Source organism: Pseudomonas sp. 67(2021), assembly GCF_017491835.1.
Lineage (GTDB): Bacteria > Pseudomonadota > Gammaproteobacteria > Pseudomonadales > Pseudomonadaceae > Aquipseudomonas > Aquipseudomonas atacamensis.
Genome location: NZ_JAFGYL010000001.1, coordinates 173,015 through 229,955 on the forward strand (window position 1 = coordinate 173,015; position 56,941 = coordinate 229,955).

General features: G+C 61.1%; 52 protein-coding genes and 1 riboswitch (2 of these 53 cut by a window edge). Of the genes, 19 read left to right on the plus strand and 33 right to left on the minus strand.

The window, feature by feature from the left end:
* Positions 1–344: the beginning of an EAL domain-containing protein gene (locus tag J5M66_RS00745; RefSeq protein WP_207807501.1), read on the minus strand. It extends 1,780 nt beyond the left edge of the window; only the first 344 of its 2,124 coding nucleotides appear in the window; its start codon is at positions 342–344; its stop codon lies beyond the left edge, outside the window.
* A gap of 313 nt (positions 345–657) precedes the next feature.
* Here J5M66_RS00745 and J5M66_RS00750 point away from each other — a divergent pair, with 313 nt between their 5' ends.
* Entirely contained in the window at positions 658–1,326 is a 669-nt protein-coding gene (locus J5M66_RS00750) for a polysaccharide lyase family 7 protein (RefSeq protein WP_016772792.1), read from the plus strand.
* A 262-nt stretch (positions 1,327–1,588) separates the two neighbouring features.
* Here J5M66_RS00750 and J5M66_RS00755 read toward each other — a convergent pair whose 3' ends face one another.
* The 8 genes from J5M66_RS00755 to tkt all read right to left on the minus strand — a co-directional run bounded on the left by J5M66_RS00755 (position 1,589) and on the right by tkt (position 9,637).
* Positions 1,589–2,875, minus strand: a complete 1,287-nt coding sequence (locus J5M66_RS00755) for a type II toxin-antitoxin system HipA family toxin (RefSeq protein WP_207807502.1) — start codon at positions 2,873–2,875, stop codon at positions 1,589–1,591.
* Complete coding sequence (locus tag J5M66_RS00760) at positions 2,868–3,131, minus strand: helix-turn-helix domain-containing protein (protein WP_024014619.1); 264 nt, start codon at positions 3,129–3,131, stop codon at positions 2,868–2,870. The genes J5M66_RS00755 and J5M66_RS00760 overlap by 8 nt, the downstream gene beginning before the upstream one ends.
* A 146-nt stretch (positions 3,132–3,277) precedes the next feature.
* On the minus strand, positions 3,278–4,342 hold the full coding sequence (fba, locus tag J5M66_RS00765) for a class II fructose-bisphosphate aldolase (protein WP_008081027.1): 1,065 nt from the start codon (positions 4,340–4,342) through the stop codon (positions 3,278–3,280).
* Positions 4,343–4,605: 263 nt separating this feature from the next.
* Positions 4,606–4,938: an MliC family protein gene (locus tag J5M66_RS00770; protein ID WP_207807503.1), complete on the minus strand. Its 333-nt coding sequence runs from the start codon at positions 4,936–4,938 to the stop codon at positions 4,606–4,608.
* A gap of 57 nt (positions 4,939–4,995) precedes the next feature.
* Positions 4,996–5,217, minus strand: coding sequence for a hypothetical protein (locus J5M66_RS00775; protein ID WP_016772786.1), 222 nt, complete (start codon positions 5,215–5,217; stop codon positions 4,996–4,998).
* Between the two features lie 34 nt (positions 5,218–5,251).
* On the minus strand, positions 5,252–6,415 hold the full coding sequence (locus tag J5M66_RS00780) for a phosphoglycerate kinase (protein ID WP_016772785.1): 1,164 nt from the start codon (positions 6,413–6,415) through the stop codon (positions 5,252–5,254).
* Positions 6,416–6,427: 12 nt separating this feature from the next.
* On the minus strand, positions 6,428–7,480 hold the full coding sequence (gene epd, locus J5M66_RS00785) for an erythrose-4-phosphate dehydrogenase (protein ID WP_024014621.1): 1,053 nt from the start codon (positions 7,478–7,480) through the stop codon (positions 6,428–6,430).
* A gap of 159 nt (positions 7,481–7,639) precedes the next feature.
* Positions 7,640–9,637, minus strand: a complete 1,998-nt coding sequence (gene tkt, locus J5M66_RS00790; RefSeq protein ID WP_024014622.1) for a transketolase — start codon at positions 9,635–9,637, stop codon at positions 7,640–7,642.
* A 259-nt stretch (positions 9,638–9,896) separates the two neighbouring features.
* Here tkt and J5M66_RS00795 point away from each other — a divergent pair, with 259 nt between their 5' ends.
* The 4 genes from J5M66_RS00795 to J5M66_RS00810 all read left to right on the plus strand — a co-directional run bounded on the left by J5M66_RS00795 (position 9,897) and on the right by J5M66_RS00810 (position 14,492).
* On the plus strand, positions 9,897–10,892 hold the full coding sequence (locus J5M66_RS00795; RefSeq protein ID WP_024014623.1) for a metalloregulator ArsR/SmtB family transcription factor: 996 nt from the start codon (positions 9,897–9,899) through the stop codon (positions 10,890–10,892).
* Between the two features lie 18 nt (positions 10,893–10,910).
* Entirely contained in the window at positions 10,911–12,101 is a 1,191-nt protein-coding gene (gene metK, locus J5M66_RS00800; RefSeq protein ID WP_024014624.1) for a methionine adenosyltransferase, read from the plus strand.
* 221 nt (positions 12,102–12,322) lie between these two features.
* Positions 12,323–13,999 carry an NAD-dependent DNA ligase LigB gene (ligB, locus tag J5M66_RS00805; RefSeq protein ID WP_207807504.1) on the plus strand — a complete coding sequence of 559 codons (1,677 nt, stop codon included), beginning with the start codon at positions 12,323–12,325 and terminating at the stop codon, positions 13,997–13,999.
* Between the two features lie 97 nt (positions 14,000–14,096).
* Positions 14,097–14,492 (plus strand): DUF1090 domain-containing protein, encoded by a 396-nt coding sequence (locus J5M66_RS00810; RefSeq protein WP_016772779.1) that lies wholly within the window; start codon positions 14,097–14,099, stop codon positions 14,490–14,492.
* Positions 14,493–14,657: 165 nt separating this feature from the next.
* Here the strand turns inward: J5M66_RS00810 and J5M66_RS00815 are convergent, their stop codons facing one another.
* Entirely contained in the window at positions 14,658–15,107 is a 450-nt protein-coding gene (locus J5M66_RS00815; protein ID WP_123443781.1) for a cytochrome c, read from the minus strand.
* 128 nt (positions 15,108–15,235) lie between these two features.
* On the opposite strand from J5M66_RS00815, the gene J5M66_RS00820 reads away from it, so the two are divergent.
* Complete coding sequence (locus J5M66_RS00820) at positions 15,236–16,408, plus strand: MltA domain-containing protein (RefSeq protein WP_207807505.1); 1,173 nt, start codon at positions 15,236–15,238, stop codon at positions 16,406–16,408.
* A gap of 86 nt (positions 16,409–16,494) precedes the next feature.
* Here J5M66_RS00820 and J5M66_RS00825 read toward each other — a convergent pair whose 3' ends face one another.
* A complete protein-coding gene (locus tag J5M66_RS00825) occupies positions 16,495–16,878 on the minus strand; it encodes an MAPEG family protein (protein WP_039757593.1) in 384 nt (127 codons plus the stop codon).
* Positions 16,879–17,209: 331 nt separating this feature from the next.
* Here J5M66_RS00825 and J5M66_RS00830 point away from each other — a divergent pair, with 331 nt between their 5' ends.
* Both J5M66_RS00830 and J5M66_RS00835 read left to right on the plus strand, forming a co-directional pair.
* A complete protein-coding gene (locus tag J5M66_RS00830) occupies positions 17,210–18,379 on the plus strand; it encodes an MFS transporter (protein WP_071173880.1) in 1,170 nt (389 codons plus the stop codon).
* 250 nt (positions 18,380–18,629) lie between these two features.
* Positions 18,630–19,895 carry a sodium:proton antiporter gene (locus J5M66_RS00835; protein WP_024014630.1) on the plus strand — a complete coding sequence of 422 codons (1,266 nt, stop codon included), beginning with the start codon at positions 18,630–18,632 and terminating at the stop codon, positions 19,893–19,895.
* On the opposite strand, the gene J5M66_RS00840 is transcribed toward J5M66_RS00835, so the two are convergent.
* Both J5M66_RS00840 and J5M66_RS00845 read right to left on the minus strand, forming a co-directional pair.
* Positions 19,896–20,783, minus strand: a complete 888-nt coding sequence (locus tag J5M66_RS00840; protein WP_016772773.1) for a formate/nitrite transporter family protein — start codon at positions 20,781–20,783, stop codon at positions 19,896–19,898.
* A 174-nt stretch (positions 20,784–20,957) separates the two neighbouring features.
* The gene (locus J5M66_RS00845; RefSeq protein ID WP_016772772.1) at positions 20,958–21,362 is read right to left on the minus strand and encodes a hotdog domain-containing protein; all 405 of its coding nucleotides are present in this window, start codon (positions 21,360–21,362) and stop codon (positions 20,958–20,960) included.
* Between the two features lie 190 nt (positions 21,363–21,552).
* Positions 21,553–21,651: riboswitch (S-adenosyl-L-homocysteine riboswitch) on the plus strand.
* A gap of 23 nt (positions 21,652–21,674) precedes the next feature.
* Between J5M66_RS00845 and ahcY the strand changes: the two genes are divergently transcribed.
* From ahcY to J5M66_RS00865, 4 genes are all read left to right on the plus strand, one after another.
* Positions 21,675–23,084 (plus strand): adenosylhomocysteinase, encoded by a 1,410-nt coding sequence (gene ahcY, locus J5M66_RS00850; protein WP_016772771.1) that lies wholly within the window; start codon positions 21,675–21,677, stop codon positions 23,082–23,084.
* Between the two features lie 186 nt (positions 23,085–23,270).
* The gene (gene metF / locus J5M66_RS00855) at positions 23,271–24,116 is read left to right on the plus strand and encodes a methylenetetrahydrofolate reductase [NAD(P)H] (RefSeq protein ID WP_056786871.1); all 846 of its coding nucleotides are present in this window, start codon (positions 23,271–23,273) and stop codon (positions 24,114–24,116) included.
* Between the two features lie 171 nt (positions 24,117–24,287).
* Positions 24,288–25,100, plus strand: a complete 813-nt coding sequence (locus tag J5M66_RS00860; RefSeq protein WP_206421452.1) for a transporter substrate-binding domain-containing protein — start codon at positions 24,288–24,290, stop codon at positions 25,098–25,100.
* A gap of 221 nt (positions 25,101–25,321) precedes the next feature.
* Positions 25,322–27,184, plus strand: coding sequence for a DEAD/DEAH box helicase (locus J5M66_RS00865; RefSeq protein WP_016772767.1), 1,863 nt, complete (start codon positions 25,322–25,324; stop codon positions 27,182–27,184).
* A 250-nt stretch (positions 27,185–27,434) separates the two neighbouring features.
* On the opposite strand, the gene J5M66_RS00870 is transcribed toward J5M66_RS00865, so the two are convergent.
* On the minus strand, positions 27,435–28,013 hold the full coding sequence (locus tag J5M66_RS00870; protein ID WP_024014635.1) for a YceI family protein: 579 nt from the start codon (positions 28,011–28,013) through the stop codon (positions 27,435–27,437).
* Positions 28,014–28,044: 31 nt separating this feature from the next.
* The gene (locus tag J5M66_RS00875; protein WP_073471054.1) at positions 28,045–28,596 is read right to left on the minus strand and encodes a cytochrome b; all 552 of its coding nucleotides are present in this window, start codon (positions 28,594–28,596) and stop codon (positions 28,045–28,047) included.
* 299 nt (positions 28,597–28,895) lie between these two features.
* Here J5M66_RS00875 and J5M66_RS00880 point away from each other — a divergent pair, with 299 nt between their 5' ends.
* Complete coding sequence (locus J5M66_RS00880) at positions 28,896–29,393, plus strand: hypothetical protein (RefSeq protein ID WP_123443777.1); 498 nt, start codon at positions 28,896–28,898, stop codon at positions 29,391–29,393.
* A 362-nt stretch (positions 29,394–29,755) separates the two neighbouring features.
* Here the strand turns inward: J5M66_RS00880 and J5M66_RS00885 are convergent, their stop codons facing one another.
* Positions 29,756–31,525 (minus strand): flavin monoamine oxidase family protein, encoded by a 1,770-nt coding sequence (locus tag J5M66_RS00885; protein ID WP_207807506.1) that lies wholly within the window; start codon positions 31,523–31,525, stop codon positions 29,756–29,758.
* Positions 31,526–31,748: 223 nt separating this feature from the next.
* Here J5M66_RS00885 and J5M66_RS00890 point away from each other — a divergent pair, with 223 nt between their 5' ends.
* Positions 31,749–33,155: an adenosylmethionine--8-amino-7-oxononanoate transaminase gene (locus J5M66_RS00890; RefSeq protein ID WP_207807507.1), complete on the plus strand. Its 1,407-nt coding sequence runs from the start codon at positions 31,749–31,751 to the stop codon at positions 33,153–33,155.
* A gap of 133 nt (positions 33,156–33,288) precedes the next feature.
* On the plus strand, positions 33,289–34,008 hold the full coding sequence (locus tag J5M66_RS00895) for a 16S rRNA (uracil(1498)-N(3))-methyltransferase (protein WP_207807508.1): 720 nt from the start codon (positions 33,289–33,291) through the stop codon (positions 34,006–34,008).
* A 136-nt stretch (positions 34,009–34,144) separates the two neighbouring features.
* Here J5M66_RS00895 and J5M66_RS00900 read toward each other — a convergent pair whose 3' ends face one another.
* Positions 34,145–34,762 carry a hemolysin III family protein gene (locus tag J5M66_RS00900; protein WP_207807509.1) on the minus strand — a complete coding sequence of 206 codons (618 nt, stop codon included), beginning with the start codon at positions 34,760–34,762 and terminating at the stop codon, positions 34,145–34,147.
* Positions 34,763–34,903: 141 nt separating this feature from the next.
* Between J5M66_RS00900 and J5M66_RS00905 the strand changes: the two genes are divergently transcribed.
* A complete protein-coding gene (locus J5M66_RS00905) occupies positions 34,904–35,821 on the plus strand; it encodes a LysR substrate-binding domain-containing protein (protein ID WP_122698576.1) in 918 nt (305 codons plus the stop codon).
* 45 nt (positions 35,822–35,866) lie between these two features.
* On the opposite strand, the gene madM is transcribed toward J5M66_RS00905, so the two are convergent.
* The 16 genes from madM to pilG form a co-directional block, all read right to left on the minus strand.
* The gene (gene madM / locus J5M66_RS00910; RefSeq protein ID WP_110644718.1) at positions 35,867–36,631 is read right to left on the minus strand and encodes a malonate transporter subunit MadM; all 765 of its coding nucleotides are present in this window, start codon (positions 36,629–36,631) and stop codon (positions 35,867–35,869) included.
* Between the two features lie 5 nt (positions 36,632–36,636).
* Positions 36,637–37,029, minus strand: a complete 393-nt coding sequence (madL, locus tag J5M66_RS00915; protein ID WP_016772756.1) for a malonate transporter subunit MadL — start codon at positions 37,027–37,029, stop codon at positions 36,637–36,639.
* A gap of 67 nt (positions 37,030–37,096) precedes the next feature.
* Positions 37,097–38,017, minus strand: coding sequence for a malonate decarboxylase subunit epsilon (mdcH, locus tag J5M66_RS00920; RefSeq protein ID WP_207807510.1), 921 nt, complete (start codon positions 38,015–38,017; stop codon positions 37,097–37,099).
* Positions 38,014–38,634 (minus strand): malonate decarboxylase holo-ACP synthase, encoded by a 621-nt coding sequence (locus J5M66_RS00925; protein ID WP_207807511.1) that lies wholly within the window; start codon positions 38,632–38,634, stop codon positions 38,014–38,016. The genes mdcH and J5M66_RS00925 overlap by 4 nt, the downstream gene beginning before the upstream one ends.
* Complete coding sequence (gene mdcE, locus J5M66_RS00930) at positions 38,628–39,413, minus strand: biotin-independent malonate decarboxylase subunit gamma (RefSeq protein ID WP_130899356.1); 786 nt, start codon at positions 39,411–39,413, stop codon at positions 38,628–38,630. The genes J5M66_RS00925 and mdcE overlap by 7 nt, the downstream gene beginning before the upstream one ends.
* Positions 39,410–40,261, minus strand: a complete 852-nt coding sequence (locus J5M66_RS00935; RefSeq protein ID WP_207807512.1) for a biotin-independent malonate decarboxylase subunit beta — start codon at positions 40,259–40,261, stop codon at positions 39,410–39,412. Before J5M66_RS00935 ends, mdcE begins: the two co-directional genes overlap by 4 nt.
* Positions 40,254–40,553, minus strand: a complete 300-nt coding sequence (locus J5M66_RS00940) for a malonate decarboxylase subunit delta (protein ID WP_207807513.1) — start codon at positions 40,551–40,553, stop codon at positions 40,254–40,256. Before J5M66_RS00940 ends, J5M66_RS00935 begins: the two co-directional genes overlap by 8 nt.
* Positions 40,553–41,410 (minus strand): triphosphoribosyl-dephospho-CoA synthase, encoded by an 858-nt coding sequence (locus J5M66_RS00945; protein WP_207807514.1) that lies wholly within the window; start codon positions 41,408–41,410, stop codon positions 40,553–40,555. The genes J5M66_RS00940 and J5M66_RS00945 overlap by 1 nt, the downstream gene beginning before the upstream one ends.
* Positions 41,410–43,080, minus strand: a complete 1,671-nt coding sequence (mdcA, locus tag J5M66_RS00950) for a malonate decarboxylase subunit alpha (protein WP_207807515.1) — start codon at positions 43,078–43,080, stop codon at positions 41,410–41,412. Before mdcA ends, J5M66_RS00945 begins: the two co-directional genes overlap by 1 nt.
* Before the next feature lie 201 nt (positions 43,081–43,281).
* Positions 43,282–43,647 carry a hypothetical protein gene (locus tag J5M66_RS00955; protein WP_130927555.1) on the minus strand — a complete coding sequence of 122 codons (366 nt, stop codon included), beginning with the start codon at positions 43,645–43,647 and terminating at the stop codon, positions 43,282–43,284.
* 510 nt (positions 43,648–44,157) lie between these two features.
* Positions 44,158–44,628 carry a chemotaxis protein CheW gene (locus J5M66_RS00960; protein WP_071172230.1) on the minus strand — a complete coding sequence of 157 codons (471 nt, stop codon included), beginning with the start codon at positions 44,626–44,628 and terminating at the stop codon, positions 44,158–44,160.
* A complete protein-coding gene (locus J5M66_RS00965; protein WP_207807516.1) occupies positions 44,621–50,530 on the minus strand; it encodes an Hpt domain-containing protein in 5,910 nt (1,969 codons plus the stop codon). Before J5M66_RS00965 ends, J5M66_RS00960 begins: the two co-directional genes overlap by 8 nt.
* Positions 50,531–50,541: 11 nt before the next feature.
* Positions 50,542–52,590, minus strand: coding sequence for a methyl-accepting chemotaxis protein (locus tag J5M66_RS00970; protein WP_016772746.1), 2,049 nt, complete (start codon positions 52,588–52,590; stop codon positions 50,542–50,544).
* A 271-nt stretch (positions 52,591–52,861) separates the two neighbouring features.
* On the minus strand, positions 52,862–53,401 hold the full coding sequence (locus J5M66_RS00975) for a chemotaxis protein CheW (protein ID WP_122706773.1): 540 nt from the start codon (positions 53,399–53,401) through the stop codon (positions 52,862–52,864).
* A gap of 10 nt (positions 53,402–53,411) precedes the next feature.
* Positions 53,412–53,777: a twitching motility response regulator PilH gene (gene pilH / locus J5M66_RS00980; protein WP_016772744.1), complete on the minus strand. Its 366-nt coding sequence runs from the start codon at positions 53,775–53,777 to the stop codon at positions 53,412–53,414.
* Positions 53,778–53,837: 60 nt separating this feature from the next.
* Positions 53,838–54,242 (minus strand): twitching motility response regulator PilG, encoded by a 405-nt coding sequence (pilG, locus tag J5M66_RS00985; protein WP_016772743.1) that lies wholly within the window; start codon positions 54,240–54,242, stop codon positions 53,838–53,840.
* A 225-nt stretch (positions 54,243–54,467) separates the two neighbouring features.
* Here pilG and gshB point away from each other — a divergent pair, with 225 nt between their 5' ends.
* From gshB to J5M66_RS01000, 3 genes are all read left to right on the plus strand, one after another.
* On the plus strand, positions 54,468–55,439 hold the full coding sequence (gshB, locus tag J5M66_RS00990) for a glutathione synthase (RefSeq protein WP_122748364.1): 972 nt from the start codon (positions 54,468–54,470) through the stop codon (positions 55,437–55,439).
* Positions 55,440–55,594: 155 nt separating this feature from the next.
* Positions 55,595–56,494 carry an energy transducer TonB gene (locus J5M66_RS00995; protein ID WP_207807517.1) on the plus strand — a complete coding sequence of 300 codons (900 nt, stop codon included), beginning with the start codon at positions 55,595–55,597 and terminating at the stop codon, positions 56,492–56,494.
* A 135-nt stretch (positions 56,495–56,629) separates the two neighbouring features.
* Positions 56,630–56,941 carry the 5' portion of a YqgE/AlgH family protein gene (locus tag J5M66_RS01000; protein ID WP_207807518.1) on the plus strand. 261 nt of this gene lie beyond the right edge of the window, so only the first 312 of its 573 coding nucleotides appear in the window; it begins with the start codon at positions 56,630–56,632; its stop codon lies beyond the right edge, outside the window.

Consider the following 56,941-nt stretch of genomic DNA (forward strand, 5'->3'; position numbering starts at 1 on the left):
AACAGGTAATCCACCGCGCCGCTGGCATAGCCCTTGATCACGGCGTCCTGGGATTGCTCGTTGGCGGTGAGGAAAATGATCGGTGTCAGCCGCGTACGCTGGCTGCCGCGCATCAACCGTGCGACCTCGAAACCGTCCATGCCGGGCATCTGCACATCAAGCAGGACCAGGTCGATGTCGTGTTCGAGCAAAAGGTTCAGCGCCTCGAAACCGGAGGCGGCGGTCATCACGTGCCAATCCTGACGCTGCAGCAACGCGCGCATGCTGATCAGATTTTCGGGGTAATCATCGACGATCAAAAGGACCGAGCTGCCTTCACCTGGCTGGGGTTGCGCGCATTCCATGCTGCTTCTCTTATCGGGACCGGTTGCCGGCAAAACCATAGACGTAACTGAGCCTTCACTCTAGACGCGGATGCCGCAAAGCAGAAGCTGTCGTCACGCCATCATTTGGCCAATGTTCCGTCGAGCCGACTAACGGTCACCGCCAGAGCCCCCGAAAACCGGGCGAGATGGCATTTCGACAGGACTTTGACGTCAAGTAATCGCCGGGCGGGCATTAACAAAAATTGCCGCTACGCTTATAAAGACGCCCGAAAACGCGCGGGCTAGAGCTTCTGGCACCGGCGTTCCGGATGAATTGATTGGAAGAACCGTCATGATCGACCTCGCAACCTGGAACCTCAGCGTTCCTGTTGGCAGCCCGCCGTACACCGTTGAAACCTCAAAACTGGTGGATGGTTTCAAGGATCAGTACTTCCATTCCGACACCGGCACCCTGTTCTTCTGGTCCCCGGTGACTGGCTCGAAAACCGAAAACGCCATCTACCCGCGTACCGAACTGCGCGAAACCTACAGCAACGGCACCCTGCGCAACTGGTACTACCCGGACGCCGACAACCTGCTGCGCGCCACCCTCGCGGTGAACAAGGTGCCGAGCTCGGGCAAGATCGTCATTGGCCAGATCCACGCGTACGAAAGCCAGCGGCCGATGGTCAAGCTCGAATACCAGTACAAGGAAAAAACCCAGACCGGCAATCTGGTGATTAAAGTGCGCATGCGCCCGGACGACGCCGAAAGCCGCGTCATCACCCTCGCCACCGGCGTCAAGCTTGATCGTGAATTCAACTACCTGATCCACCTAAGTCCCGGCGGCGCACTGGGCGTAAGTGCGGCGGGGTATCAATGGGACTCCCAGATCAGCGCGACCTGGCGCGACAAGCCGCTGTACTTCAAGGCTGGGGTGTATGTGCAGGACAACACCGGGTATACCAGCGAAGGTGGGCAGGTGACGTTTACCAAACTGGATATTGACCACGACAAGTAGCTAGCCGCCAAAATGACAAACAACCCATAACTTGCAGACCACATTCGCTCCAATTGTAGGAGTGAGCCTGCTCGCGATAGCGGTGTGTCATTCAAATATTCATGCGTCTGTAACTCCGCTATCGCGAGCAGGCTCACTCCTGCAAGGGCTTCAGGGGTAGGCTGCGGACTGCGCCACCTCCACATGCGGGCCGCTGCCTTGGCGAAATGTCGCGTATACGCGACTTTGAGAAGCAAATGTCACGGTAGCGGTACACCGCTTATCATTTATCAGCCTTTTCCTTTCTACCGCTTGATAAAGGATGACGCTTCAAACCAGAACCGACCGAGTCATTCAACGCGACCATGCGCCCGGTGTCCCATTCGCGTTGCATCCTTGCAAACAATTCAACGTCTATCCGTGGTCGGTGAATCAAAAGCGCCTGACTCATTGCCTCGGCTATCCGGTCGACGATCAGTGTTGGCTTATCCACAGCGCAGTGTTTACGACCAAACTCAATCAATTGCTGACGATCCGGATAAGCTTTGGCCTTGTTCATCTTGATGGCGAGAGTACGGTCAACCAGCGATCGCCCGGTCCTGGGGTTGTAGTTCTCGTATACGGTTGTGGTCGTGACATCGTATACCGGCGCCAACTGCACCGTTTCAGTGGCCGCAGGGTGCGTGTAGGTCACCCCGAAGTTTTTCAAATGCGCATCGCCGTTACGCACCATGACCGAAAGACAGACGGATGAAAAAAATCGTTCCAGTTCTCGTATCGGGTCGGCATGTCTGCATACCTGACGGATCACTGCAGCAAGGGTTTCGTAGCTCTGCGAATATTTATAGTTATCGTGGGGATCCTTGTTTAACCCCAGCAGCACCGCCATGTCTTCAAAGCCAAGGCGATCAGATGCCGTCAGATCAAAACGCTCCATGACAAACAGCTCACCGTTATCGGAAAGCCAGAAAGGCGGCGTGTGAAGTCCAGCCAGCCGCGCTGCTTCCTGACACAGAAACTCGTTTTGAGCCAGGTGCTCATACTCTTCCGCTCCTGATTTGACGATAAGGTCGGAGCTGATCACTGTTTTTCGGCTACCAGTCAGCTTGTCCAGATCGGGCACCAGAACCTTGGGCTGAACACCTGAAATGCCCGACTCGAAGTAGGTTTCGACCAAAAAACCGAAAACATGCTGAGAGGTGTCCGCCGACAGGATCTCCTGCAGGCCGACCTGCGCACGAACAGGGCCTGAAGGTTCTACCGGATTCTCATACGTGAGGCGACCGATCTGATTACCGCCAATGACGGACAACAGGCGCATTTCATCCACTTGCATATGCTTGGCCATGCGCCGCTTGATTTGGTCGGCCAGATATCCCTCAGGCACATTCATATCGAAGATGGGCTGCAATACGCTGCTCACCGACGGTGTCGGGTCATAGGGCATGACCAGAGAAACTTCTCTGAGTGGCGACGCTGACTGGTAAGCGAATGAAAACTGCGAACCTTTGGACAACTCGCCGGAATGGCCCTGAGGCGTCATGACATTCAGTCGTTTCACCTTACTCATCATGCTCCACCAATTCGGCGAGTGATTTGAGATCGATTCGGTTATCGACAATCTCCAACGCCATGCCTAACGCGGCAATGACTCTAAACACGGTATAAAAAGCGACGTTTTCGCCTGCTTCGAGATCGATGATGGTTTTGCGGCTGCAATGAGCCCTATGCGCAAGCAGCGCCTGACTGTAGCCCTTGGCTTTGCGCAATTGGCGAATACGCTGGGCAAACGTTGCTGGATTATCGAGAAGCAAAATGTCACCCATATCGGACTTTAAATAGATTATCGCTAGTAAAGTCCACTTTAGGTGACATATCAAGCAAAAGGGTCCCGATGTCTCGTCACAGCGTTTGCACCACAAAAAAACCCGCCTCTCGGCGGGTTTCTTTTTAATCAGCTCAACACTCAGGCTCAGTTGACCTTGGCGTTCAACTCACCCTTCAGATAACGCTGGTACATCGCTTCCAGCGAGATCGGTTTGATCTTCGAGGCATTACCGGCGGTACCGAACGCTTCATAACGAGCGATACATACATCGCGCATTGCTGTCACGGTGGCGCCGAAGAATTTACGTGGGTCGAACTCGCTCGGGTTGGTGGCCATCAGGCGACGCATCGCACCGGTCGATGCCAAGCGCAGGTCGGTGTCGATGTTGACCTTGCGCACGCCGTGCTTGATGCCTTCGACGATTTCTTCAACCGGGACGCCGTAGGTTTCTTTGATGTCGCCGCCGTACTGATTGATGATCGCCAGCCACTCTTGTGGCACGGAGGACGAACCGTGCATCACCAGGTGGGTGTTGGGGATGCGCTTGTGGATTTCCTTGATGCGGTCGATCGCCAGCACGTCGCCGGTGGGTGGCTTGGTGAACTTGTAGGCGCCGTGGCTGGTGCCGATAGCGATGGCCAGGGCGTCGACCTGGGTGCGTTTGACGAAGTCAGCGGCTTCTTCCGGGTCGGTCAGCATCTGGCTGTGATCCAGAACGCCTTCGGCGCCGATGCCGTCTTCTTCACCGGCCATGCCGGTTTCCAGCGAACCCAGGCAGCCCAGCTCGCCTTCTACCGAAACGCCGCAGGCGTGGGCCATGGCGACGGTTTGTTGGGTAACGCGGACGTTGTAGTCGTAGTCGGTCGGGGTCTTGCCGTCTTCGCCCAGCGAGCCGTCCATCATCACCGAGCTGAAGCCCAGTTGAATCGAACGCTGGCAGACGTCAGGGCTGGTGCCGTGGTCCTGGTGCATGCACACCGGGATGTGCGGGAATTCTTCGATCGCCGCCAGGATCAAGTGACGCAGGAATGGCGCGCCGGCGTATTTGCGGGCGCCGGCCGAAGCCTGGACAATCACCGGGGAGTCAGTCTTGTCAGCGGCTTCCATGATGGCGCGCATCTGCTCAAGGTTGTTGACGTTGAAGGCTGGAACGCCGTAGCCGAACTCGGCTGCGTGGTCCAGCATCTGGCGCATGCTGATAAGTGCCATTGTGTGTGTCTCTCCCGGTTGAGGGTCGTTGATCATGCCAGCCTGCCGGAGCGGCGGCGGCTATTCAAGTTAATGCAGATCGGGGGTTGAGGCCCGGTCTGGTGATTCGGCGTTACCAAAACTGTGTGAACAACAGAGAATCCCTGTGGGAGCGAGCCTGCTCGCGAAAGCGGTCTGACAGACACTGCATCATCGACGGCAAGATTGCTTTCGCGAGCAGGCTCGCTCCCACATTTGGATCTCTGTACACCAATTCAATCGTGTTAGTCGGCCTTGCAACCACGGCCAATGAGGTCATTGGTGGCGACCCAGTACACCAGGCCTTCGTCATCCTTGACGTGAAACGCCAGCATGCCATCGCTGTACAGCGTGCCCGAGGCGCCCGGCTCTTCTTTCAGGCGATAGACCTGATCACCGCCGCCGAGGCGAACGTCGACTTCCTTCTGTCCGGCATCGGCGTAACGCCACAACACCTTGGCCTGACTGTCGCAGGTCCAGGTCGTCCAGTCGTCTGCCGGGGCCGACGACTGAAACAGGCTCAACTGCGCGCAACCGCCCAACAATGCCAACGCCGCAATGGCGATCAAACCTTTCATCCGTGTTCCTCGACTGACGACGCACGCCGCCAGCCCTGAGTTAAAGAGTCAGACCCGTCAAGGACAACCATGTTCCTTGACCGGGGTTTGCGTCTCGTATTTGTCCAGGCCGTCCGGACCCGAGCGCTTGTTCAGCACCGGGTTGGTTTCGGCCTGCCAGTCGGCCTGATAACAGCCCTTCTGCGGTTCGCTCGGTGCTGGCGTGGCGTCAGCCTTCGGGGTGCTCCCGCAGGCCGCCAGCGTACCGGTCAGCAACAACAGCGCTAACGACTTGACCATGTGAACACTCCTTTGCCTGGCCAAACGGGCGGCCTCAGGCCTTGGCCCGGCTTTCCAGGACTTCAACGGCAGGCAGAACCTTGCCTTCGACGAATTCGAGGAACGCGCCACCACCGGTGGAAATGTAGGAGATTTGCTCAGCCACGCCATATTTATCGATCGCCGCCAGGGTGTCGCCACCGCCAGCAATGGAGAATGCCGAGCTTTCGGCAATGGCCTGGGCCAGCACTTTGGTGCCGTTGCCGAACTGATCGAACTCGAACACGCCGACCGGGCCGTTCCACAGAATGGTTTTCGACGACTTCAGCAGCTCGGCGAAGTTGGCCGCGGTTTGCGGGCCGATGTCGAGAATCATGTCGTCAGCCGCAACATCAGCGATCAGCTTCACAGTCGCTTCAGCGCTTTCGGCAAATTCCTTGGCGACCACGACGTCAACCGGCAACGGCACGCTGACTTTCGCCGCGATTTCACGGGCGGTGTCGAGCAGGTCCGGTTCATACAGCGACTTGCCGACCGGGTGGCCGGCGGCAGCGAGAAAGGTGTTGGCGATGCCGCCGCCGACGATCAGTTGATCGCAGATCTGGCTCAGGCTGTTGAGCACGTCGAGTTTGGTCGAGACCTTGGAGCCGGCAACAATGGCCGCCATTGGCTTGGCCGGCGCGCCCAGGGCTTTGCCCAGTGCGTCCAGTTCAGCGGCCAGCAACGGGCCGGCAGCGGCGACTTTGGCGAACTTGGCGACACCATGGGTCGAACCTTCGGCGCGGTGAGCGGTACCGAAAGCATCCATCACGAACACGTCGCACAGGGCCGCGTATTGCTGAGCCAGATCGTCGGCGTTCTTTTTCTCGCCCTTGTTGAAGCGCACGTTTTCGAACAGCACGATGTCGCCGGCCTTGACCTCGACACCGCCGAGGTAATCAGCCACCAGCGGCACTTCACGGCCCAGCGCTTTGCTCAGGTAATCGGCGACAGGTTTCAGGCTGTTTTCGGCGGAGAATTCGCCTTCGGTCGGGCGGCCCAGGTGCGAGCAGACCATCACTGCCGCACCTTTTTCCAGGGCCAGCTTGATGGTCGGCAGCGAAGCCAGGATGCGCGCGTCGCTGGTGACAACACCGTCCTTGACGGGGACGTTGAGGTCTTCGCGGATCAATACGCGCTTACCTTGCAGATCGAGGTCGGACATCTTCAACACGGTCATGGGTCGCACTTCCTACGGTTTTTTTGAAGTTGCTGTTTGCAGATAGTGGTCTGCTACGTCCAGCATTCGGTTGGCAAAACCCCATTCGTTGTCGAACCAGGCCAGGATGTTCACCAGTTTGGGGCCGGAAACACGGGTCTGACTGGCATCGACGATGGCCGAATGTGGGTCATGGTTGAAATCACAGCTGGCGTGCGGCAACTCGGTGTAGGCCAAAAGGCCTTTGAGCGGGCCGCTGGTGGCGGCTTCGCGCAGGATCCGGTTGACCTCGTTGGCGTCAGTCGCGGTGGCGGTCTGCATCGTGATGTCGAGGCAGGACACGTTGACTGTCGGCACGCGCACGGCTTTGGCCTGAATTCGCCCGGCAAGTTCCGGCAGCAGGCGCTCGATACCACGCGCCAGACCAGTGGACACCGGGATCACCGACTGGAACGCCGAACGCGTGCGGCGCAGGTCTTCGTCATGATAGGCGTCGATCACCGGCTGATCGTTCATTGCCGAGTGAATGGTGGTGATCGACACGTAATCCAGACCGATCGCCTGATCGAGCAGACGCAGCAGCGGCACGCCGCAGTTGGTGGTGCAGGAGGCGTTGGACACCAGCAGTTCGTCGCCGGTCAGGCAGTCCTGATTAACGCCGTAGACGATGGTGGCGTCGACATCCGCTTCGCTGGCCATCGGCTGCGAGAACAGCACGCGCGGCGCGCCGGCATCGAGAAATCGCTGGCCATCGGCACGGGTGTGGTAAGCGCCGGAGCATTCCAGCACCAGATCGACGCCCAGCGACGCCCAATCGATGCCTTCAGGGGTGGCACTGCGCAGGACCTTCACGCAGTCGCCATTGATATGCAGACAATCGCCCTCAACCCGCACTTCGCCGGGAAAGCGGCCGTGGGTGGAGTCGAAGCGTGTCAGGTATTCGATGCTGGCCATGTCGGCCAGATCGTTGATCGCGACAATTTCAAACCCGGCCTTCGCGCCGCGCTCGAACAACGCCCGCAAGACGCAACGACCAATGCGGCCGTAGCCGTTGAGTGCAACTTTGTAGGGACGCGGTTGAGGCATGGGGTTCTCGATAGATTCGCTAACAACACAATCCCATGTAGGAGCTGCAGAAGGCTGCGATCTTTTGATCCTGTTTTTTAAGATCAAGATCAAAAGATCGCAGCCTTCGGCAGTTCCTACTGGGGAACGCGGCAGCCAGGGCCACCGCATTCGTACTGCTTAGTCTTCCAGCAGCTCTTCAGCCTGACCGAGGATGTTTTCCAGCGTAAAACCGAACTCTTCGAACAATGCCGAAGCCGGCGCCGACTCACCGTAGGTGGTCATGCCGATCACGCGACCTTCCAGACCCACGTACTTGAACCAGAAATCGGCATGGGCCGCTTCGATGGCAATACGCGCGCTGACCTGCAACGGCAGAACCGACTGCTTGTACTCCGCATCCTGAGCATCAAACGCGCTGGTGCAAGGCATCGAGACCACGCGAACCTTGCGGCCCTGCTCGGTCAGTTTGTCGAAGGCTTGAACCGCCAGACCGACTTCCGAACCGGTGGCGATCAGGATCAGCTCAGGCTCGCCTGCGCAATCCTTGAGCACATAGCCGCCCCGGCTGATGTTGGCAATCTGGCCAGCGTCGCGTTCCTGGTGCTGCAGGTTCTGCCGGGAGAAGATCAGCGCCGAAGGGCCGTCCTTGCGCTCCAGAGCGTTTTTCCACGCCACTGCCGATTCCACGGCATCGGCTGGGCGCCAGGTGTCGAGGTTCGGCGTGCTGCGCAGGCTGGTCAATTGCTCGATCGGCTGGTGCGTCGGGCCGTCTTCGCCCAGACCGATGGAGTCGTGGGTGTAGACGTGGATCACGCGCTTCTTCATCAAAGCCGACATACGTACGGCGTTGCGTGCGTATTCCATGAACATCAGGAAGGTCGCGCCGTAAGGCACCAGACCGCCGTGCAGGGCGACGCCGTTCATGATCGCGGTCATGCCGAACTCGCGCACGCCGTAGTACATGTAGTTGCCGCTGGCGTCTTCAGCGCTGACGCCTTTGCAGCCTTTCCACAGGGTCAGGTTGGAACCGGCGAGGTCAGCCGAACCGCCGAGCATTTCCGGCAGCAGCGGGCCGAAGGCGTTGAGGGTGTTCTGGCTGGCTTTGCGGCTGGCGATGGTTTCGCCCTTGGCCGCGACTTCGGCGATGTAGGCCGAGGCTTTTTCCGAGAAGTCGGCCGGCAGTTCGCCGCTCAGACGACGGATCAGCTCGTTGGCTTCAGTCGGGAATGCAGCGGAGTAAGCGGCGAAACGCTGATCCCACTCGGCTTCAACCGCGCGACCAGCTTCTTTGGCGTCCCACTCGGCATAGATCTCGGCCGGGATTTCGAACGGGCCGTGGTTCCAGTTCAGCGCCTGACGGGTCAGGGCGATTTCCGCGTCACCCAGTGGGGCGCCGTGGCAATCTTCCTTGCCCTGCTTGTTCGGCGAACCGAAACCGATGGTGGTCTTGCAGCAGATCAGCGTCGGTTGAGCGCTCTTGCGTGCGGTTTCGATGGCGGTCTTGATCTCTTCCGGATCATGGCCGTCGACGTTGCGGATCACCTGCCAGTTGTAGGCTTCGAAACGCTTCGGCGTGTCATCGGTGAACCAGCCTTCGACTTCACCGTCGATGGAAATGCCGTTGTCATCGTAGAAGGCAATCAGCTTGCCCAGGCCCAGCGTGCCGGCCAGGGAGGCGACTTCGTGGGAAATGCCTTCCATCATGCAGCCATCACCGAGGAACACGTAGGTGTGGTGGTCAACGATGTTGTGGCCGGGACGGTTGAACTGCGCGCCCATGACTTTTTCAGCCAGAGCGAAACCGACGGCGTTGGCCAGACCCTGACCCAGCGGGCCGGTGGTGGTTTCGACGCCCGGGGTGTAACCGAATTCCGGGTGGCCTGGAGTGCGGCTGTGCAGTTGACGGAACTGCTTGAGGTCGTCGATGGACAGGTCGTAGCCGGTCAGGTGCAGCAGCGAGTAGATCAACATCGAGCCGTGGCCGTTGGACAGCACGAAGCGGTCACGGTCGGCGAACGACGGGTTGCTCGGGTTGTGCTTGAGGTAGTCGCGCCACAGCACTTCGGCAATATCTGCCATACCCATAGGGGCACCGGGATGGCCGCTGTTGGCTTTTTGCACGGCATCCATGCTGAGGGCACGAATGGCGTTGGCACGCTCACGACGGCTAGGCATCGCTGATCTCCTGGGTGTGAATAGACTGAAACGGAAAAAAGGAGGGCATTTTCCCTCACCCATGCGCCTCGGGGCAATGACAGATAGTCATCGGCAGGCGTTTTTCCAATCGATAGCACAGGTTTCGCTTGGTGAAACCTTTCCGCTATTCGTTTGTAGAGACTGCCGTCCGCCGAGAAGTGCCATTTATCGAGCAATATCAAAACTTTTTGATATTGACCTTGCGGTGCCTTGCCCCCGTCTCTAGACTGCCAGCCCTATGAACTTACGCGTGCCTTCCATTCGCCATGACGATTGCGACGAGCTGGCGGCCCTCTGCAAGGCCGGCGGCGATCCGCTGCGGCTGAATGTATTGCGCGCGCTGGCCAACGATTCGTTTGGCGTGCTGGAGCTGGCGCAGATTTTCGGCATCGGCCAGTCGGGCATGAGCCATCACCTCAAGGTGCTGGCGCAAGCCGACCTGGTGGCGACACGCCGTGAGGGCAACGCAATTTTTTATCGTCGTGCCCTGCCCCACAGCGAATTGCTCGGCGGCAAGCTGCACGCGGCATTGCTGGAAGAAGTCGACAATCTGGATCTGCCCGATGAAGTGCAAGCACGCATCGAGCAGGTTCATGGTCAGCGTGCCGCCGCCAGCCGGGATTTTTTCGCCCGGGTCGCGGAGAAATTCCGTGCCCAACAAGATTTGATCGCAGGCCTGCCGCAGTACCGTGACAGCGTGCTGGCCCTGCTCGACAAACTGAACTTCGATGGTGCAGCCACGGCCATTGAAGTCGGCCCCGGCGATGGTGCTTTTCTGCCGGAACTGGCCCGTCGTTTCGGCACCGTAACCGCGCTGGACAACAGCCCGGCGATGCTCGAACTGGCGCGTCAGGTGTGTGAACGTGAACAGCTGGCTAACGTCAGCCTGCAATTGGCCGATGCATTGAACGGCACAAGCCTTCAAGCCGATTGCGTGGTGTTGAACATGGTCCTGCACCATTTCGCCGCCCCGGCCGATGCGCTCAGGCACATGGCCGACTTGCTGCAACCGGGCGGTAGCCTGCTCGTGACAGAGTTATGTAGCCACAACCAGAGTTGGGCCAGGGAGGCCTGCGGTGATCTCTGGTTGGGGTTTGAACAGGACGATCTGGCCCGTTGGGCCACCGCTGCGGGACTCGTTCCCGGGGAAAGCCTCTATGTAGGCTTACGTAATGGTTTCCAGATCCAGGTTCGCCACTTTCAGCGACCGGCTGGCGACACTCACCATCGGTAAATTCAGGAAAACATCGAGATGAGCGAATACTCCCTCTTCACCTCCGAGTCCGTGTCTGAAGGACATCCGGACAAAATCGCCGACCAGATTTCCGATGCGGTGCTGGACGCCATTATTGCCCAGGACAAACACGCTCGCGTGGCCGTGGAAACCCTGGTCAAGACCGGCGTGGCCATCGTTGCCGGTGAAGTGACCACCAGCGCCTGGGTCGACCTGGAGCAGATCGTTCGTGACGTGATTTGCGACATCGGCTACACCAGCTCCGAAGTCGGCTTCGACGGCGCGACCTGCGGCGTGATGAACATCATCGGCAAGCAGTCCCCTGACATCAACCAGGGCGTTGACCGCGCCAAGCCTGAAGATCAGGGCGCCGGCGACCAGGGCCTGATGTTCGGCTACGCCAGCAACGAAACCGACGTGCTGATGCCAGCTCCGATCACCTTCTCGCACCAGCTGGTGCAGCGTCAGGCTGAAGCACGCAAGTCGGGCCTGCTGCCTTGGCTGCGTCCGGACGCCAAGTCGCAAGTGACCTGCCGTTACGAAGGCGGCAAGGTTGTCGGCATCGACGCTGTTGTCCTGTCGACCCAGCACAACCCGGAAGTGTCGTACAAAGACCTGCGCGAAGGCGTGATGGAGCTGATCGTCAAGCACGTACTGCCTGCCGAACTGCTGAGCAAGGACACCCAGTTCCACATCAACCCGACCGGCCAGTTCATCATTGGCGGCCCGGTAGGTGACTGCGGTCTGACCGGCCGCAAGATCATCGTCGACAGCTACGGCGGCATGGCCCGTCACGGCGGCGGCGCATTCTCCGGCAAGGATCCATCGAAGGTTGACCGTTCGGCTGCCTACGCTGGCCGTTACGTGGCCAAGAACATCGTTGCGGCCGGCCTGGCCGAGCGTTGCGAGATCCAGGTTTCCTACGCGATCGGTGTGGCCCAGCCTACGTCGATCTCGCTGAACACCTTCGGCACCGGCAAGATCAGCGATGACAAGATCATCAAACTGGTGCGTGAAGTGTTCGACCTGCGTCCCTACGCAATCACCACCATGCTCGACCTGCTGCACCCGATGTACCAGGAAACCGCAGCCTACGGCCACTTCGGTCGTGCGCCGCAGACCAAGACCGTTGGCGAAGACAGCTTCACCACGTTCACCTGGGAAAAAACCGACCGCGCCGACGCCCTGCGTTCTGCCGCTGGCCTGTAATACCCTGGCTGCATGATAGCCCCGCACGGTTCGCGCCGTGCGGGGCTTTTTCATGCCTGACAGATTTTTGAGATCCCTGCGGGAGCGAGCCTGCTCGCGAAGGCGCCCGCCCCGGCAACACCAATTCCCCTGCCCCGAAACAGTTCGCAAAAAAGCCGCGCAACGTTCTTCAGATCCTCACCTACCCTTCAAGCATCACCCCCCGAGCAAGGACGCTCACAATGCTCTTCACACTGCGCCTGTTGCTGGCCTTCCTGCTGGCACTCATCACCCTCGTCAGCCAAGCCAACTGCCCGAACTGGGATCTTTCCCAAGCCCAACGCGAAATCACCGCCCTGCAAAACCGGATCGACCAATGGGACGACGCCTATCACCGCGAAGGCCGTTCATTGATCAGCGACGAACTCTACGACCAGTCCCAGCTGCGGCTGAAAGAATGGCAAGCCTGTTTCAACCAACCCTCATCCCCGCAGCCGTTGCGCACAGCTTCCGGCACGGTCATCCACCCCATCGCCCATACCGGTCTGGACAAGCTGCACAAAGCCGAAGACGTCGCCCACTGGTTGCGCAATCGCCAGAACGTCTGGGTGCAGCCCAAGGTCGACGGCGTGGCTGTCACGCTGATCTACCGCCAGGGAATATTGCAGCAGGCGATTAGTCGCGGTGACGGGGTCAACGGCCAGGACTGGACCGCCTCCGCGCGCAGGATCGCAGCCATTCCGCAACGTTTGAGGCAGCCACAGGATCTGCTGGTACAGGGCGAACTCTATTGGCGCCTGAACGCCCATGTTCAATCACAGTCCGGCAGCGTCAATGCCCGCGCCACCATCGCCGGGCTGATGGGACGTAAAACACTCGATGTTGAACAGGCCGCCGGGATCGGCCTGTTTGTCTGGGACTGGCCGCAAGGTCCTGTGCGGCTGCCGGAGAGATTGTCCGAACTCCAGGCATTGGGGTTCGCTGCAACCGAGCCCTTTACACAGCCCGTCAACCGATTCGAAGATGCGCAAAAATGGCGCGAGCACTGGTATCGCTCGCCCCTGCCCTTTGCCAGCGACGGCGTGGTGCTGCGTCAGAGCCAACGGCCACCCGCCGAACGCTGGCAGGCTCGCGCGCCGTATTGGGCGGTCGCCTGGAAATACCCTTTCGCCCAGGCGTTGGCCGAAGTGCGCAAGGTCAACTTCAAAATCGGCCGCACCGGGCGAATCACTCCAGTGCTGGAACTACTGCCGGTCAGACTCGATGACCGCGAGATCAAACGGGTCAGCGTCAGCTCGCTCAAGCGCTGGCAAACCCTCGACATCCGTCCCGGCGATCAGGTGGCAATCAGTCTGGCCGGGCTGACCATTCCGCGCCTGGACAGTGTCGTGCTGCGCACCAGCGAACGGGCAGACATCAACATCCCCGATGCCGGCGACTACCACGCCCTAAGCTGCTGGCAGCCGACGCCGGGGTGTGAAAGCCAGTTTCTCGCGCGTCTGACCTGGCTCAGTGGCAAGCAGGGCCTGGCCATGCAGCATGTCGGGCGTGGCACCTGGGAGAAACTTTTGGAAACAGGCCGTCTGAAACACCTGCTGGATTGGCTGACCCTCGATGCGTCAGAGCTTGCTAACATTGCCGGCCTCGGCGAGCGCAGCAGCGCACGTCTGATCCAGAGTTTTGAGGGCGCGCGGCAACAGCCGTTCGCTCGATGGTTGAAAGCGCTGGGCATGCCGCCGACCGGACAGGCACAACTGGACGATTCGTGGCAGGCCCTGGCACAACGCGACACTGAACAATGGCAGGCAGAAGCCGGCATCGGCCCGGGACGCGCGGCGCAACTGAGCGCATTCTTTCGCGACCCGCAGGTACTGGCTTTGAGTGAAACCCTGAAAGCCGCCGGAATCGACGGCTTCTGAACCTGCAATCCCCGCCCGGCGGGAACCCAACGGCCGGCCAGACGCTCCAACAGCGCAGTGCCCTCCCACCCCGATTGCCTTTGCACATGGAGCTTTTATGAAATTTCTCGCACCGCTCGCCCTGCTTACTCTTTGCGGCGTCATGGCCGCTCCGGTCATGGCCGAAGAAGACGGCCCGGGCCTGACCGGTTGCGCTGCCAAGAAGCAGGGCATCATCAATCAGATCGAACAGGCCAAGTCGCGCGGCAACATGGAGCAGCAGGCAGGCCTGGAAACCGCACTGCGTGAAGTCAATGAACACTGCACCGACGCCGGGCTGAAAAAAGAACGTGAGAACAAAGTGCTTGAGGCCAAGCATGAGGTGAGCCAGCGTCAGGCGGACCTCGACAAGGCCATGAAGAAGGGCGATCCGGAGAAGATCAACAAGCGCAAGGAAAAGCTCGCCGAGTCGCGCAAGGAACTGCAGGAAGCGCTGGACGAGATCGATAAGTAACCGAAGCCCTTTGGGGAGGGGATTTATCCCCGTCCGACGGCGAAGCGGTCGCAAATTCGGCTGGTCGGGTCCGACTGAAAAAACTCGGCTGTATGGTTTTGGGGCTGCTTCGCAGCCCATCGGGGATAAATCCCCTCGCCACAAGGTACTCAGCAGCTTCAGGAATCAATGATCGCGAAACTCTTTATGGCAAGCACTGCAGGCATCTTCAACTTTCTGCACTGCCGGCCCAAGATTGCTGGCCTTGTACGGCTGAACCTGACTGGCGACCACCAATTCACCGGTGGCTGTCTCGAGGGCGCGGGCCAGTTCCTGAAAACGCGCCTGTTTCTGCCAGACATCATCTTTGGCGCTGGTGTGATCTTCCTCGCGCACCTGCGGGAAATGCTTCCACGGCTCATGGGCCAACGCATCAAGTCTGACTGCGCCCTCGGCAAATTTCGGCCCGTCGAAGGCAATGCGCCCGCGCAACATGCCGCCGAGGTCTTCGCTGGTCTTGAGCATCTGCTTGAAGATCGCCTTGCGCTGGCCCAGCGGCGAATTCGGGTCGACACCGCCACAGGCGGACAAGGTCAGGCAGGCCAGCAATACAACAGCAATGGGTTTCAGAGTCATGGTGGCTTCAGGTCGCGGAAATCGGCGGCCAGTATCCTCGGCTCACCGCCAAACACCAATAGCCCTATTAAAAATACGGGTTGGTCGAGCGCATGGAGCACTCGGCCAACCGGCACAGGAATCACTCCATGAACAGCCGCTTCACGGCCTGGCGTCACCCGCTTATCGTCACCCTTCCACTGCTCGCCATCCTCGCCGGTTGCACAGGCGGCGACAGCGCCAAACCAAAAACCCATGCGCTGGCCACCTATTCCAGCGCGACCTGGGAAGCGTTGCCAGCGGTTTCCGATAGCGATCTGGTCGCCGGTTTCGGTTCCTGGCGCAGCGCCTGCACACGACTCAAAGCCGACGCGGTGTGGGGCCCGACCTGCGCTGCGGCGGTGAATGTGCCGCAAAGCGCCGCCGAGATTCGTGCATTTCTCAAGCAGAATCTCGATGTCTACGGCCTGCGCGCCGAGAATGACAACCCCAATGGTCTGATCACCGGCTACTACGAACCGGTGTACCCCGGCAGCCTGACGCCCACCGCAACGGCGAACGTGCCAGTGTATGGCGTGCCGGAAGACATGATCATCGTCTCGCTCGACAGCATCTACCCGGAATTGAAAGGCAAGCGCCTGCGCGGCCGCCTCGAAGGTCGCGTGCTCAAGCCTTACGACGACGCGGCGACCATCGAATCCAAAGGCGTGAAAGCGCCAGTGGTCGCCTATCTGACTGACCCGATGAATCTGCAATTTCTACAGATCCAGGGCTCGGGCCGGATCCAGACCGAGGACGGCAAACAGTTGCGCATCGCCTACGCCGATCAGAACGGCCACCCGTACCGGCCGATCGGTCGCTGGCTGGTCGAGCAAGGCGAGCTGAAGAAAGAAGACGTGACCATGAGCGCGATCAGCAACTGGGCCAAGGCCAACCCCACGCGCATTCCGGAACTGCTCGCCAGCAACCCCAGCTACGTGTTCTTCACCCGCAACCCGGACAGCAACGAAGGCCCACGCGGCTCGCTGAACGTGCCGCTGACCGCCGGCTACAGCGCGGCGGTGGATCGCAAGGTGATTCCGTTGGGCAGTCTGTTATGGCTGTCGACCACCAAACCGGATGGCACCCCACTGGTGCGCCCGGTCGCGGCGCAGGATACCGGCGGCGCGATTGCCGGTGAGGTGCGCGCGGATCTGTTCTGGGGCACGGGTGATGCGGCCGGGCAACTGGCCGGGGACATGAAGCAGCAGGGGCAGATCTGGATGCTCTGGCCTAAAGGACAAGAGTTGCCGCAAGTGCCACAGGTGGCTGACAAACCCTAAAGGCAAAAGATCGCAGCCTTCGGCAGCTCCTACAGGAGTATGCATTCCTCTGAGCTGCCGCAGGCTGCGATCTTTTGACCTTGCTTTTAAATGGACACAAAGAAAAACGAAGCAATCAGCCCCATCCCGATAAACCACACCACCGAACGCAGTGCAGCCCAGTCAGCCAGGTAGCAGATGATGTACAGCAGGCGACTGGTGATAAACAGCACGGCCAGCACATTGACCGTCACCAGCTGCGCAGTGCCGACCAGGTGCGCAACGATCACCGCAGCGGCAAACGCAGGCGTTACTTCAAAGCTGTTCAGTTGCGCGGCGTGGGCGCGACGGGCGACGCCATCGACGCTGTCGAGAAAGTCCCGTGGATCATAATTGTCTTTGAGGCGGAAACCGCCGGTGGCCTTCGCCACGATCGTGCACACGTACGGCAGGAAAATCGCGATCAACACACACCACAGAGCCACTGTCATAACGTCGTCCTTTTTTCGATTGGAGAAATTGGCGAGCGATCAGAAATTCATCACCAGCATGCCGATCAGCACCTGCCCACAGGCTAAGAGCCGCGCCCGGCAGAAAGGTTCTTTCAGCTGGATATAACACGGCACTTCCAGCGCGCCGTCGATTAGTCAGATTATTGATTCGCCATGTGTCAGCAGCTGTTTATACTGCAACCACCGCGCCGTACTCAGCTGCACACCAAAAAATTCCAATAAAAGCTGCCTGCTCCGCTTTCTTCGAAAACGGTCGCTGGCACGCGTATGCCTGATCAAAGCGTCAAGACTACCGACAGAGACCTTGCGCATGCCCCTCGCTTTGCTTGCACTCGCCGTTGCCGCGTTCGGCATCGGCACTACCGAATTCGTCATCATGGGCCTGCTGCCCGACGTCGCCCGCGATCTGGCGGTGAGCATTCCTCACGCCGGACTGCTGATCACCGGTTACGCCCTGGGCGTGGTGTTCGGCGCACCGATCCTGGCGATCGGCACCGCCAATATGCCGCGCAAAGCGACACTGCTGGGCATGACGCTGATGTTCATCCTCGGCAACGTGCTCTGCGCGCTCGCGCCGAACTACGCGACGCTGATGGCGGCGCGCGTGGTCACAGCGCTGTGTCATGGCGCGTTTTTCGGCATTGGCTCGGTGGTTGCCGCCGGCCTGGTGGCGCCGAACAAACGCGCGCAGGCGATTGCCATGATGTTCACCGGCCTGACCCTGGCCAACGTGCTCGGCGTGCCACTCGGCACAGCGCTTGGCCAATACGCTGGCTGGCGCTCGACCTTCTGGGCGGTGTCGGTGATCGGCATTGTTGCGGCGCTGGCGCAGTGGTTGTGGCTGCCAAAACACATCGCAATGGACAAAGCCAACCTCGCCAGCGAATTCAAAGTGCTGGGCAAGGCCAACGTGCTGCTGGCGCTGGGTATGAGCGTGCTGGCCTCGACCAGCCTGTTCAGCGTGTTCACGTATATCGCACCGATCCTGCAAGACATCACTGGCGTCAGCCCCCACGGCGTGACGGTGATGCTGCTGTTGTTCGGCGTCGGCCTGACAGCGGGCAGCATGCTCGGCGGGCGCCTGGCCGACAGCCGCTTACTGCCGTCACTGGTCGGTGTAGCGCTGGCGGTCGTGGTGATTCTCGCGGCGTTCAGCCAGACCAGCCGCGCGGTGATTCCGGCGGCGATTACCCTGGTGCTGTGGGGAATTTTCGCCTTTGCGCTGTGCCCGATTCTGCAGCTGTTGATCATCGATCAGGCGCACGAAGCGCCGAATCTGGGTTCGACGCTGAACCAGAGCGCGTTCAACCTTGGCAATGCCGCAGGCGCCTGGATCGGTGGACTGGTGGTTGCCAGCGGCGCGGATCTGGCGGACCTGCCATGGACCGGGGCGCTGGTTGGCGTGCTGACGGTGCTGACGGCGCTGTTGTTCATTTACCTGCAACGTCGGCGGGCGAGTGCGGTCAATGTGTCTGGCTGAGACCTCTGCGACTGACTACCTGTGGCGAGGGGATTTATCCCCGTTGGGCTGCGCAGCAGCCCCAAAAACCTTCAATCGGGTTTTGTCAGGAATAATCGATAAACCGGATTGCGACGGCTTCGCCGCCGAGCGGGGATAAATCCCCTCGCCACAATGAACTGTGGTGTGTCCCGTGTCGCTGTTTGCCCATCAAACCCCTGCGTCCAACCTCCGGTCGCGCTCCATTCACCCTTCATCCAAAGGACCCCGGATGCTTGAACTCGTCGCCGCTTTCATCTGCCTCACCACCCTCCTGACCTTCGTCAATTTCCGCTTTATCGGCCTGCCGCCGACCATCGGCGTGATGGTTACCGCCCTGCTGTTCTCATTGCTCCTGCAAGGCCTCAGCGTCCTCGGCTTTCCCGGCCTCGAAGACCGCGTGCAGCAACTGATCGGCCAGATCGATTTCGGCGATCTGCTGATGAACTGGATGCTCTCGTTCCTGCTGTTCGCCGGCGCCCTGCACGTCAACCTCAATGACTTGCGCAGCTACCGCTGGCCGATCGGCCTGCTGGCCACCTTCGGCGTGTTGATCGCCACCGTGGTGATCGGCAGCCTGGCCTTCTACATTTTTGCCCTGTTCGGCTGGCACGTGAGTTTCCTCTACTGCCTGTTGTTCGGCGCGCTGATCTCACCGACCGACCCGATTGCGGTACTCGGCGTGTTGCGTACCGCCAACGCTTCGAAACCACTGAAAACCACCATCGTCGGCGAATCACTGTTCAACGACGGCACGGCGGTGGTGGTCTTCACCGTGCTGCTGGGCATCGCGCAACTGGGCGAAACCCCGACCGTCAGCGCCACGGCCATGCTCTTCGTCCATGAGGCCATTGGCGGTGTGTTGTTCGGCGGGCTGATCGGTTATCTGGTCTATCGGATGATCAAAAGCGTCGAGCAGCACCAGATTACCGTGATGCTGACGCTGGCCCTGGTGATCGGCGGCTCGGCGATGTCCACCGAACTGCACGTCTCGGCGCCGATTGCGATGGTGGTGGCCGGTCTGATCATCGGCAACCTGGGGCGCAATCTGGCAATGAACGACATGACCCGGCGCTATCTGGACGGTTTCTGGGAGTTGCTCGATGACATGCTCAACGCGCTGCTGTTTGCGCTGATCGGCATGGAGCTGTTGCTGCTGCCGTTCAACTGGCTGCACATGGCCGCCGCAGGCCTGCTGGCGGTGGCGATTCTGCTGTCGCGCCTGCTCACCGTGGCGCCGGCGATCCTGCTGCTGCGGCGCTGGCGCTCAGTGCCGGCCGGCACCATCCGCATCCTCACCTGGGGCGGTTTGCGCGGTGGTGTGTCGGTGGCCCTGGCGCTGGCCCTGCCGCTGGGCCCGGAACGCGACCTGCTGCTGAGCATCACCTACATCGTCGTGCTGTCGTCGATCCTGCTGCAGGGCCTGACCATCGGCAAACTGGTCAAGCACGCGACGCGTAATGAGCCGGCCAGCGTGGCTGAGCCAGCCCACCACTGATCATTTCTTGATCGACTGCGGATCGGGCTTAACAGCCTGATCCGCAGATTCCTTCGGCGCACCGCTTTCACTGCGAATCTGCGCATGGCTGATCAGCGCGAAGATGAAGCTGCCGCCAATGATGTTCCCCGCCAGCGTAGGTCCGGCGAACACCGCCCAGAAATCACTCCACGGCAACTCGCCAGCAAACACCAGATACGACACTTCCGCCGATCCGACAACGATATGGGTGAAGTCGCCCAGCGCCATGAAGTAGGTGATGAGGATGATGATCCACATCTTCGCGCTCTCCATGGACGGGATCATCCAGACCATGGTGGCGATCATCCAGCCGGAGACGATGCCCTTGGCGAACATCTGACTGGCGCTATGCTCCATGACCTTGCGGCCGATTTCGAGGAAGGCGACGTCGGTCTTGCTGTCGAAAATCGGCAGTTCCAGCATCACGTACGCCACCAGAATCGTCCCGCAGAGGTTGCCGACCAATACCACTGTCCACAGACGGATCAGGCGCAGGAAATTCTTCAGCGTCGGCCTGGTCATCACCGGCAGCACGGCGGTCAGGGTGTTTTCGGTGAACAGTTGCTGGCGCGCGAGGATGACCGCGAGGAAACCGGCGCAGTAGCCGAAACTGGCGATCACCTTGAATTCGTCGCCGTCGGGCAGGCGCGAATTGAGCAATCCCATGCCCATCAGCGACAGGCCCATGGTCAACCCTGCCGCCAGCGCCGACCACCACAGCGCGGCAATGCTGCGCTCCAGTTCCTGATCGCCCTGGGTGCGGATGATTTCATGCAGAACGGCCGCGCGCGGCGGCTGGCTCTTCTCGACTTCGTGCTGTTCCTTGGCCGAGAGGTCGGGGGTCTTGTCGCTGGTGGGGGTGGTCATGGCGTGGCAACCGGTGGGGGGCGATGTAGCTACGACCGTTGCGCTTCATGGCTGTTCAGTGGCCAGGCGAATCTCCGCTGAATTGGCAACCGCTTTCGCGAGCAGGCTCGCTCCCACAAGGATCACGCTGTACCTGTGGGAGCGAGCCTGCTCGCGAAGAATGCGCCGCCGATCTTATTGAACGGCTTCGTCATCCTTGAACTGGTCTTTCACATATTTGATCTCGGTCCGCCCGTGCGGCGCCGGCAGGCCGTCTTCGCCGAGGTTGACGAACACCATCTTCTCGACGGTCAGGATGCTCTTGCGGGTGATCTTGTTGCGCACTTCGCAGGTCAGGGTGATCGAGGTGCGGCCGAATTCGGTGGCGGTGATGCCCAGTTCGATGATGTCGCCCTGGCGAGAGGCGCTGACGAAGTTGATTTCCGAGATGTACTTGGTCACCACACGCTGGTTGCCCAGTTGCACGATGGCGTAGATCGCCGCTTCTTCATCGATCCAGCGCAGCAGGCTGCCGCCGAACAGGGTGCCGTTGGGGTTGAGGTCTTCGGGTTTAACCCATTTGCGGGTGTGGAAATTCATGGGGGGCTCCTGGGTCGAGGCGTTTGAGCGTTAGGGGTATTGGCCCCCAGCTTCAAGTTTTCAGCTACAAGCTGCAAGTAAAAGCGGATTGGCTTTTACTTGCCGCTTGTAGCTTGCCGCTTGCCACTAGCCGGGCGAAGACCGCTATAATCGCCACCGATTCAGAACGGCTATGCCGTTTTCCCGCCACCTGTCCGAGGGGCGCTGCAGCAGGTTCGACCTGTCAGGCTCGGATGGGGCGTTGACCGGCCTGCGCCGGACACTAAACGCACAACGGCGCCCATTCGCATACATTACGAATGGAGGCTCTTCATGAGCGCTGTCAACACGCCTGCCGATTTTACCGATTACAAAGTTGCCGACATGTCCCTGGCTGCCTGGGGCCGTCGCGAAACCATCATCGCCGAATCGGAAATGCCTGCCCTGATGGGTCTGCGCCGCAAATACGCTGCCGAGCAGCCGCTCAAGGGCGCAAAAATCCTCGGCTGCATCCACATGACCATTCAGACTGCCGTGCTGATCGAAACCCTGGTTGCCCTGGGTGCCGAAGTGCGCTGGTCGTCCTGCAACATTTTCTCCACTCAGGATCAGGCCGCTGCCGCTATCGCTGCCGCCGGTATCCCGGTGTTCGCCTGGAAAGGCGAAACTGAAGAAGAGTACGAGTGGTGCCTGGAGCAGACCATCCTCAAGGATGGCCAGCCATGGGACGCCAACATGATCCTCGACGACGGCGGCGACCTGACCGAGCTGCTGCACAAGAAATACCCGCAAGTGCTCGATCGCGTTCACGGCGTGACCGAAGAAACCACCACTGGCGTACACCGTCTGCTGGACATGCTGGCCAAGGGCGAGCTGAAGATTCCGGCGATCAACGTCAACGACTCGGTGACCAAGTCCAAGAACGACAACAAGTACGGCTGCCGTCACAGCCTGAACGATGCGATCAAGCGCGGCACCGACCACCTGCTGTCCGGCAAGCAAGCGCTGGTCATCGGTTACGGTGACGTGGGCAAGGGCTCGGCCCAGTCCCTGCGTCAGGAAGGCATGATCGTTAAAGTCTCCGAAGTTGACCCGATCTGCGCCATGCAAGCGTGCATGGACGGTTTCGAACTGGTGTCGCCATTCATCGACGGTATCAACGACGGTTCCGAAGCGAGCATCGACAAAGCGCTGCTGGGCAAGATCGACCTGATCGTGACCACCACCGGTAACGTCAATGTTTGCGACGCGAACATGCTCAAAGCCCTGAAGAAGCGCGCCGTTGTCTGCAACATCGGTCACTTCGACAACGAAATCGACACCGCTTTCATGCGCAAGAACTGGGCATGGGAAGAAGTGAAGCCACAGGTGCACAAGGTTCACCGCACCGGCGCTGGCAGCTTCGATCCACAGAACGACGACTACCTGATCCTGCTGGCCGAAGGCCGCTTGGTGAACCTGGGCAACGCCACCGGTCACCCGAGCCGCATCATGGACGGTTCGTTCGCCAACCAGGTACTGGCACAGATCTTCCTGTTCGGCCAGAAATATGCCGACCTGTCGCCAGCGCAGAAAGCCGAGCGTCTGACCGTTGAAGTGCTGCCGAAGAAACTCGACGAAGAAGTGGCCCTGGAAATGGTCCGTGGTTTCGGCGGCGTGGTCACCCAACTGACCAAGCAACAGGCTGACTACATCGGCGTCACCGTCGAAGGCCCGTTCAAGCCGCACGCCTATCGCTATTAAGAGCAGCTGCGAGCTTCAAGCTGCAAGCGGCAAGTAAAAGCGGTTGGTTTACTTGAGGCTTGTAGCTGTCGCTGGCTTCTTCATCGTTATTACGCAGCCGCTGGCTGCAAGCTTCAGGCACAGGATCCCGGCGCTCCGCCCTCTTGCAGCTTGAAGCTTGCAGCTCGTAGCTGGAGGCCCCCTCCAATGTCCCAAGACCGTCGCTACAGCTTCGAGTTTTTCCCGACCAAGACTGATGCCGGGCAAGAAAAGCTGCTCGCCACTGCCCGTCAGTTGGCCACTTACAACCCTGATTTTTTTTCCTGCACTTACGGCGCTGGCGGTTCGACCCGTGATCGCACGCTCAACACCGTGTTGCAGCTGGAAAGCGAAGTCAAAGTACCCGCCGCTCCGCACCTGTCGTGCGTCGGTGACAGCAAGGACGACCTGCGCGGCCTGCTGAACGAATACAAGGCTGCCGGCATCAAGCGCATCGTTGCCCTGCGCGGCGACCTGCCGTCCGGCATGGGCATGACCAGCGGTGAGCTGCGTCACGCCAATGAACTGGTGGAATTCATTCGTGAAGAAACCGCCGATCATTTCCACATCGAAGTCGCCGCTTACCCGGAGATGCATCCGCAAGCGCGCAACTACGAAGACGATCTCGCCAACTTCGTGCGCAAGGCAAAGGCCGGTGCCGACAGCGCGATCACCCAGTACTTCTTCAACGCCGACAGCTACTTCTACTTCGTCGACCGTTTGCAGGCGCTGGGCGTGGATCTGCCGATCGTGCCGGGGATCATGCCGATCACCAACTACAGCAAACTCGCGCGCTTCTCCGATGCCTGCGGTGCGGAAATCCCGCGCTGGATCCGCAAGCAACTGGAAGCCTACGGCGACGACACGCGAAGCATTCAAAGCTTTGGCGAACAAGTCGTCAGCGAAATGTGCGAACGCCTGCTGCAGGGCGGCGCACCGGGGCTGCACTTCTACTCGATGAACCAGGCCGAACCTAGCCTGGCCATCTGGAATAACCTGAAGTTGCCGCGCTGAAGCAGCTGCAAGTTTCGAGCTGAAAGCTACAAGCTGGATCAAGAGATCGCAGTCCTTGGCAACATCTTTGTTGGGTTGTCAGGGCTGCGATTTTTTTTGTTTGAAGCCGCGAAACAGAGCTTGTGCAGCGGCTTTCTGGCTCTTTCGCGATTCTCGTCGTAATCTCCAGCCATGCCTTTGATCACGCAGTTATTCGCCGTGCTGGTTTTTGCTTGCCTGAGCTTCGCCGCTCGGGGGGAGAAGTTGCGTATTGTCACCGAGCCGTGGGCGCCGTACGTCTACGAACAGCGCGGAAAGAACCTCGGTCTTGACTACGAAACCACCGCCATCGTGTTCCAGCGTCTGGGCATTGAAGTGGAATGGCAGTTCCTGCCGTGGAAGCGCTGCCTGTCGATGCTCGAGACCGGCCAGGCCGACGGTGCCCTGGACATCTTTCACAGCGCCGAACGCGACGCCACCCTGCTCTATCCCAGCGAACCTTTGTCCGACGTCGAATTCGTGATGTTCTACGCCAATCAGCGGCCGCATCCTTTCAACACCCTCGAACAACTCAAAGGCCTGACCATCGGCACCTCGCCGGGTTATCTGTACAGCCCTGACTTCAGCCAGTCGGACCTGTTTACCCGTGAGCCGGCACCAACTCATGAAGCCAATTTCGGCAAACTGGTGCGCGGGCGGATTGACCTGCTGATTACCGATCGCCGCGTCGGTCAGCATTTGCTCGATGAGCTGAATATTCGCGATCTGATCACGGAAAACCCGACGGTTATCAGCCGCCAGAGCCAGTTTCTTGCGGTTCGGCGCAATGCCGGTATGGACTTGCTGGTGCAGCGTTTCGGCGCCGAGCTCAAGCGATTCAAGCGCGAACCAGCCTACGCCGAGCTCAGCGCGCGCTACGGTGCCGCGCCCGTTGATAGCGCGTCACTGCGCTCGGCCACGGCCAGCGGCAAAACCGTTGAGCAGCAGGAAAGCAGCGCGCAGTGATTGCTCTGTTATACTCCGGCGTTCCCGCCAGGCTCACGCCCGGACGCCCGGAACCGTAACAGGCCTCTCGACCCGCTACAGCGCAGCTTCCAGCCCGCGCGAGCGCTCCTGACGTGCCTTCGGAACCGCCGCTGGACCGGACGGGATTGCGTCCTCTTAAACGTGATTCGCGCCAGGCAAGACTCCCATTGGGCCAAGCCCTAACTAAAACAGGATTACTCATGTCCTTTGCTTCCCTCGGTCTCTCCGAGGCTTTAGTCCGTGCCATCGAAGATGCGGGCTATACCGAGCCTACTCCGGTGCAACAGCGGGCCATTCCCGCCGTGTTGCAAGGTCGCGACCTGATGGTGGCGGCTCAGACAGGTACCGGTAAAACCGGCGGTTTCGCCCTCCCGATTCTGGAGCGGTTGTTCCCCAACGGTCACCCGGACAAATCCCAGCGTCACGGCCCGCGCCAACCGCGCGTGCTGGTCCTGACCCCGACCCGCGAACTCGCGGCCCAGGTGCACGAGAGCTTCAAGATCTACGCCCGTGACCTGAAATTCGTCAGCGCCTGCATCTTCGGCGGCGTCGGCATGAACCCGCAGGTCCAGGCCATGTCCCGTGGCGTCGACGTTCTCGTCGCCTGCCCGGGTCGCTTGCTCGACCTCGCCGGCCAGGGCAGCGTCGATCTGTCCCACGTGGAAATTCTCGTTCTCGACGAAGCCGACCGCATGCTCGACATGGGTTTTGTCCACGACGTGAAGAAAGTCCTCGCGCGTCTGCCGGCCAAGCGTCAGAACCTGCTGTTCTCGGCGACCTTCTCCAAAGACATCACCGACCTCGCCGGCAAACTGCTGCACAACCCGGAACGCATCGAAGTGACGCCGCCGAACACCACGGTCGAGCGCATCGAACAACGCGTGTTCCGCCTGCCGGCCAGCCACAAACGTGCGCTGCTGGCGCACCTGATCACCGCCGGCGCGTGGGAACAGGTGCTGGTCTTCACCCGCACCAAGCACGGCGCCAACCGTCTCGCTGAATACCTGGACAAACACGGCCTGCCGGCGGTGGCGATCCACGGTAACAAGAGCCAGAACGCCCGCACCAAGGCCCTGGCCGACTTCAAGGCCGGCGAAGTGCGCATTCTGGTTGCGACCGACATCGCCGCCCGTGGTCTGGACATCGACCAGTTGCCGCATGTGGTCAACTTCGAGCTGCCGAACGTCGATGAAGACTATGTGCACCGTATCGGTCGTACCGGCCGCGCCGGTCGTTCCGGCGAGGCGATCTCCTTGGTCGCGCCAGACGAAGAGAAGCTGCTGAAAAGCATCGAGCGCATGACCAAGCAGAAGATTGCCGACGGCGATCTGATGGGCTTCGACTCCAGCACCATCGAAGCCGAGAAGCCGGAAGCCCGCGAGCGTCCTGACATCCGCAACCCGCGCAATTCTCGTGGCCCACGTGGCGACGGCCCGAATGGCGGCGGCGGTGGCGGCGGTCGCAAGGACAAAGGCAAAGACAAGGGCAAGGAAAAGCCGGCCGGTGAACGTGGCGAGCGCCCTGCCCGTCAGCAGAAACCGCGCGAAGGCACGCCGAGCCGCGAACAGCGCCCGAGCCAGCCACCGCGTGCAGCGGCTGACCGTGCCCCGGACGAGTTCCTCGACGACGATATCGATAACTTCGGTAACCGCGTTGACTACGTGCCGAAGGCCGCTCCTGCCGGCGGCCGTGGCCGTCGTCCGGGCGCACCGGCGCAAGGCGCAGGCGCACCACGCGGTGGTCAGCCTCAGGGACGCCAGAACGGTCCGCGCAACAGCAACGGTTCGAGCACCGGCACGCCACCGGCCAAACGCAGCGGCCCGCGCAATGGCGCACCGCGTGACGGTCAGGGTCGTCGTGACGAATCCGCGCCGCGCAACCGCCGTCCGGCCCGTGACGATCAGCCACGCAGCGAACCGGCCGTGCAGAATCCGCGCAGCAACGGTCCGAAGATCATGCACAAGGAATCGAAAGCCGACCGCTTCCCGACGCCTGAGCAGCTCGATCAACTGCCAAGCCGCCCACGTGGCGAGAAACCAGCCTTGCTGACCCGCAATCGCTGAGTTTCAACCCGCCATGAAAAATGCCCCGACTCGAAAGAGCCGGGGCTTTTTTTTACCTCGATTATCTCTGCCACACCGCAATACCCCTGTGGGGGCGAGCCTGCTCGCGAAGGCGGCGGGTCAGTCAGCAATGATGTTGCCGGAATGACCGCTTTCGCGAGCAGGCTCGCTCCCACAGGGAATGTGTCGCAGGCAATAAAAAACGCCCCGGGCCTTTCGACCAAGGGCGTTTTATTGTGGCGAGCGAAAGTTATTTGACTTTCACACCTTCCAGCGAGATATCCAGATCTGCCGTTTGCGAGGTTGGGCCTGGGCCCTTGATCCCGAACTCGTTCAGATTGAGAGTGGTCTTGGCGTTGAAGCCAGCGCGCTCGCCGCCCCATGGATCCTTGCCTTCGCCGTTGAATGTGGCCTTGAAGGTCACAGGCTTGGTCACGCCGTGCAAGGTCAGGTCGCCGGTCACGTCAGCAGTCTTTTCACCGGTCGATTTAACGGCGGTGGAGACGAACTTGGCATCAGCAAACTTGCTCACGTCGAGGAAGTCTTTGCTGGCGATGTGCTTGTCACGTTCAGCATGGTTCGACCACAGGCTGGCAGTTTTCACATCCACAGAGATCTTGCTGGCTTCAGGCTTGGCCGAATCCCAAGAGAAAGTACCGTCGAAATCTTTGAAGGTACCGTGGATGAAGCTGTAACCCAGGTGGCTGATTTTCCAGTCAACGAAGGCGTGCTGGCCTTCCTTGTCGATTTTGTAGTCCGCAGCCATGGCCTGACCAGCCGAGAGCAGTGCAGAACCGATTGCCAGAGCGGCCAGAGTCTTTTTCAACATGCTTTCTTTTCCTTTGAGTCGAGGTTGAATTTCAGGCTTTGCGACCGAGCATTCGAGTGAGGGTCGCATCACGATCGATAAAGTGGTGCTTCAATGCTGCCAACGCATGGAGACCGGAAAAAATTACCAGTGCCCACGCCAGCCAGAGATGAATCACCCCAGCGGTATCTGCCTGATCCGGTAGTCCGGAGAGCAGAGCAGGGACTTCAAACAGGCCAAACACCGGGATCCCGACACCGTCTGCGGTGGAAATCAGGTAACCGGCAATCATCACAGCGAACAGCGCCAGATACAGAAATCCGTGGCCGAACTTGGCGCCGATACGGGTCATGCGGCTGTAGCTTTGCAGCGTTGGCGGCGGCGGGCTGATGAAACGCCACACCACCCGCAACACCATCACCGCGAGCAGCACCAGACCGATGCTCTTGTGCAGATCCGGCGCGTCTTTGCGCCAGGTGCTGTAGTAATCCAGCCCGACCATCCATAGACCCAGCGCAAACAGCCCGAAGACCGCCAGCGCCACGCCCCAGTGCATGAAGATGCTGACCCAACCATAGCGCGAAGAAGAGTTACGTAGCTGCATTGCCCAAATCCTGTGAGAACTGCGAACCAAGACTAGCGAGTTATCTATCGAATTAAAGCGGAAAATTTTGCTTTGAAATATCGAGAAATACGATCAAGAGTCTGCGAGCGGGGTGTTAAGGAAGGATTAAAGGCGATTCCTGCGTGGAGCGCTTGTACAAATGACGGGGGCTGCATTGACCATCGTCATCTCTGCACACGCAGACGGCGAAACTCGCCCCTGATAACTATGTACCGCTGATGCGCAATTCAAACCTGCTCGAATGATGCTTCTTTTCATTATTCAAACAGGCACGAAACATGGCTCTGCGATATACGCCCTTTCAAGCAAGTGGTTCTTCTGTACTGCCGCCCAATCAAACGATGTCTGCGGGCCAATTCCTGCAATCCGAGAACGGTCGATTTCGTCTGATGCTGCAAAGCGATGGAAATCTGGTCCTCAAAGACGGTGAGGGGGTTATCTGGATCGCCGACGCCAATCAACCTTACAGTGCAACTTTGCACCCGAAGAAGATGCGCGAGCCGCTGCAGTTTGTGATCAGCAACAGCGGCTTTCTTTATGACCCCTCCAGGCGACGATTATGGATCGCGGAAAGCACGCACAGCGCCGACAAGTCGCTTTGGTACAACACATACATGACTGTGCAGGACGATGGAAACCTGGTGATTTACGACCAGCGCACGGGCAGTCTGCGCTGGGCGCGTTTCGGTTTCATTCCCGGGCGCCTGCGCAAACCCAAGCAAAAGTGGCTGAGGAAACTGCCGAACGGGACAGAGTTCTTCAAGTGGGAGTTTTGACTGACCAGCCATTCATGACCGATCAGTTATGAAGTACTGCCGGCGGTTGCAGGCATTCGGCACTGTAGGGGTCTATGTAGCACTTGTGCGCCAGTTCAGAACCATAGCCGCCGGGGAAAAATTGCCCGTTGCTACATCCGGAAAGTGCAATCAAAACCAGTATCGCGATAAGCGTTTTCATAGCATGCCCCAAATTTTTTCCAGCATAAAATTGGCGCGCTGGCAGCCGCTATCACCTCATTCCGAGCATCTTGTGGGAAGGCTCCGGTACGCCGGTAAGTCCCGTAACCGGATGACGAAGGACTGAACCGCAGGGCAAAAAAAACGCGACCCGAGGGCCGCGTTTTCATGTGAACAAAGCCTTACTGCGCCTTGGTCTCGGTCGTTACAGCAGGCTTGGCCGCTGGCTTCTTCGCCGGTTCAGCTTTTTTCGCCGCCGGTTTGGCCGCCGGCTTTTTCGTTTCGGTTTTGGCCGCAGGCTTCTTCGCCGCTGGCTTGGCCGCTGCTTTTTTCGCCGGCTCGGCTTTCACCGGGGCCGCTGGTTTCGGTGCTTCCACCGGCGCTGGCGCAGGTGCCGGGGTCGGTGCAGGCGCTGGAGCGGCAGGAGCAGGTGCTGGCTCTGGCGCTTTCACAGGCTCTGGCTTCTTCTCGTCATCCGAACCGCCGAACAGGTTGCTGAAGAAGTTGCCCTTCTTCGCCGCTACCGCACCCGCCGCGCCTGCCGCAGCTGCAGCCGGAACCACTTTGGCCGGTTCGAACGACTTGCCTGCCGCCAGATCTTCAACCTGGCTGGCTGCGCGCTGGCCGGTGCGCAATGCGCCTTCCAGGGTGCCCGGGTACAAGGTATCGGTGTGTTCGCCGGCGAACGCTACGCGTTGCAGCGGACGTTCCCACAGGCGCCAGAACTTGCTGATCTGCCCCGGGCCGTAAGCCAGGTAGGCGCCGCCCATCGACGGGTCGGTGCTGTAGCGACGGATTTCATAACCGGTGAACGAGCCACGGGCCTGTGGATAAAAGGCGTGCAGGCGGATCAACACCTGATCGACCATCTGTTTGTCGCCGAACGCCTGCATCACGCGGGCATTGTCGCCGGACAGGTTGATCACCACGTTGGCGCCGCCCTTCAGCGCCGGTTCGATCCAGAGCATGCCTAAACCTGCGTTGCTGTAGATCTCGCCGGACATGCGCGATTTGCTTTCCCACACTGGCGTCTTGAACTTCAGCATGATCTGGTCGCGCCAGCCGTAGTTGGTGCCCTTGATCGCCGCCAGATGCTGAGCATCCAGCGCCGGGGTCAGGGCGATCTTGTTCAGTGCGCGCAACGGCACCGCCAGCACCACGTAGTCAGCCTGATAGCCGACGCTGCCAACTTTGACGGTCACGCCGTCCTTGTCTTGGTTGATGGCCGATACCGGCGAGTTGGTCTTGATGGTTTTGATCTGTTTGACGAACGCCTGCGCCAGCACTTGGCTGCCGCCGACCAGACGCGAAGCACGCAGGTCTCGGTCGGAAACGCCGCGATACACACGATTCTGCTGAGCGAAGTACAGCAGCGACAGACGCGAAGGTTCGTCGTAGTGGGTGCGGATGTCCTGGTTGATCAACTGACGCGCGGTGGCCGGCAGGTTCTGCTTGTCGAGCCAGCTCGATACGGTGATCTGGTCCAGCGCATGCAAAGTGGCGGTCGCCGCCGGATTCTGCGGGTCGTCGATCGAGCGCGCCAGATCGTCGAGGGTTTTCTGGTAGCGCTTGAGCGCATCGGCGGTGGCTGGCTGCTTGGTGGCCAGATCAGCGGCGGAGAAATAATCGCCGTCGATCAGATAACCCGGGGTACGGACGAATTCCGGCGCCGGCGTGGTGCCGAGCTTGAAGGTCGACACGTACTTGTTCAGCACCGGCTGAGTCTTGTCGTTGCCGATCCACTCGCTGGTGGCCATGCCCGAGCGGCCGCCCAGGCTCGGTTTGGCTTCCAGCAGGGTGACCTGCCAGCCTTTGTTCTGCAGTTCATAAGCGGCGGTCAGACCCGACAGGCCACCGCCAATCACGATTGCGGTTTTATCCTTGGCCAGCGCCGTAACGCTGAACAGCCCCAACATCACCAGCGCACAGGCGCGCAGCCAACCGACAGACATTCAGCGAACTCCGGAAAAACATGTGGGAAAAAGCAGTTTTGCGAGTCAGACGACTCAAAGAACCGCGAAGAATACGTTAGCCATCAAAACGCCGCCAGCGACGTCTATCGGCTCAGACAAAGTAGCTCAATCGACACAATGGGTTGTTCCCGCGCGATGCATTGCATAGGCTTGCGCGATTGTTCGCCCGCGCCAGACGCGAGCCGCCTCGAGGAGACTGTAAATGGGCCTGAATAACCAGTGGATGCAACGCGATCTTGCGGTGTTGTGGCATCCCTGCACCCAGATGAAAGACCACGAACAGCTGCCGCTGATCCCGATCAAGCGCGGCGAAGGCGTCTGGCTCGAAGACTTCGAAGGCAAGCGCTACCTCGACGCGGTCAGCTCGTGGTGGGTCAACGTGTTCGGCCACGCCAACCCGCGCATCAACCAGCGCATCAAGGATCAGGTCGATCAACTCGAACATGTGATTCTTGCCGGTTTCAGCCATCAGCCGGTGATCGAGCTGTCCGAGCGTCTGGTGAAAATGACCCCGCAAGGCTTGAATCGGGTGTTCTACGCCGATAACGGTTCGTCCTGCATCGAAGTCGCGCTGAAGATGAGTTTTCACTACTGGCTCAATCGCGGCCAGCCGAACAAGAAGCGCTTCGTCACCCTGACCAACAGCTACCACGGCGAAACCATGGCGGCGATGGCGGTCGGCGATGTGCCGCTGTTCACCGAGACCTACAAAGCCCTGTTGATGGACACCATCAAAGTGCCGAGCCCGGATTGCTATCTGCGCCCGCAAGGCATGAGCTGGGAGGAACACTCGCGCAACATGTTCGCCGCCATGGAACAGACGCTGGCGGAAAATCATGACAGCGTCGCGGCTGTGATCGTCGAGCCGTTGATTCAGGGCGCCGGCGGCATGCGCATGTATCACCCGGTTTATCTCAAGCTGCTGCGCGAGGCCTGCGACCGGTATGGCGTGCATCTGATCCACGATGAAATCGCGGTCGGCTTCGGCCGCACCGGGACGATGTTCGCCTGCGAACAGGCCGGCATCCGCCCGGACTTCCTCTGTCTGTCGAAAGCCCTCACCGGCGGCTATCTGCCGCTGGCGGCGTGCCTGACCACCGACGAGGTCTACAGCGCCTTCTACGACGACTACCCGACCCTGCGCGCCTTCCTGCATTCGCACAGCTACACCGGCAACCCGCTGGCCTGCGCTGCGGCACTGGCGACCCTGGATATCTTCGAGCAGGACAACGTCATCGAGAACAACCAGGCGCTGGCTCAGCGCATGGCCTCGGCGACCGCGCATCTGGTCGATCACCCGAACATCTCCGAAGTGCGCCAGACCGGCATGGTCCTGGCCATCGAGATGGTCAAGGATAAAGCCACGAAAGAGGCCTACCCTTGGCAGGAGCGTCGTGGCTTGAAGGTGTTCCAGCATGCGCTGGAGCGCGGTGCGTTGTTGCGGCCACTGGGCAGCGTGGTGTATTTCCTGCCGCCGTATGTGATCACCCCGGAGCAGATCGACTTCCTGGCCGAAGTGGCCAGTGAAGGTATTGATATCGCTACGCGTGACAGCGTCAGCGTGGCGGTGCCGAAAGACTTCCATCCGGGATTCCGCGACCCGGGCTAACCGTAATTTCTCGTTCCCACGCTCCGCGTGGGAATGCAGCCCGGGACGCTCCGCGTCCCAAAAGCGGACGCAGAGCGTCCGATGAGGCATTCCCACGCAGAGCGTGGGAACGATCTAATCTGAGAGACCCGAAATGAGACTGTCCCGCTTCTTTATCGACGCTCCGCTGAGCACTGGCGAACACGAACTGCCAGAGGCCCAGGCGCATTACATCAGCCGCGTGTTGCGCATGGCCGAAGGCGATGCGGTGCAGTTGTTCGACGGTTCCGGCCATGAATTTCGCGGGTCCTTGGTGGATGTCGGCAAGAAACGCGTGGTCGTACAAATCGACGAGCAATTCGCCGGGCAAATCGAATCGCCGCTGCAGATCCACCTCGGCCAGGGCCTGTCCCGGGGCGAGCGCATGGACTGGGCGATTCAGAAAGCCACTGAACTGGGCGTGACGCAAATCACCCCGATCTTCAGCGAACGCTGCGAAGTGCGGCTCAAGGACGAACGCGCCGACAAGCGCTTGCTGCACTGGCGTCAGGTAGCAATCAGTGCCTGCGAACAGTGCGGGCGTTCACGGGTGCCGGTGATTCATCCGCCGGTGTTGCTGGCGGACTGGCTCAAGCAGACTGAAGCCGAATTGAAACTGGTGCTGCATCCGGTGGCAGAGCCGCTGGTGAGTCATGCCAAACCGGCGACGCTGGCGTTTCTGATCGGACCGGAAGGTGGCCTGACGGACGGCGAAGTCGAGCAAGCCAAGGCCAACGGTTTCCACGCCGCCCGCCTCGGCCCACGCGTACTGCGTACCGAGACGGCACCGGTGGTGGCGCTGGCGGTAGCCCAGCAACTTTGGGGTGATTTCTAAACCTTTTTGCCGGACTGATCGTTCCCACGCTCTGCGTGGGAATGCAGCCCGGGACGCTCCGCGTCCCAAACAGCGTGACGCAGAGCGTCACAGGAGGCGTTACCACGCAGAGCGTGGGAACGATCAGTCAGCCGGGCTACAGCACGTAAAACAGAATCGCCACAAAGTGCAGCAAGCTCCCGGCAATCACGAACAGGTGCCAGATGCCATGGGCATGCCGCAGTCGGTGATCGAGGGCAAAAAAGATAATCCCCACCGTATACAACACCCCGCCCGATGCCAACCAGGCAAACCCCGCCGTGCCCAATGCAGCGATCAGCGGCTTGACCGCGACCATCACGATCCAGCCCATCACCGCGTAAATCACGATCGACAGAATCCGTGCCTCGGAGCGCGGTTTGATCTCTTGCAGGATGCCGATCAGCGCCAGCCCCCAGACAATTCCGAACAGCGTCCAGCCCCAAGGCCCGCGTAACGTCACCAGGCAGAACGGCGTGTAGCTGCCGGCGATCAACAGGTAGATCGAGAAATGATCGACCTTCTTCATGATCGCTTTCTTGCGCCCGCGCACGCTGTGGTAAACGGTCGAGGCGCTGTAGAGCACCAGCAAGGTGAAGGCGTAAATGGCTACGCTGACGATCTTCCACGGACTGCCGTCGAGGCTGGCAATCACCAGCATCCATACGCCGCCGATAAACGCGGCGATGGCTCCGACCAGATGGGTCCAGGCGTTGAGTTTTTCCCCGTGATACATGTGTCGCATACCTCGTAGTCACAACCGCAAGCGCGCAAGGCTCGGGCCTTGAGCGTAAAAGCGCAATGTTTCTGTTCAACCTCGCCTGCGCGGCGCGCGGGAATTGGGCACAATCGGCCGATACCAAAAAGAGTCTGCGCCATGCTGATCGACGAAGAATTGACCCTGAAAAAACTCGAGGTGTTCCTCGCCTTCATGCGCACCGGCAACCTCGCCCGCGCCGCCGCCGAATTGCAGACCAGCAACGTCAGCGTGCACCGTGCCATTCACTCTTTGGAAAACGCCCTGCGCTGCCCGCTGTTCAAACACGAAGGGCGCAATCTGACGCCACTGGAAAGCGCCTATGTGCTGGAAGAACGTGCGCAGAAGCTGATCAACGACGTCGTCGACAGCGTGCGCCTGACCCGCGAAGCAGCCGGATTCTCCGCCGAGCGCTTCAAGCTCGGCTCGCTGTATTCGCTGACGGTGAAAACCGTGCCACAGCTGATCATGGGCCTGAAAATCCGCCGCAGCGAACTCAACATCGACCTGATCCTCGGCTCGAACATCGACCTGCTCTACAAGCTGAAAAACATGGAAGTCGACGCGATTCTGGTGTCGCTGGACGACAGCATCAACGACCCCGATTGCGAACAGATTGCGCTGTTCTCCGACGACATCTTCCTCGCCACCCCGGCCGATTCAAAATTCGCTCAGCGCAGTGAAGTCGATCTGGCGGAAGTGCGTGATGAAACCTTCATCACCCTGACCCAAGGCTTCGCCACGCATCAGGACGGTGTGCGGGTGTTCAAGCAGGCAGGGTTCGAGCCGAAGGTGGCAATGCAGGTCAATGACATCTTCACCCTGCTGAGCATGGTCAGCTCGGGGGTGGGGTACGCCTTGTTGCCGGGGCGGATTGCGGCGGTGTACGAGAACCGGGTGAAGCTCATCCCGTTGCAGGAGAAGTACCGCTTGCAGCAGCACATTGGCGTGGTGTTTCTGAAGGCCAAGGAGCGGGATCCGAATCTGCTGGCGTTGCTGGCGGAGTGTCGGATGTATGCCAATCGCCAGGCCAGCTGATGATCGTTCCCACGCTCTGCGTGGGAACGATCAATGTCAGCTCGGTCAGCCCATCAACCCGCGCATCGCCAGAAACAGCAGCGAAGGCCCCAGCAGACACCCAAGCGCGGTGTAGAACGCCGCCGTCAGGCAACCATATGGCACCAGCTTCGGATCGGTGGCCGCCAAGCCGCCGGCAACGCCGCTGGAGGTGCCCATCAAGCCACCGAAAATCACCGCGCTGCGCGGATTGTTCAGGCCGATCATCGGCGCCACGAACGGTGTCATCACCATCACCAGAATCGCCTTGATCAGCCCCGCCGCAATCGACAGCGCCATCACCTCGGAAGTGGCACCAATCGCCGCGCCGGTCACCGGGCCGACAATGTAGGTCACCGCACCGGCGCCAATGGTGGTCAGGCTCACCGCATCGGTGTAGCCGAACGCCATCGCCACGCCGACGCCGGCGACGAACGAGGTGCCAACGCCGACAAACAGCGCCAGCACACCGACGAGTCCGGCGCGTTTGAGCTCATCGACACTGACGCCAAACGCCGTCGCCACAATCGCGAAATCCCGCAGCATCGCACCGCCGAGCAGGCCGATGCCGGACAAGAGGGGAATATCCACCACGCCTTTTTGCCCACCGGTGAGTGCGCCGCCGATATACGACAGCACCAGCCCAAGCAGAATCGCAATCGCCGAACCGTGCAGACGGCCCTTGGTGAAGGTATTGGACATCCAGTAGGACACCCACATGGTCAGGCCGACAATCAAAAAGCCGCTGATCAGACCGTAGCCGGTGATCACTTTCATCATTGATTCGTACATGGCGATCACCCCGCAGTCTTGGCAGGAGCAATCGGCGTTTCTTGCTTGTTGCCCATGCGCGTCAGCACCGGCACCAGGGCAAAAGCGATCACTACGGCGAGGGTGCCGGCAAGAATCGCCATCGGCCCGCCCTTCAGCGCACCGTAGACATTCTGCTGTGCGGCCATGGCGACCACGATGGGAATGTAGATCGCGCTCCAGAACTCCACGCCCTGCTCGGTCTTGCCCTTGAGCCAGCCGCTCTTATAGAGATAGCTGCCCAGGCCGATCAACAGCAGCATCGCAATGCCGACGCCACCGACGTTGGCCGGCACGCCGATCAGCTTGCCGAGCAATTCACCGACCCAGATACCGACCAGCGTGCAAAAGGCGAGAAACGCCACACCGTAAATAATCATTGTTGTAGTCCTCAAAGTGCATCGTCGAATGTTGTTTTTGTTGTTCGAAGCTTGAGTCGCGGCGGTTTTAGAGTTGGCGGCCACCCTCCTCGCGCAACAGCGCTTGCAGGGTATCGAGGCGGGCACTGTCGAAGGCAGTGACGGTGCCCTGCTCGAACACCCGGCGCGCCAGCCCGGTCAGCACCGCACCGGGCGGCAGTTCGATTTGTAGACGCACGCCGCGCTCGTAGGCGCTTTGCACGGTGCCGCGCCAGTCCACCACGCGGCACATGTTAAAAGCGAGGTCATCGCGCAGCGCTTCGACTTTGCTCACAGGCCGCGCGCGACTGCCGCTCAGATAAGCGATTTTCGGGTTCTTCAGTTCAACCTTGGCGAAGGCCTCGGCAAGCGCCTGCGCTGATTTTTCCAGCAATGGGCAATGCGACGGCACGCTCACCGCCAGCCGCTTCGCCACTCCGGCGCCGCGACTGCGCGCCAGTTCGGCCACCGCGTGCATGGCCTTGTCGCAGCCAGCGATGACCACTTGGTTATCGGCGTTGATATTGGCCAGATACACCGGCGAATCTTCGCTGTGCACTTGCGCCAGCAGCGTTTCGACGGTGGATAACTGCAAGCCGATGATCGCGGTCATGCCGTAGCCCTGTGGATAAGCCTGTTGCATCAGCTCACCGCGCAGACTGACCAGATGCAGCGCATCGCTGAAACTCAAGGCTCCCGCCACCACTGCTGCCGGGTAGGCGCCGATGGACAGGCCGGCGACGTAATCCGCAGTCAGTTCATCCTGCAATAACTGCCGCGAAGCAGCGACACCGGCGATCAGCAGGCACAGCTGAACCGCTCTGGTCGTGCGCAATGCCTCGGCTGAATCAAGCTGCAAAACATCTTCGCCCAGCACATCGCTGGCCTCGACCAGCGTTTCCCGAGGCAAACGCTGGAGCATGCCGGCTTGCTGCGCGCCCTGGCCGGGAAACACCAGCAGGCTGCTCACGCTGCCTGCTCCTGCGGGTTCCACGGATCGATCAACAATGCAGCCTGATGCGCATTTTTCAGCAGCACCCGGGCCGAACCGCTGGCCCATTCACGCAGCGCCACAGCGCCGAACGGCGTCTGCAATTGCATGTCGACCCGGCACACAGCCTGATCGAAAAGCTCCACGAGTTTGCACGCCTGATTGCGCGTGATCATCTGCGGCGCGCGCAGAATCAGATCGAGATCACTGGCCGCATGCATCGCTCTGAAACCGCTGGCCAATTCAAACCCGACACTGCCGCTGACACCCCAGACCCAACCGCAGTCATCGAGTATCGGCCGCAGTTGTTTGAGCGCCTGCATCACCGGCAGATCTCGCTCGCACTCAACCTGACAAAGGGCTTCAGGACTGACCCGACAGGCAATGGAATCCAGCGGCATAAACGTCGCCAGCCGCTGCTCGCGCAACACCCCACGAACGCCGACCGCGACCAAACCTTCCTCGCTCAAGGCCCGGCGCACCACCACCGGTTGCCCGGCCGCCAGCGCCGCGATCGCCCACGCCGGCGCATCCGCCGGCAACTGCGCTGGGGTCATGCCCCAGAGCAGATCGTGGGCCAGGGGCAGGTTCACCACTGCGCCCTCAGCAATTCGCGGACTTTGCTGGAGGCGGCACGATTGCTCGCACCAAGGCGCCCTTTCAAATCAGTGCTGGTCACATCGCTGATCGCTTGCTTCAGGCACTCAGTCACGCGCGTCAGATCTTCCTCTGTCGGCTGTTCAATCTGCTGCACCGAGAGGGTTTCCCAGAGCAGACCGAGGCTGGCGTAGCTGTCGATGTCATAGGCCATCGGCGGCACGCTGGCGGCGAGCGCTTCCAGTTCCTCGACACTGCGCAAGGTGACCCGCGCCGCCGAAGCCTTGCCCATCGCGTGCACCATCACACCCGGATCGCGCAAAGCAATCAGGCGATTGGCCTGATAACCGTGGGCGAGAAATGCACCCGACATGGCCTTGCCCACCAGCAGCGCAATCACCGGATGCCCGGCCAGACGCGCACGGGCATAACTGTCCGCTGCGCCGGCCAGGGCCTGATGAATGCCGAGGGCTTCTTCGCGGCGGCCATACGCCTGGCTCGGCACATCGACGATGGCGATGATCGGGCGCTTCTGTGCGCTGTCGCGGTCGGCGCTGATCGCGTCATCCACAGCCTTGGCCAGACCCCAGCCTTCGAGCAGACCGACCTCGCCATTGCGGGCGCGGGGAAAACGATTGTCCGGGTCGGCGACCACGGCGATAAACCTGCCGAGCTCAGCGTCGGCGACTTTCAACGACGGCGGCAAACCTTCGACGACACTGGCGCCAGCGCTGAGCGCATTGAACCAGTGCAAACCGCGCAATGAATAACCGCTCATGAGCGCTCTCCTTGATACAGATCGCGAACCACCGACGGTTCGATTTGCTTGCCCGTGTCCAGCTTGCCGAGGCGTTGCAGGAACCACTCGGCGCGTTGACTGCGCGGCTGTGCCGACAGGCCTTGCTGGAGCAGTTGGCCGACCTGCTGACGAATCTGCGCCACGTCATCGCCGACATAACGGTCCACCAGTCCGGTGTTGAAACGCTGTTCGCCGCCGGTCAGGCTCCAGATGAAGGGCCGGTCGCGGGAGTCGTATTCCTCGATCCCGGCTTCCTGCTCGATGACTTGCGGGCCGTTCAGGCCGAGACGTGCCTCCTGGGTCACCAGCAAATAACTGCACAGCGCCGCAGCAATCGACATGCCGCCGAAGCAACCGACACTGCCGGCGACCACGCCGACCACCGGTTGGTATTGCTGCAAATCGACAATCGCCGCGTGAATATCGGCAATCGCCGCCAGCCCTAGATTGGCTTCCTGCAAGCGCACGCCGCCAGTTTCCAGCAGCAACACGGCGCGGGTGGGGATGCCGTTGCGGTTGTCTTCAGCGGCCAGTTCCAGCGCACCGGCAATCTTCGCCCCGCCGACTTCGCCAAGGCTGCCGCCCTGAAACGCACCTTCAATCGCTGCGATGACCACCGGCAAACCGTCGAGGCGGCCCTTGGCGATGATCACGCCGTCGTCGGCTTGCGGCACTACGCCTTGGCGCTCAAGCCATGGCGACATGACCCGTTGAAACGGATCGAGCAGTTCGCGAAAGGTCCCGGCGTCGAGCAAGGCTTGCGCCCGCTGCCGCGCGCCGAGTTCGACGAAGCTGTGTTTGTTGAGCAACGCTGCGCTGTCAGTCATGGCCGATCTCCTCGAAACCCTGTTCCAGACGCAAGCGCACCACCCCCGGTGTCGCGCCGAAATCGTGGATATCGATGGCCATCGCCGGCGGCGTGGTGCCGTCGAACATCCGCGCAAACAGGTGTTGCCAGCGCTGTTGCGCGCCGTTGACCGAGGTCTGCACGTTGATCGTCAGTTTGCCGGCCAGACCCGGTTCGATCAGCACTTCCAGATCCCCCGAGCCGACACAACCAACCAGTGCACGCCCGAGTGGCGGCTGCCCGGCGGGGAATTCAAACGATAGGTTTTCCATCAAAACGCTCCCTGAGAGATGCCGTCGCGCTCGATACGATCAAGCAGCAGCGTGGCGGCGAGCAGGTCGGCGGCGCCACCGGGCGAGGCATTCAATGCGATGAGTTGTTGATCCAGTTCGTGCAGGCGCCGACGACCGCTGAGGCTGGCGCTGCCGCCGGCATCGAGCACCGCTTGCGCGCCGGCCTGCATGGCCTGCAGACCGGGCTCGCCGGCGCGGTAGAGCACGCAGGTGTCGGCCAGCTCGGTCATGATCGCCAGCAATGCATCGAGCCGGGCGTTCTGTTCGCCGTGGCCGTTGGCGCGACTTTTGTGCAGTTGCGGCAGGCCGCGTTGCAGCACGGACGGGAAGCCGAGTTGAGCTTCCTCGCGAGCACCGCGTGCGCCGTAACGCTGGGCAACTTGTGCGCCGTGGCTGAGTGGTGTCGGTGCGTAGCGGTCGTCGAGCAGTGCCAGGCGGGCGGCGCACAGGGCGATGGATTTCGGTTGCAGCGCGGCGGCCGTCACCAACAGTCCCAACGCCCAGATCGCGCCGCGATGGGTGTTGACGCCGTTGGTGGTCACGAGCATCGCTTGTTCGCCCTCGCGGCCGATGCGGCCAATCGCTTCGCGCAATGGCAAACCGACTTCGCCGATCTCCAGCGCCGCCTCGGCCATTTCCTTGAACGCTGGCCACAAGGCCAACGCCGACGCGTGCATCAGGCCCAGGTGCAGATCGGTGTGCGCGCCATTGCCGCGACGGTCGACCAGCGCCGGTTTCGGCGACAGATCCGCTTCGTCGATCAACGCGTCCACCGCCAGATCGGCCAAGCGGTCAGCCAGGGACAGCGGTTTCGCTTGCAGGTTGAATGCGTGCATTACCAGCTCCTGAATTTGGCGGGCGGGTTGTACAGGCCGCCGGACCACTCGACCAGATCGGCGATGCTTTTCGCCGCGAGCAATTCGCGGGTGGCGTCGGTGCGGCGGATGCCGAGGTCTTCGGGCAAGGCGATCAGGCCTTCGCGGCGCATGCGTTCGGTGTCTTTCGGATTGTGCCGCAGGCCGATGGCGGTAACCCCGGCGACCGCTGCGATCATCGCCTGGCGTTCTTCCAGCGAGCGCGCCTTGTACAGGTAGGCGATGCCTTCTTCGGTGAGCAGGTGGGTGACGTCGTCGCCGTAGATCATGATCGGCGCCAGCGGCATGCCGCTTTTCTTCGCCACCTCCACGGCGTCGAGGGTTTCGACGAAGGTCGCTTTGCCACCTTCCTGGAAGGTCTCGACCATTTGCACCACCAGTTTCTTGCCGCGTTCGAGCATCGGTTGCGGCCCATCGGCATGGCGCATGTCCAGCCACGCCGGAGTGCCGTGACGGCGGCCGCGCGGATCGTGGCCCATGTTCGGCGCACCACCGAAACCGGCGAGACGGCCCCGAGTCACCGTCGAGGAATGGCCGTCGCCGTCGACTTGCAACGTCGCGCCGATAAACAGATCCACCGCGTATTGCCCGGCGAGTTGGCAGACCATGCGGTTGGAGCGCAGCGAACCGTCGCGGCCAGTGAAGAACACATCCGGCCGAGCGGCGATGTAGTTTTCCATGCCCAGTTCGGTACCGAAGCAATGCACGCTCTCGACCCAGCCGCTTTCAATCGCCGGGATCAGCGTCGGGTGCGGATTGAGCGTCCAGTTGCGGCAGATCTTGCCTTTCAGGCCGAGGGATTCGCCGTAAGTCGGCAGGATCAGTTCGATGGCGGCGGTGTTGAAACCGATGCCATGGTTGAGCGACTGCACGTTGTGTTTTTCGTAGATCCCGCGAATCGCCATCATCGCCATCAGCACGTGCACAGGCTTGATGTGCCGTGGGTCGCGGGTGAACAGCGGCTCGATGTAGAACGGCTTGTCGGCGACCACGACGAAATCGACCCATGAAGCGGGAATGTCCACGCGCGGCAGCTCGCTGACGTCGTCGACCAATTGGTTGACCTGGACGATAACGATGCCGTCGCTGAACGCCGCCGGTTCGATCAGCGCCGGGGTGTCTTCGGTGCTCGGGCCGGTGTAGATGTTGCCGGCGCGGTCGGCCATGAAACCGGCCGAGAGCACGACGTTGGGGATCAGGTCCACGACGAGGCGGGCGTAGAGTTCGATGTACGTGTGAATGGCGCCGACTTCGAGCAGGCCATCTTCGAGCAACTGGCTGATGCGCAGGCTCTGGGTGCCGGCGAAGGAGAAATCGAGCTTGCGGGCGATGCCGCGTTCGAACAGATCAAGGTGCTCGGAGCGGCCGACGCTGGGCATGATCATGTGCAGATCGTGGAGCTTGGCCGGGTCGGCCTTGGCCAGTGAACGCGAGAGGAAATCTGCCTGCTTCTGGTTGTTGCCCTCCAGCACCACACGATCGCCGGGATGGATCAGCGCTTCGAGCGCGGCGACGATTTTGTCGCTGGGCAACACCGCACCATCGGCCAGCCCGCGTACCTTGTCGAGCCGGCGCTGCTTCTCGTCACGCCGCCGCGTCCAGCGCGAGTCGGGGGAAATTGTTGTTGTCATGCTCACTCCACGGGTTCGCTGTCGTGGAGCCAAGTTAGGCGTGTGTGATGAGGGCATCAATCAAGCTGGGTGGTGAATCATTACGCTGAGAGTAATGGTCACGATCGCTTTCGCGAGCAGGCTCGCTCCCACAGTCTGGACGCATTCCAATTGTGGGAGCGAGCCTGCTCGCGAAGAGGCCAGTCGCCTCAGCGCATTCGCTCAGTCGGTTGGCACCATTTTGTCCAGCACGCGATTCACCGCCATCTCCGCCACCATGACAATCTGCGCGATGCCCTGCAGGGTCTTGCGCTGTGAGCCGTCCACCGAGGCGGCGTGGTTGTGCAACATGACTGTCGCCGAACCAAGGGTTTCACAGGCGTCGGCCAGCAAGGACTCGGTGTCGGCTTCGGGGTTGGCCATGTACAGCGTATTGGGGATGTACGGCGGGGCCATGAAGTCAGCGGCGGGCGGGCCGAGGTAATGGTCGAGGGCACGCTCGGCGGCGTCGTGAAATTTCTTTGAGTCGGGGGATTGGTAGGGCGATGCCGGACTTGCTACCGGCGGATTGGGCGATGGTTTTTTCATCTTCAGGTTCCGGATAAAGCCGCAACCGCATCTCTGCTAAAAGAAGGGGTGGCAGCTGAACGCAGGTTAGCAGACCGGGGAACCTAAGGAAGCCGGCGCGCCGAAGCGCCCTGCGCACAGCCGCCATCAAGTGCAGACGTGAAGCCTGACTGACGGTGCTCGTGCAACCTCAGATTTACCACGGGCTGCTAAACCCGATCACTGGGAATCAGTGACCCGATCCAAGTTACGCAGCAAGCCCTGGGCGCACAAGCCGGCGGATTCTGGCGCAGGCGTAGGCAGCGGCGCAAGGATTTGTAGGCTGGTGCGGCGTAACACCGGGTGTCTTTAAACACCGGAAAAGATTGGTGTTTATTGAGCTACAGGAATTGAGGATCTACCTGTGGGATTGTGGTGATGCGACTGGCGCTTTCGCGAGCAGGCTCGCTCCCACAGAGGTTGCCCGGTGTACACACCTGTGGGAGCGAGCCTGCTCGCGAAGAGGCCATCCAAAACAGCGAAAGCCTTGGATCAGCGGGCCAATCCCGCATCCACCAGTAACTGCTCCAGCCCCAACAAATCCGGCACCTTCGCCACCTGCTCGCCCACCTGCACCGCCGCCTGTTCCAGCGCACACAACGGCACATCCACGTAACTCAACTGACTGTCCAGCTTGTACGACCGAGGAATCCCCTGCACCAACAGGGCGATGAATCTCAGCTCGGGCAAGCCGCCCAGCGCATTCAGAATGACGATCCGCGCCCGTTCGCCGATGACGATTTTCTGCCCGCAGGCCGATTCGAAACTGATCAACGGAATCTGCCGCTCGCGCCACGTTACCCGGCCCAGGTACCACGGCGGCGTGTCGAGATCGAAGGCGCTGGCCTGGTAGTCGATCAGCTCGGCGATGGCGACATTCGGCAGGATCAGGTTGCGATCGGCCAGCGGCAGCAGCAGCCCGGTGAGCTGGCTGGTGCGCGGGTTATGCCGGTGCTCATGCATGTTTCTTGCTCCACTGGGCGATGCTCTCCAGCAACACCGATTCCTGATACGGCTTGCCGAGGTAGTCGTTGACGCCGATGGCCATGGCGCGGTCGCGGTGTTTCTGCCCGGTGCGCGAGGTGATCATGATGATCGGCAAGTGACACAGGCGTTCGTCGGCGCGCACCTGGGTGGCGACCTCGAAGCCGTCCATGCGCGGCATTTCGATGTCGAGCAGCATCAGGTCGGGCGTGTGTTCTTCGAGGAGCAGCATCGCATCGACACCGTCCTTGGCGGTCAGCACGTTCATGCCGTGACGTTCGAGCAAACGGCTGGTGACCTTGCGCACCGTCACCGAGTCATCGACGACCATGATCAGCAGCGGCTTGTGCGGCTCGCTGTCGATCTCCGTGCGCGCCGGCTCTTGCGCCAGCCGCGCCTGCATCGCCCGGATCGGTGCGAGCAGATCCAGAATCAGCACCACCCGGCCGTCGCCGAGAATCGTCGCCCCCGACACGCCCTGCACCGCCGCGAACTGCGGGCCGAGGCTCTTGACCACGATCTCGCGGCTGCCGGCCATGGAATCGACCAGCACAGCAATATGGCGGTCGTTGCAATGCACCAGCAGCACCGGCAACGGCAGGTTCTGCCCGAGCAGTTTTGGCCGTGGCGCAGTCTTCAACAGCTCGCCGAGATAGCACAGCTCATAACGCTGGCCGCCGTATTGATAACTCGGTGGATCGTGACGGAAGTGTCCTTCCAGATCATTCGGCAACACACGCACGATGCCTTCGATGGTGTTCAGCGGAATCGCGTATTGATCCTCAGCGCACTGCACCATCAGCGCGCGGTTGACCGACACGGTGAACGGCAGGCGAATGCGGAAATGCACGCCCTGCCCCGGCACCGAATCGATGCTCATGCTGCCGCCCAGCTGACGCACTTCTTCGTGGACCACGTCCATGCCGACGCCACGCCCGGAAATCTGGGTGATCTTTTCCGCCGTGGAGAAACCCGGCTGGAGAATGAACTGCAACACGTCGCGGTCGCTGATCTCGGCGTCGGGCGCCAGCAGACCGCGCTTGATCGCCTTACGCCGCACGGCTTCCAGCGGCACCCCGGCGCCGTCATCGCGGATGTCGAAAACCATGTCGCCGCCCTCGCGGGACAGATCGAGGGTGATCTGCCCTTGCGCCGGCTTGCCCGCCGCCAGCCGCACCTCGGTGGATTCCAGGCCATGGTCGACGGCATTGCGCAGCATGTGTTCCAGCGGCGCGGCCATGCGCTCCAGCACGTTGCGATCCATCTCGCCATCAGCGTTGCCGACGACGAACGCGACATCCTTGCCCAGCTCTTCGGCGACCTGACGCACGATGCGTTTCAGACGCGGCACCATGCGCTCGAACGGCACCATGCGCGTGCGCATCAGGCCTTCCTGCAACTCGGTGTTGATCCGCCCCTGTTGCTGCAACAGGTTCTCCGCATCGTGATTGCGGCGGTCGAGGGTTTCCTTGAGGTCGAGCAGGTCCGAGGCGGATTCGAACAGCGCCCGCGACAGTTGCTGGAGCTGCGAATGGCGGTCCATTTCCAGCGGGTCGAAATCTTCGTAACCGAGGCGTTCGCCATCGACTTGTTGGCGGCTGAGAATGCGCCCCTGGGTTTCGGTGTCGAGGCGGCGCAACTGATCGCGCATACGCTCGATGGTGGTTTCCATCTCGTTGAGGGCAATCTGCGCATCGTTGACCTGCTGCTCTATCCGTCCACGAAAGATCGAGGTTTCCCCGGCCAGATTGACCAGTTCATCAAGCAGCTCGGACGAGACCTTGACCATGTCCGCGCCAGCATCGGCGCTCGGCGGCGCGGCCTCGGGCTTGATGACTGGAGCCGGCGCCGGCGGCGCTTCAACCTGCGCCGGATGGCTGAAATTCTGGATCGCGCTGATCAGCCGATCGGCCGGCGGGCACGGTTGCCCGGCGCGCACGCCATCAAGCATTTGCGCCAGCCGGTCATGGCCGCGCTGCACCAGCGCAAACAGTTCGGCGGACGGTTGCAGCGCACCGGTAGAAAGGCTTTCGTAGAGAAATTCCAGCTCATGGGCGAGGTCGCCGATCGGGCCGATTTCGACCATCCGCGCGCCGCCCTTGAGGGTGTGCAGATCGCGCAGCAGGGTTTCAATTTCCTGACGGTTGCCCGGCTCGGCCTGCCAGCGCAACAGCGCGGCGCCGGAGCTTTCGATGATGTCGAAACCTTCTTCGAGGAAGATTTCCAACAGTTCCGGATCATGCCCGGCGTTGTCGTGTTCGACCGCTGCGGGGGATGATTCGCTGGCGGCCTGGCCCTGACGCAACTGACGGATCGCGTCGATCAGATCCTGCGCCGGAGTCAGCGCTTGATGCGCTTGCAGTTGCTCCAGCATCAGCGCCAACCGCTCATGACTGCGCTGCAACAAACCTTCGAGCGCGGCGCTGTGGTTGTAGCGCCGATCGACCAGCCCTTCGTAGAGGTTTTCCAGTTCCTGGGCAAGGTCGCCGACGGCCTCGACCTCGGCCATGCGCGCGCCGCCCTTCAGCGTGTGCAAGTCGCGCTGCAATGACGACAGCGGCGCGGCGTTGTCCGGGTCCTTGCGCCAGCGCTGCAAGGCTTGCCCGGCGCTGTCGAGAATGTCCACCGCCTCTTCGAGGAAGATTTCGACGATCTCGTCGTCAGGCTCAAGGGCGGCAACCGATTGCTGCAATTGCGCGGTGGCGCTGCCCAGCTCGCGAATGTCCAGGGTGCGACTGCCGTCGCTGCGGATCAGGCCCATCGCCGCCGGGTCGAGGCCTTCGTCGAGCAGTTCCTGCAAGGCACGAATCCGCTCCGGTTGCGGGGTGATTTCCTGGCCGGCAGCGAGTTCGTCGAGCATGTTGATCAGCGCTTCGTGGGCCAGTTGCGCTTCGTGAAAAAACCGCTCGCTGACCGCCAGGCTGCTTTCTTCCACCGCGCCATACAGGTCGAGCAAGGCTTCGCAGAGGCCATCGACCGCCTGCAGATCGGCCAGATGCGCGCCTTCGCCCAGAGTGGTCAGTTCATCGAGCAAGGCGCTGAGTTCCTGGCGCTCGCCAGGGTGCTGCTGCCAGCGCTGCAAGAGGTTTTCGGCGTCGAGGAGGATGTCCATGCCCTGGGCGAGGAAGTTGTTGATCAGCTGCGGATCGCGCTTGAGGCGCAGGCCGCTGTCAGCGCCATCGGTGCTGGCTTGCAGGCGCTCGGCGAGCAGCGCCTCGGTGCGTTTGATCAGCGACTGCGCACCGACAATCGGCGCCAGCGGATCGTGTTTGAGCTGGCGCAGGCCGACGCGGAACAAGCCCTCGGCTTCGAGCAGCAGTTCGACCTCGTCCAGATCCAGCGGCAACTGATGCGCCTTGAACTCGCGGGCCAGTTGATCCAGCGAAGCCGCCAGTTCGGCCATCGGCAATACGCCGGCCATCGAGGCACTGCCCTTGAGCGTGTGCAGCGCCCGTTGCAGTTCGTCGCTGGCCGGCAACGGCACCTGTTCGGCGGCCTGATCGAGGAAACGGTTGAGGCTGGCGAGGTGGGTTTCGGCTTCTTTGCGGAAGATTTCCAGCAGCAGCGGATCAAGCGCGGCGACGTCGTCGGTGTCTTCGGCAGCCAGCGGCTCATCGCCTTTGGCCAACGCGTGGGCGCGGGCGGCGAGTTGGTCGACATCGTTGCGCTGGCGCTGACGCTGGGTGGCGAATTCGTTGATCAGCTCGGGCAGCAGCAACACGGTGTCGCCGAGCAATTGGCGCAGCACCGCGCCGGGCTCGACGCTTTGTTCGAGCACGCGGTTGAGCAGGTTTTCCACCGCCCAGGCCAGTTCGCCAAGGACCAACGCGCGGACCATGCGCCCACTGCCCTTCAAGGTGTGAAAGGCCCGGCGCAGTTCGGTCAGCGCGGCGCGGTCCTGGGGATTGGCGGTCCAGCGCGGCAGGTATTCGTGGAGGACCGCGAGGACTTCGTCGGTCTCTTCGAGGAACACTTCGCGCAGTTCATCGTCGACCGGTTCTTCATCGGCCGGCGGCGGCATCAGGCTGTCGGGGCTGTTGCGCGCCGGCGGGTTGAGCGCCGACAGCGGGCTGGCCAGCACTTCGGCCAGCGACTGCACGACGTCAGGGTCGTCGAGGGTTTGCAGATCCTGCATGAGCTGCGCTTCGCTGGGGCTGAGCACCTCATCGAGCACCGGCACCTGCGCTTCGCCGGGCTGCTCGTTGGCGAAGAAGCCGAGGCTGGCGAGGCTGTTTTGCGCGACATCGAGCAGATGCTCGGCGGGCGCCTGCGGGTCATCGCTCAGGCGTTCGAGGTAATACTCGAGGCTGCTGATCACATCGGCCAGATGATCGAGTTGTTCCCAGCCCGGTTCGTGGGCATCGAGCATCAAATGCTCGCGAATGAAACCGTTGCAGGCCTCGACCAGACTCGCTGCGCGGGCCAGCGGAATCATCGCCAGCGCGCCGCGCACCTGCGTCAGCAGTTCGGGCAGCGATTGCAGATGCTGGCGGTCCCAATCGGCGTCGATGTAATCGACGATCATGTCCTTGGCCTGTTGCAGGCAGATGCGCGCTTCCTTGATCACGATCTGATGGATCTGCGTCAGGTCGGTGGTCGGCAGGCGCGCGTCTTCGGCGCTTTGCGTCTCCACCGTGCCGACCATGCCGGCCAGCGTCGCTTCGACGTAGAGCAAGGCCCCGGCGACGTCCATGAGAATCGCGTCGTTCGGTTCGCGCTGGCCCTGAGCGAGGCTGAGCACCACCGCCAGTTGGTCGATGATGACCTTGCGCGGCTGGCCGAAACCCAGCACCGCGAGGGTGTCGGCGATCTGTCGCAGCGGCGCGAGCAGGCTGTCCAGATCCGAAGCGTGCTGGCGGTCACTGCGCACGAACAGATCGAGGCGCTCCTTGACCCGCACCAGCTCTTCGCACAGCGCCGCCAGCACCGAGCGCATGGCATCGCGGTCGGGGCCGGCGAGGCGCGCGCGTTCTTCATCGACCATCGCGCTGTCGGGCAACGCGTCGTCCAGGGAGTAGTGATCTTTCATGGTCAGCATCTGCCCGGTGGGATGTTCGGCTTTGGCAATATAGAACAACAGGCTTTTCAGCAGCTCGGCCGGCGCCGGTTGATTGAGCCCGACGATGCCCTGCTCGAGCAGGCGCTTGAGCTCTTGGTCGGCGTCCTTGAACAGGCTGCGCAGCGCCGGACTGTTGGCGATGACGCCCTCGCGCATGCCCTCGACCAATGCCGAGGCGATTTGCCACAAAGGGCTCAACGGCGCATCGCCGCTCAGTGCTTCGAGACGGCTGAAGACTTTGGCCAGATAGCCAAGGTGCGTCTGGTCGTCCTGTTCGCGCAGCAGACCGACCAGAGCCATTTGCAGCATCTGCCGCAGTTTGCGCAGCACGTTCGGCAGATCGGGCGGTTCCAGCGCGGCGAGTGCCTCGTCGCCGAGCGGCGCCAGCTCGGGCAGTGGCGGGCTGAACAGGCGGGTTTCCGCCAGCAGGCTTTCACCGCGAGCGCTACGCAGATCGTTGATCAGCGGCAACACCACCAGCGGCAGGTCGCGGCGGGCGCTCTGCACGCGGTCAAGGTAAAGCGGCAGTTGCCCCAGGGCTTGCAGCAGCAGGTGCAAGGCCTCGTCGCGGTGTGGCACGCGTTGATGTTGCAGGGCTTCGACCAGATGCTCCATTTCTTCGGCGAGCAACGCTGCGCCGTAGAACTCGACCATTTGCAGACTGCCGTGGACCTGATGAATGTACGCCAGGCACTCGTCCAGCCCGGGGAAGGCCTGCGGATCGTCGAGCACGGCCTCGATCGCCTGATGCGCCAGCTTCAGCGTTTCGGCAATTTCGCCCTTGACCCATTCCAGGGCCACGTAGTCGTGCCGATCACCCATAACCACTCCACTCACGCTTTATCTGTCGCCGCCGGCAAGGTGAAACCGGACACCGAACGGCGCAACTGACTGGCCATTTTCGCCAGGTTGCCGATGCTCTCGGCGGTGGCCGTGGACCCCGACGAAGTCTGCGAGGTGATCTGCTGGATCACGTTCATCGTCAGCGAGATCTGCCCGGCCGAAGACGTCTGCTGTTGCGCCGCGTTGGAAATGCTCTGGATCAGCGCCGCGAGGGTCTTGGACACGCCTTCGATTTCTTCCAGGGCCACACCGGCATCCTGCGCCAGTCGCGCGCCGCGCACCACTTCGGTGGTGGTCTGCTCCATGGAAATCACCGCTTCGTTGGTGTCGGCCTGAATCGCCCGCACCAGGGTTTCGATCTGCCGGGTCGCGGCGGACGAACGCTCAGCCAGGCGCTGCACTTCGTCGGCGACCACGGCAAACCCGCGCCCGGCGTCGCCCGCCATCGATGCCTGGATCGCCGCGTTGAGGGCGAGGATGTTGGTCTGGTCGGCGATGTCATCGATCAGGCTGACGATGTCGCCGATTTCCTGAGAGGACTCGCCGAGGCGCTTGATGCGCTTGGCGGTGTCCTGAATCTGTTCGCGGATGTTGTCCATGCCGTGGATGGTGTTGTGCACCACCTCGTTGCCTTTGTTGGCGATTTCCACGGAACGCTCGGCCACCGCCGACGATTCGGCAGCGTTGGCCGAGACCTGATCGATGGACTCGGCCATGTCGCTGATCGCTGTCGAGGCTTCGGAAATCTGCTGGGCCTGTTGCTCCGAGGCCTGGGCCAGATGCATGGCGGTGGCCTGGGTTTCCTGCACGGCGGCGGCAACCTGGCCGGCGGTGAGGTTGATGGTGGCGACCAGATCGCGCAATTGGTCGACGGAATAGTTGATCGAGTCGGCGATGGTGCCGGTGAAGTCTTCGGTCACCGAAGCGGTCACGGTGAGGTCGCCATCGGCGAGGTCTTCGATTTCGTCGAGCAGGCGCATGATCGCGTTCTGGTTGCGCTCGTTCTTCTCGGCGGTTTCACGCAATTGGCGATTGGTTTCGCGGACCATGACCAGACCGATGAGGATGATCGAGGCCAGCGCCAGCAAGCCCAGCACATAGCCGCCAATGGTGTCGGTGTTGCGCCCGCCGGCCAGATGCTCGAATCCGGTGGCCAAGTGCGAGGCTTCGTCGAGCAGGGTTTGCGACAGGGTGAAGATGTTGCTCGCCGATTCGCGGACCTTGAACAGCTCTGGCGAGGTTTCGAGGATTTCGTCCACCGAGCCGGAAACGAACTGGAACAGCTCGGAGATTTCGCTCAAGCGCGCACGGGCGTCGCGGTCTTCGACCTGGCTGATTTTCAGCGCCGGGTTGCCCTGCAACATGCCGTTGAGCACCAGACCGAAACGCGCGGCATCACGACCAAACGCGTCGGCGGCCTGTTGCGAGTTTTCGTCACCGGCGAGCACGGTGTTGACTGCGCCAAGAATGCGTTCAGCCAGTAGCGATTGCCGTTGCGCCATTGCCACCTGCGCCGCCGGAGCGCCGCGCTGGAGGAGGATTTCCACGACTTTTTCGTATTCGATCTGCAACTGCGGCACGGTTTCGGCCAGCGTAGCGGCGACTTGATGCAGCGACAGCACGGTCTGTTCGCTGGTGAGGATCGCATCGGTGTTTTTCAACAGGCGCTCCCAGTCCATCTGCACCGCGCGCATTTCCGGGCGCACGGCGACGGGTGCCGGTGGCAGGCCGGTGTTCGGGTCACCCTTTTTCAGGTAACCCCAGCGCTGGGCGAAATCGTTGCGCGCATCGCTGAGCAGCTTGAACGCCGCAGCCTTGCCCGCCGCCGCTTCGGTGGCGTTCTTGGCGATGCGTTGCGAGAGCACGCGCAGTTCGCCGGCATGGCCGATGTACTGCTTGTCGTAGTTCGCCTGGGTATTGAGGTACGCGAAGTTGGCGAACAGCAGCATGATGAACACGATCAGTGCGATAAACAGCACGATGATCTGCGCGCGACTGCGCGATGCCTCTGCCGACTTGCCTGTTTTTGCTTTTGTCATCGGTCCTCGCCTTAACCCACACCTTTGAGGCCTGCTGCAATCCCTGTGGGAGGCAACCTCATGATGAAGAAATTTTGTGGCGAGGGGATTTATCCCCGATGGGTCGCGCAGCGGCCCCAAAAACCTGAGTACTATCGGCTACATCTCAAATACAGGTCTTGGGTCGGCTTCGCCAACCATCGGGGATAAATCCCCTCGCCACAGGTCTGTCTGACCACAATTTTCCTGATCACATGGCCCATTCCACCCAATGGGTTCTGTGTTGTTCCTGCTATAGAGCCACACCCATAAACACCGGAGACCTGGCCAGTGCAAACAGGCTGAACACCCGCCAGTTCTGTTCGCGGCGGAAATAGCCTTTGACGAATTCAGCCTTGGAGCCCTGGCGCTTGCTGATCGACAGCGGCTCGAAACTGCCCTGTTCGAAATGCTGCAAGCCGATGACTTCGTCGACCATTACCCCGGCGAACACGTCTTCATGCTCCACCACCAATACCCGCCGCTGTTTGCGCAACGGCGACAGTTCATGGCCGAAGAAGCCGCACAGGTCCATGATCGGCAGCAGCCGCCCGCGCAGGTTAGCCACACCCTTGACCCACGGCTTGACCCCGGGCAACTGGGTGAAGCGCGGCTCATGCAGGACTTCGCTGACTTCGCCCATCGGCGCCACATACCAATGCTCGCCGAGGCGAAAGCCGATGCCGCTCCAGCGATCCGCGCGCGCCGCTTGCGACGGCAGGTCTGCTGCCAGCAGGCGGCAGCGCTGGTCGATCTGCCAGAGCAGTTCGAACGCGGTCAGCGATTCGTTCATGATCGCGCGATCAGCCGTTGAGTACGTTGTTCAGGGTCTTGATCAGGGTGTCTTCGTCGACCGGTTTGGTCAGGTAATCCTTGGCGCCCTGGCGGGTGCCCCAGACCTTGTCGGTCTCCTGATCCTTGGTGGTGATGATGATCACCGGGATGTGCGCCGTGTCGGCATCCTTGGTCAACTGACGGGTCGCCTGAAAACCGTTGAGGCCGGGCATGACGATGTCCATCAGCACCGCGTCGGGTTTTTCCTGACGGGCCAGGGCCACGCCGTCGGCGCCGTTCTCGGCCTTGAGCACTTCATGGCCGTGCTTTTCGAGCATGCCGGTGAGTTTGTACATTTCAGTCGGCGAATCATCGACGATCAGGATACGTGCCATGGTCTTCCCCATTTTTCTGGTCGACTGCCGGCCCGCTGGCCGAGCGTCACTGTGCGTGTCTTACTGCGGCAAAACGGCGGCGAAGCCCGGAACATGGGCCTGGATCGCGTTGAGCAGTTCTTCTTTGCTGAACGGTTTGGTCAGAAATTGATCAGAGCCGACAATCCGCCCCTTGGCCTTGTCGAACAGACCGTCCCTGGACGACAGCATGATCACCGGCGTCGCCTTGAAGGCGCTGTTGTTCTTGATCAGGGCGCAGGTCTGATAACCGTCCAGACGCGGCATCATGATGTCGACAAAGATGATCCCGGGATGGTGGTCGGCGATCTTCGCCAGCGCATCGAAACCGTCGATGGCGGTGATCACTTCGCAACCGACATTCTTCAACAATGTTTCGGCGGTGCGGCGAATCGTTTTCGAGTCGTCGATCACCATGACCTTCAAGGCGCTGGACTGCTGTTCCATAAGAGGGTTCTACCGTCGCCTTTGCGAATCAAATTGTCCGTTTTGCTGTGAATAATGGCCTGAAACCCTTGAAACCCATGGGGCGGCGCGATCTGCCAGCCTTTTTAGCACAGTCTCCAGATGCAATCTATCGACGGGTTTTTCCTTGACCCCAAACCCGCCCGGCGCCACTCTGGCGGCACTTTTTCAATACCGATCCGGTAGCCAAATTTCGAGGAAAACCCAATGAGCGTTCGCGTCGGGATTGTCATGGACCCTATCGCCAGCATCTCCTATAAAAAGGATAGCTCGCTGGCCATGCTGCTGGCCGCGCAGAAGCGTGGCTGGGAACTGTTCTACATGGAACAGAAAGACCTGTATCAGGCCGAAGGCCAGGCGCGGGCGCGGATGAGCCCGCTGAAAGTCTTCGCCAACCCGGACAAATGGTTCGAACTGGACGCCGAACAGGACAAGCTGCTGAGCGACCTGGACGTGATCCTGATGCGCAAGGATCCGCCGTTCGACATGGAATTCGTCTATTCCACTTATCTGCTGGAACAGGCCGAAGCCGCTGGCGTGCTGGTGGTGAACAAGCCGCAGAGCCTGCGCGACTGCAATGAAAAGCTGTTCGCTACGCTGTTTCCGCAGTGCACGCCGCCGACCATCGTCAGCCGCCGCCCGGACGTATTGCGTCAGTTCGCCGACCATCACGGTGACGTGATCCTCAAGCCGCTGGACGGCATGGGCGGTTCGTCGATCTTCCGCCATACCGCCGGCCACCCGAACCTCTCGGTAATCCTCGAAACCCTGACCCTGCACGGCAAGCAGCAGATTATGATTCAGGGTTACCTGCCGGCGATCGTCGATGGCGACAAGCGCATCCTGATGATCGATGGCGAGCCGGTGGATTACTGCCTGGCGCGGATTCCGGCGCTGGGCGAAACCCGTGGCAACCTCGCCGCCGGTGGCCGTGGCGAAGCGCGTCCGCTGACCGAGAAGGATCGCTGGATCGCCGCCCAGGTCGGCCCGACCTTACGCGAGAAAGGCCTGCTGTTTGTCGGCCTCGACGTGATCGGCGAGCACCTGACCGAAATCAACGTCACCAGCCCGACCTGCATCCGCGAAATCGACAATGCGTTCGGCACTGATATCGGCGGGATGCTGATGGATGCTATCGAAAAGCAGCTGCAAGCTTCGAGCCGCAAGCCACAAGCTTGAAGCCGGCCCGCGTCAGCTTGAAGCTTGAAGCTTGAAGCTTGAAGCTTAAAGCTGCCCCTATGCAGCTTGTCGCTTGAAGCTCGTCGCTTGCAGCTAAAAACCAACATTGCGTTATCATGCCGGGCCCATGAAAACGCGATGTTGGTTTTTCTGTCATGACCCTCCCGTCCGATCTGCCCGCTGAACTCGCCCATCGTGGCGTGCGCCCGGCCGATCGCCTCGGTTTTACCCTGTTTCTCGCGGCGCTGATTCACCTGGCGCTGCTGCTCGGCGTCGGTTTCACCATGGTCGAGCCGCAGCAGATCAGCAAAACCCTGGAAATCACCCTGGCCACCTTCAAGGCCGAGAAGAAGCCGGAAAAGGCAGATTTTCTCGCTCAGGAAAACCAGGAAGGCAGCGGCACGCTGGACAAGAAAGCCCTGCCCAAGACCACCGAAGTCGCTCCGTTCCAGGACAATCAGGTCAAAAAGGTCACCCCGCCGCCCGCCGCCAAGCCAGTGGTGCAGGAAGCCGCCCCGAAGGCAGCGGTGACCACCGTTGCGCCGAAACTGAAAAAGGCGCCGACCAAGAAAGAAGAAAGCAAAACCGAAGTCAAACCGACCGTCGACGCGCCGGCGTTCGACAGCTCGCAGCTGTCCAGCGACATCGCCAGCCTCGAGGCGGAGCTGGCCAAGGAACAACAGCTGTACGCCAAGCGCCCGCGCATCCACCGCTTGAGCGCGGCCTCGACCATGCGCGACAAGGGCGCCTGGTACAAGGACGACTGGCGCAAGAAGGTCGAGCGCATCGGCAACCTCAACTACCCCGAAGAAGCACGACGCAAGCAGATCTACGGCAATTTGCGCCTGATGGTCTCGATCAATCGCGACGGCTCGCTGTATGAAGTGCTGGTGCTCGAATCCTCCGGCCAGCCGCTGCTCGATCAGGCGGCGCAGCGCATCGTCCGCCTGGCCGCGCCGTTTGCACCGTTTACCGGCGATCTGTCGGATATCGACCGCCTGGAAATCATCCGCACCTGGAAATTTGCCCGGGGCGACAAGCTCTCCAGCAACTAAGAGCAAAATCAAAAGATCGCAGCCTTCGGCAGCTCCTACAGTGGGCCTGCGTACACCCTGTAGGAGCTGCCGAAGGCTGCGATCTTTTAAAGCCTCAGCTTGTCAGTTCGCCCTTGCGACGCCACACTAGCGCTCATGAAAAACGTCAGCCCCAGCTACCTCAAGCATCACTTCCTGATCGCCATGCCACACATGGCCGACCCGAACTTTGCCCACACCTTGACCTACATCGTCGAGCACACGGCCAATGGCGCGATGGGGCTGGTGGTCAACAGGCCGCAAGACTTGAACCTGGCCGACATCCTCGAACAGCTGCGCCCGGACATCGAGCCGCCGGCGCGTTGCCAGGATGTGCCGATCTTCATCGGCGGGCCGGTGCAGACCGATCGCGGTTTTGTCCTGCACCCGGCGGGCCAGACCTTCCAGGCCACCGCGCAACTGGACGGC

Coding starts and splice junctions, on each gene's coding strand:
- J5M66_RS00750 (WP_016772792.1), top strand. CDS start 658: ATGATCGACCTCGCAACCTGGAACCTCAGCGTTCCTGTTGGCAGCCCG.
- J5M66_RS00755 (WP_207807502.1), bottom strand. CDS start 2,875: ATGAGTAAGGTGAAACGACTGAATGTCATGACGCCTCAGGGCCATTCC.
- J5M66_RS00760 (WP_024014619.1), bottom strand. CDS start 3,131: ATGGGTGACATTTTGCTTCTCGATAATCCAGCAACGTTTGCCCAGCGT.
- fba (WP_008081027.1), bottom strand. CDS start 4,342: ATGGCACTTATCAGCATGCGCCAGATGCTGGACCACGCAGCCGAGTTC.
- J5M66_RS00770 (WP_207807503.1), bottom strand. CDS start 4,938: ATGAAAGGTTTGATCGCCATTGCGGCGTTGGCATTGTTGGGCGGTTGC.
- J5M66_RS00775 (WP_016772786.1), bottom strand. CDS start 5,217: ATGGTCAAGTCGTTAGCGCTGTTGTTGCTGACCGGTACGCTGGCGGCC.
- J5M66_RS00780 (WP_016772785.1), bottom strand. CDS start 6,415: ATGACCGTGTTGAAGATGTCCGACCTCGATCTGCAAGGTAAGCGCGTA.
- epd (WP_024014621.1), bottom strand. CDS start 7,480: ATGCCTCAACCGCGTCCCTACAAAGTTGCACTCAACGGCTACGGCCGC.
- tkt (WP_024014622.1), bottom strand. CDS start 9,637: ATGCCTAGCCGTCGTGAGCGTGCCAACGCCATTCGTGCCCTCAGCATG.
- J5M66_RS00795 (WP_024014623.1), top strand. CDS start 9,897: ATGAACTTACGCGTGCCTTCCATTCGCCATGACGATTGCGACGAGCTG.
- metK (WP_024014624.1), top strand. CDS start 10,911: ATGAGCGAATACTCCCTCTTCACCTCCGAGTCCGTGTCTGAAGGACAT.
- ligB (WP_207807504.1), top strand. CDS start 12,323: ATGCTCTTCACACTGCGCCTGTTGCTGGCCTTCCTGCTGGCACTCATC.
- J5M66_RS00810 (WP_016772779.1), top strand. CDS start 14,097: ATGAAATTTCTCGCACCGCTCGCCCTGCTTACTCTTTGCGGCGTCATG.
- J5M66_RS00815 (WP_123443781.1), bottom strand. CDS start 15,107: ATGACTCTGAAACCCATTGCTGTTGTATTGCTGGCCTGCCTGACCTTG.
- J5M66_RS00820 (WP_207807505.1), top strand. CDS start 15,236: ATGAACAGCCGCTTCACGGCCTGGCGTCACCCGCTTATCGTCACCCTT.
- J5M66_RS00825 (WP_039757593.1), bottom strand. CDS start 16,878: ATGACAGTGGCTCTGTGGTGTGTGTTGATCGCGATTTTCCTGCCGTAC.
- J5M66_RS00830 (WP_071173880.1), top strand. CDS start 17,210: ATGCCCCTCGCTTTGCTTGCACTCGCCGTTGCCGCGTTCGGCATCGGC.
- J5M66_RS00835 (WP_024014630.1), top strand. CDS start 18,630: ATGCTTGAACTCGTCGCCGCTTTCATCTGCCTCACCACCCTCCTGACC.
- J5M66_RS00840 (WP_016772773.1), bottom strand. CDS start 20,783: ATGACCACCCCCACCAGCGACAAGACCCCCGACCTCTCGGCCAAGGAA.
- J5M66_RS00845 (WP_016772772.1), bottom strand. CDS start 21,362: ATGAATTTCCACACCCGCAAATGGGTTAAACCCGAAGACCTCAACCCC.
- ahcY (WP_016772771.1), top strand. CDS start 21,675: ATGAGCGCTGTCAACACGCCTGCCGATTTTACCGATTACAAAGTTGCC.
- metF (WP_056786871.1), top strand. CDS start 23,271: ATGTCCCAAGACCGTCGCTACAGCTTCGAGTTTTTCCCGACCAAGACT.
- J5M66_RS00860 (WP_206421452.1), top strand. CDS start 24,288: ATGCCTTTGATCACGCAGTTATTCGCCGTGCTGGTTTTTGCTTGCCTG.
- J5M66_RS00865 (WP_016772767.1), top strand. CDS start 25,322: ATGTCCTTTGCTTCCCTCGGTCTCTCCGAGGCTTTAGTCCGTGCCATC.
- J5M66_RS00870 (WP_024014635.1), bottom strand. CDS start 28,013: ATGTTGAAAAAGACTCTGGCCGCTCTGGCAATCGGTTCTGCACTGCTC.
- J5M66_RS00875 (WP_073471054.1), bottom strand. CDS start 28,596: ATGCAGCTACGTAACTCTTCTTCGCGCTATGGTTGGGTCAGCATCTTC.
- J5M66_RS00880 (WP_123443777.1), top strand. CDS start 28,896: ATGGCTCTGCGATATACGCCCTTTCAAGCAAGTGGTTCTTCTGTACTG.
- J5M66_RS00885 (WP_207807506.1), bottom strand. CDS start 31,525: ATGTCTGTCGGTTGGCTGCGCGCCTGTGCGCTGGTGATGTTGGGGCTG.
- J5M66_RS00890 (WP_207807507.1), top strand. CDS start 31,749: ATGGGCCTGAATAACCAGTGGATGCAACGCGATCTTGCGGTGTTGTGG.
- J5M66_RS00895 (WP_207807508.1), top strand. CDS start 33,289: ATGAGACTGTCCCGCTTCTTTATCGACGCTCCGCTGAGCACTGGCGAA.
- J5M66_RS00900 (WP_207807509.1), bottom strand. CDS start 34,762: ATGTATCACGGGGAAAAACTCAACGCCTGGACCCATCTGGTCGGAGCC.
- J5M66_RS00905 (WP_122698576.1), top strand. CDS start 34,904: ATGCTGATCGACGAAGAATTGACCCTGAAAAAACTCGAGGTGTTCCTC.
- madM (WP_110644718.1), bottom strand. CDS start 36,631: ATGTACGAATCAATGATGAAAGTGATCACCGGCTACGGTCTGATCAGC.
- madL (WP_016772756.1), bottom strand. CDS start 37,029: ATGATTATTTACGGTGTGGCGTTTCTCGCCTTTTGCACGCTGGTCGGT.
- mdcE (WP_130899356.1), bottom strand. CDS start 39,413: ATGAGCGGTTATTCATTGCGCGGTTTGCACTGGTTCAATGCGCTCAGC.
- J5M66_RS00935 (WP_207807512.1), bottom strand. CDS start 40,261: ATGACTGACAGCGCAGCGTTGCTCAACAAACACAGCTTCGTCGAACTC.
- J5M66_RS00940 (WP_207807513.1), bottom strand. CDS start 40,553: ATGGAAAACCTATCGTTTGAATTCCCCGCCGGGCAGCCGCCACTCGGG.
- J5M66_RS00945 (WP_207807514.1), bottom strand. CDS start 41,410: ATGCACGCATTCAACCTGCAAGCGAAACCGCTGTCCCTGGCTGACCGC.
- mdcA (WP_207807515.1), bottom strand. CDS start 43,080: ATGACAACAACAATTTCCCCCGACTCGCGCTGGACGCGGCGGCGTGAC.
- J5M66_RS00955 (WP_130927555.1), bottom strand. CDS start 43,647: ATGAAAAAACCATCGCCCAATCCGCCGGTAGCAAGTCCGGCATCGCCC.
- J5M66_RS00960 (WP_071172230.1), bottom strand. CDS start 44,628: ATGCATGAGCACCGGCATAACCCGCGCACCAGCCAGCTCACCGGGCTG.
- J5M66_RS00965 (WP_207807516.1), bottom strand. CDS start 50,530: ATGGGTGATCGGCACGACTACGTGGCCCTGGAATGGGTCAAGGGCGAA.
- J5M66_RS00970 (WP_016772746.1), bottom strand. CDS start 52,590: ATGACAAAAGCAAAAACAGGCAAGTCGGCAGAGGCATCGCGCAGTCGC.
- J5M66_RS00975 (WP_122706773.1), bottom strand. CDS start 53,401: ATGAACGAATCGCTGACCGCGTTCGAACTGCTCTGGCAGATCGACCAG.
- pilH (WP_016772744.1), bottom strand. CDS start 53,777: ATGGCACGTATCCTGATCGTCGATGATTCGCCGACTGAAATGTACAAA.
- pilG (WP_016772743.1), bottom strand. CDS start 54,242: ATGGAACAGCAGTCCAGCGCCTTGAAGGTCATGGTGATCGACGACTCG.
- gshB (WP_122748364.1), top strand. CDS start 54,468: ATGAGCGTTCGCGTCGGGATTGTCATGGACCCTATCGCCAGCATCTCC.
- J5M66_RS00995 (WP_207807517.1), top strand. CDS start 55,595: ATGACCCTCCCGTCCGATCTGCCCGCTGAACTCGCCCATCGTGGCGTG.